Annotated in this window: 54 protein-coding genes and 1 tRNA gene; 43 read left to right on the top strand and 12 right to left on the bottom strand. The window is 40.0% G+C overall.

The genetic code is table 11. From position 1 onward, the window contains the following. The first annotated feature begins 249 nt into the window (after positions 1-249). From FC85_RS14135 to FC85_RS14045, 19 genes are all read left to right on the top strand, one after another. Complete coding sequence (locus FC85_RS14135) at positions 250-1,200, top strand: sugar-binding transcriptional regulator (RefSeq protein WP_057866158.1); 951 nt, start codon at positions 250-252, stop codon at positions 1,198-1,200. 99 nt (positions 1,201-1,299) lie between these two features. Beyond that, a complete protein-coding gene (locus FC85_RS14130; protein WP_057866157.1) occupies positions 1,300-2,619 on the top strand; it encodes a pyrimidine-nucleoside phosphorylase in 1,320 nt (439 codons plus the stop codon). A 252-nt stretch (positions 2,620-2,871) separates the two neighbouring features. Next, the gene (locus tag FC85_RS14125) at positions 2,872-3,111 is read left to right on the top strand and encodes a hypothetical protein (RefSeq protein WP_057866156.1); all 240 of its coding nucleotides are present in this window, start codon (positions 2,872-2,874) and stop codon (positions 3,109-3,111) included. Positions 3,112-3,185: 74 nt separating this feature from the next. Continuing rightward, positions 3,186-4,139 (top strand): SPFH domain-containing protein, encoded by a 954-nt coding sequence (locus FC85_RS14120; protein ID WP_186825077.1) that lies wholly within the window; start codon positions 3,186-3,188, stop codon positions 4,137-4,139. Positions 4,140-4,455: 316 nt separating this feature from the next. After that, positions 4,456-4,902, top strand: coding sequence for a 3-hydroxyacyl-ACP dehydratase FabZ (gene fabZ / locus FC85_RS14115; RefSeq protein WP_057866154.1), 447 nt, complete (start codon positions 4,456-4,458; stop codon positions 4,900-4,902). A 28-nt stretch (positions 4,903-4,930) separates the two neighbouring features. Continuing rightward, positions 4,931-5,398 (top strand): MarR family winged helix-turn-helix transcriptional regulator, encoded by a 468-nt coding sequence (locus FC85_RS14110; RefSeq protein WP_057866153.1) that lies wholly within the window; start codon positions 4,931-4,933, stop codon positions 5,396-5,398. Then, positions 5,395-6,378, top strand: coding sequence for a beta-ketoacyl-ACP synthase III (locus tag FC85_RS14105; RefSeq protein WP_057866152.1), 984 nt, complete (start codon positions 5,395-5,397; stop codon positions 6,376-6,378). The genes FC85_RS14110 and FC85_RS14105 overlap by 4 nt, the downstream gene beginning before the upstream one ends. Positions 6,379-6,445: 67 nt before the next feature. After that, the gene (locus tag FC85_RS14100; protein ID WP_057866183.1) at positions 6,446-6,685 is read left to right on the top strand and encodes an acyl carrier protein; all 240 of its coding nucleotides are present in this window, start codon (positions 6,446-6,448) and stop codon (positions 6,683-6,685) included. A 9-nt stretch (positions 6,686-6,694) separates the two neighbouring features. Then, positions 6,695-7,609 (top strand): ACP S-malonyltransferase, encoded by a 915-nt coding sequence (locus tag FC85_RS14095; RefSeq protein WP_056986344.1) that lies wholly within the window; start codon positions 6,695-6,697, stop codon positions 7,607-7,609. Beyond that, positions 7,609-8,340, top strand: coding sequence for a 3-oxoacyl-[acyl-carrier-protein] reductase (gene fabG / locus FC85_RS14090; RefSeq protein ID WP_057866151.1), 732 nt, complete (start codon positions 7,609-7,611; stop codon positions 8,338-8,340). The genes FC85_RS14095 and fabG overlap by 1 nt, the downstream gene beginning before the upstream one ends. Before the next feature lie 20 nt (positions 8,341-8,360). Further along, positions 8,361-9,590: a beta-ketoacyl-ACP synthase II gene (gene fabF, locus FC85_RS14085; RefSeq protein WP_057866150.1), complete on the top strand. Its 1,230-nt coding sequence runs from the start codon at positions 8,361-8,363 to the stop codon at positions 9,588-9,590. A gap of 4 nt (positions 9,591-9,594) precedes the next feature. After that, positions 9,595-10,071, top strand: a complete 477-nt coding sequence (accB, locus tag FC85_RS14080) for an acetyl-CoA carboxylase biotin carboxyl carrier protein (RefSeq protein ID WP_056973865.1) — start codon at positions 9,595-9,597, stop codon at positions 10,069-10,071. A gap of 6 nt (positions 10,072-10,077) precedes the next feature. Further along, positions 10,078-10,494, top strand: coding sequence for a 3-hydroxyacyl-ACP dehydratase FabZ family protein (locus tag FC85_RS14075; RefSeq protein ID WP_057866149.1), 417 nt, complete (start codon positions 10,078-10,080; stop codon positions 10,492-10,494). Positions 10,495-10,566: 72 nt separating this feature from the next. Further along, a complete protein-coding gene (locus FC85_RS14070) occupies positions 10,567-11,946 on the top strand; it encodes an acetyl-CoA carboxylase biotin carboxylase subunit (protein ID WP_057866148.1) in 1,380 nt (459 codons plus the stop codon). Continuing rightward, positions 11,927-12,769: an acetyl-CoA carboxylase carboxyltransferase subunit beta gene (locus tag FC85_RS14065; RefSeq protein ID WP_057866147.1), complete on the top strand. Its 843-nt coding sequence runs from the start codon at positions 11,927-11,929 to the stop codon at positions 12,767-12,769. Before FC85_RS14070 ends, FC85_RS14065 begins: the two co-directional genes overlap by 20 nt. Further along, positions 12,762-13,532, top strand: coding sequence for a carboxyltransferase subunit alpha (gene accA / locus FC85_RS14060; protein WP_057866146.1), 771 nt, complete (start codon positions 12,762-12,764; stop codon positions 13,530-13,532). Before FC85_RS14065 ends, accA begins: the two co-directional genes overlap by 8 nt. Before the next feature lie 28 nt (positions 13,533-13,560). After that, positions 13,561-14,319: an enoyl-ACP reductase FabI gene (gene fabI / locus FC85_RS14055; protein WP_056973839.1), complete on the top strand. Its 759-nt coding sequence runs from the start codon at positions 13,561-13,563 to the stop codon at positions 14,317-14,319. Between the two features lie 437 nt (positions 14,320-14,756). Further along, positions 14,757-15,749 (top strand): biotin--[acetyl-CoA-carboxylase] ligase, encoded by a 993-nt coding sequence (locus FC85_RS14050; RefSeq protein WP_057866145.1) that lies wholly within the window; start codon positions 14,757-14,759, stop codon positions 15,747-15,749. A gap of 81 nt (positions 15,750-15,830) precedes the next feature. Then, the gene (locus FC85_RS14045) at positions 15,831-16,370 is read left to right on the top strand and encodes a biotin transporter BioY (RefSeq protein ID WP_056973834.1); all 540 of its coding nucleotides are present in this window, start codon (positions 15,831-15,833) and stop codon (positions 16,368-16,370) included. A gap of 273 nt (positions 16,371-16,643) precedes the next feature. On the opposite strand, the gene FC85_RS14040 is transcribed toward FC85_RS14045, so the two are convergent. Both FC85_RS14040 and gntK read right to left on the bottom strand, forming a co-directional pair. Further along, complete coding sequence (locus tag FC85_RS14040; RefSeq protein WP_057866144.1) at positions 16,644-17,999, bottom strand: gluconate:H+ symporter; 1,356 nt, start codon at positions 17,997-17,999, stop codon at positions 16,644-16,646. A gap of 123 nt (positions 18,000-18,122) precedes the next feature. Continuing rightward, a complete protein-coding gene (gene gntK, locus FC85_RS14035) occupies positions 18,123-19,703 on the bottom strand; it encodes a gluconokinase (protein WP_057866143.1) in 1,581 nt (526 codons plus the stop codon). Positions 19,704-20,017: 314 nt separating this feature from the next. On the opposite strand from gntK, the gene FC85_RS14030 reads away from it, so the two are divergent. Both FC85_RS14030 and FC85_RS14025 read left to right on the top strand, forming a co-directional pair. After that, the gene (locus FC85_RS14030; RefSeq protein WP_057866182.1) at positions 20,018-20,863 is read left to right on the top strand and encodes a MurR/RpiR family transcriptional regulator; all 846 of its coding nucleotides are present in this window, start codon (positions 20,018-20,020) and stop codon (positions 20,861-20,863) included. Between the two features lie 32 nt (positions 20,864-20,895). Next, on the top strand, positions 20,896-21,669 hold the full coding sequence (locus tag FC85_RS14025) for a GH25 family lysozyme (protein WP_057866142.1): 774 nt from the start codon (positions 20,896-20,898) through the stop codon (positions 21,667-21,669). Between the two features lie 340 nt (positions 21,670-22,009). Here FC85_RS14025 and FC85_RS14020 read toward each other — a convergent pair whose 3' ends face one another. Beyond that, a complete protein-coding gene (locus FC85_RS14020; protein WP_147008532.1) occupies positions 22,010-22,390 on the bottom strand; it encodes a DUF4828 domain-containing protein in 381 nt (126 codons plus the stop codon). 127 nt (positions 22,391-22,517) lie between these two features. Here FC85_RS14020 and FC85_RS14015 point away from each other — a divergent pair, with 127 nt between their 5' ends. The 3 genes from FC85_RS14015 (at position 22,518) to FC85_RS14005 (ending at position 24,954) form a co-directional block, all read left to right on the top strand. Further along, complete coding sequence (locus FC85_RS14015; RefSeq protein ID WP_057866181.1) at positions 22,518-23,519, top strand: Gfo/Idh/MocA family protein; 1,002 nt, start codon at positions 22,518-22,520, stop codon at positions 23,517-23,519. Positions 23,520-23,535: 16 nt separating this feature from the next. Beyond that, complete coding sequence (locus tag FC85_RS14010; protein ID WP_057866180.1) at positions 23,536-24,828, top strand: DEAD/DEAH box helicase; 1,293 nt, start codon at positions 23,536-23,538, stop codon at positions 24,826-24,828. A 53-nt stretch (positions 24,829-24,881) separates the two neighbouring features. Beyond that, positions 24,882-24,954: transfer RNA gene (locus FC85_RS14005), tRNA-Arg, on the top strand. Between the two features lie 127 nt (positions 24,955-25,081). On the opposite strand, the gene FC85_RS14000 is transcribed toward FC85_RS14005, so the two are convergent. Both FC85_RS14000 and FC85_RS13995 read right to left on the bottom strand, forming a co-directional pair. Continuing rightward, positions 25,082-25,585, bottom strand: coding sequence for a cupin domain-containing protein (locus FC85_RS14000; protein ID WP_057866140.1), 504 nt, complete (start codon positions 25,583-25,585; stop codon positions 25,082-25,084). Positions 25,586-25,630: 45 nt separating this feature from the next. Further along, positions 25,631-26,590, bottom strand: a complete 960-nt coding sequence (locus FC85_RS13995; protein WP_057866139.1) for a zinc-binding dehydrogenase — start codon at positions 26,588-26,590, stop codon at positions 25,631-25,633. 240 nt (positions 26,591-26,830) lie between these two features. Here FC85_RS13995 and FC85_RS13990 point away from each other — a divergent pair, with 240 nt between their 5' ends. Both FC85_RS13990 and FC85_RS13985 read left to right on the top strand, forming a co-directional pair. Then, positions 26,831-27,673, top strand: coding sequence for a transporter substrate-binding domain-containing protein (locus FC85_RS13990; protein WP_057866138.1), 843 nt, complete (start codon positions 26,831-26,833; stop codon positions 27,671-27,673). A 9-nt stretch (positions 27,674-27,682) separates the two neighbouring features. Then, entirely contained in the window at positions 27,683-28,348 is a 666-nt protein-coding gene (locus FC85_RS13985; protein ID WP_147008530.1) for an amino acid ABC transporter permease, read from the top strand. Positions 28,349-28,686: 338 nt separating this feature from the next. On the opposite strand, the gene FC85_RS15910 is transcribed toward FC85_RS13985, so the two are convergent. Genes FC85_RS15910 through FC85_RS13970 form a run of 4 tightly spaced genes read right to left on the bottom strand, consistent with a single transcriptional unit; the run spans position 28,687 to position 31,499 of the window. Continuing rightward, the gene (locus FC85_RS15910; protein ID WP_169788447.1) at positions 28,687-28,833 is read right to left on the bottom strand and encodes a hypothetical protein; all 147 of its coding nucleotides are present in this window, start codon (positions 28,831-28,833) and stop codon (positions 28,687-28,689) included. A 42-nt stretch (positions 28,834-28,875) separates the two neighbouring features. Further along, the gene (locus tag FC85_RS13980) at positions 28,876-29,295 is read right to left on the bottom strand and encodes a GtrA family protein (protein WP_057866137.1); all 420 of its coding nucleotides are present in this window, start codon (positions 29,293-29,295) and stop codon (positions 28,876-28,878) included. 4 nt (positions 29,296-29,299) lie between these two features. Then, on the bottom strand, positions 29,300-30,247 hold the full coding sequence (locus tag FC85_RS13975; protein ID WP_057866136.1) for a glycosyltransferase family 2 protein: 948 nt from the start codon (positions 30,245-30,247) through the stop codon (positions 29,300-29,302). 19 nt (positions 30,248-30,266) lie between these two features. Beyond that, positions 30,267-31,499, bottom strand: a complete 1,233-nt coding sequence (locus FC85_RS13970) for an aminopeptidase (RefSeq protein ID WP_057866178.1) — start codon at positions 31,497-31,499, stop codon at positions 30,267-30,269. Positions 31,500-31,634: 135 nt separating this feature from the next. Here FC85_RS13970 and wecB point away from each other — a divergent pair, with 135 nt between their 5' ends. Beyond that, positions 31,635-32,753, top strand: a complete 1,119-nt coding sequence (gene wecB / locus FC85_RS13965; RefSeq protein ID WP_057866135.1) for a non-hydrolyzing UDP-N-acetylglucosamine 2-epimerase — start codon at positions 31,635-31,637, stop codon at positions 32,751-32,753. Between the two features lie 107 nt (positions 32,754-32,860). Beyond that, positions 32,861-33,760, top strand: a complete 900-nt coding sequence (locus tag FC85_RS13960; RefSeq protein ID WP_057866134.1) for a YihY/virulence factor BrkB family protein — start codon at positions 32,861-32,863, stop codon at positions 33,758-33,760. A 507-nt stretch (positions 33,761-34,267) separates the two neighbouring features. Here the strand turns inward: FC85_RS13960 and FC85_RS13955 are convergent. Then, positions 34,268-34,717 (bottom strand): flavodoxin, encoded by a 450-nt coding sequence (locus tag FC85_RS13955; RefSeq protein WP_057866133.1) that lies wholly within the window; start codon positions 34,715-34,717, stop codon positions 34,268-34,270. A gap of 81 nt (positions 34,718-34,798) precedes the next feature. Between FC85_RS13955 and recX the strand changes: the two genes are divergently transcribed. The 8 genes from recX to FC85_RS13915 all read left to right on the top strand — a co-directional run bounded on the left by recX (position 34,799) and on the right by FC85_RS13915 (position 44,610). Further along, positions 34,799-35,599: a recombination regulator RecX gene (gene recX, locus FC85_RS13950; protein WP_057866132.1), complete on the top strand. Its 801-nt coding sequence runs from the start codon at positions 34,799-34,801 to the stop codon at positions 35,597-35,599. Positions 35,600-35,693: 94 nt separating this feature from the next. Further along, positions 35,694-36,245, top strand: coding sequence for a nucleoside tri-diphosphate phosphatase (gene ntdP / locus FC85_RS13945; RefSeq protein WP_057866131.1), 552 nt, complete (start codon positions 35,694-35,696; stop codon positions 36,243-36,245). 387 nt (positions 36,246-36,632) lie between these two features. Next, the gene (locus tag FC85_RS13940; RefSeq protein ID WP_225427624.1) at positions 36,633-37,742 is read left to right on the top strand and encodes an AI-2E family transporter; all 1,110 of its coding nucleotides are present in this window, start codon (positions 36,633-36,635) and stop codon (positions 37,740-37,742) included. 160 nt (positions 37,743-37,902) lie between these two features. Then, entirely contained in the window at positions 37,903-38,313 is a 411-nt protein-coding gene (gene tagD, locus FC85_RS13935; protein WP_057866130.1) for a glycerol-3-phosphate cytidylyltransferase, read from the top strand. A 78-nt stretch (positions 38,314-38,391) separates the two neighbouring features. After that, the gene (locus FC85_RS13930) at positions 38,392-39,240 is read left to right on the top strand and encodes a hypothetical protein (protein WP_057866129.1); all 849 of its coding nucleotides are present in this window, start codon (positions 38,392-38,394) and stop codon (positions 39,238-39,240) included. A 12-nt stretch (positions 39,241-39,252) separates the two neighbouring features. Next, on the top strand, positions 39,253-41,277 hold the full coding sequence (locus FC85_RS13925; RefSeq protein ID WP_057866128.1) for a CDP-glycerol glycerophosphotransferase family protein: 2,025 nt from the start codon (positions 39,253-39,255) through the stop codon (positions 41,275-41,277). Between the two features lie 304 nt (positions 41,278-41,581). Beyond that, on the top strand, positions 41,582-43,156 hold the full coding sequence (locus FC85_RS13920) for a peptide chain release factor 3 (protein ID WP_057866127.1): 1,575 nt from the start codon (positions 41,582-41,584) through the stop codon (positions 43,154-43,156). A 26-nt stretch (positions 43,157-43,182) separates the two neighbouring features. Further along, complete coding sequence (locus tag FC85_RS13915) at positions 43,183-44,610, top strand: C69 family dipeptidase (RefSeq protein ID WP_057866126.1); 1,428 nt, start codon at positions 43,183-43,185, stop codon at positions 44,608-44,610. A gap of 206 nt (positions 44,611-44,816) precedes the next feature. Here the strand turns inward: FC85_RS13915 and FC85_RS13910 are convergent, their stop codons facing one another. Both FC85_RS13910 and FC85_RS13905 read right to left on the bottom strand, forming a co-directional pair. Next, positions 44,817-45,932: a MucBP domain-containing protein gene (locus FC85_RS13910; protein ID WP_057866125.1), complete on the bottom strand. Its 1,116-nt coding sequence runs from the start codon at positions 45,930-45,932 to the stop codon at positions 44,817-44,819. Between the two features lie 347 nt (positions 45,933-46,279). After that, the gene (locus tag FC85_RS13905; RefSeq protein ID WP_057866124.1) at positions 46,280-48,502 is read right to left on the bottom strand and encodes an ATP-dependent Clp protease ATP-binding subunit; all 2,223 of its coding nucleotides are present in this window, start codon (positions 48,500-48,502) and stop codon (positions 46,280-46,282) included. Positions 48,503-49,129: 627 nt separating this feature from the next. On the opposite strand from FC85_RS13905, the gene FC85_RS13900 reads away from it, so the two are divergent. The 7 genes from FC85_RS13900 to FC85_RS13870 all read left to right on the top strand — a co-directional run bounded on the left by FC85_RS13900 (position 49,130) and on the right by FC85_RS13870 (position 57,078). Beyond that, a complete protein-coding gene (locus FC85_RS13900; protein ID WP_057866123.1) occupies positions 49,130-49,336 on the top strand; it encodes a hypothetical protein in 207 nt (68 codons plus the stop codon). A 141-nt stretch (positions 49,337-49,477) separates the two neighbouring features. Continuing rightward, positions 49,478-49,744 (top strand): phosphocarrier protein HPr, encoded by a 267-nt coding sequence (locus tag FC85_RS13895; RefSeq protein ID WP_057866122.1) that lies wholly within the window; start codon positions 49,478-49,480, stop codon positions 49,742-49,744. Between the two features lie 4 nt (positions 49,745-49,748). Next, entirely contained in the window at positions 49,749-51,470 is a 1,722-nt protein-coding gene (ptsP, locus tag FC85_RS13890) for a phosphoenolpyruvate--protein phosphotransferase (RefSeq protein ID WP_057866121.1), read from the top strand. Positions 51,471-51,717: 247 nt separating this feature from the next. Continuing rightward, entirely contained in the window at positions 51,718-52,902 is a 1,185-nt protein-coding gene (locus FC85_RS13885; protein WP_057866120.1) for a glycosyltransferase family 4 protein, read from the top strand. Between the two features lie 23 nt (positions 52,903-52,925). Next, a complete protein-coding gene (locus FC85_RS13880) occupies positions 52,926-53,951 on the top strand; it encodes a glycosyltransferase family 4 protein (protein ID WP_057866119.1) in 1,026 nt (341 codons plus the stop codon). Then, positions 53,951-54,979 carry a lysylphosphatidylglycerol synthase transmembrane domain-containing protein gene (locus tag FC85_RS13875; protein WP_057866118.1) on the top strand — a complete coding sequence of 343 codons (1,029 nt, stop codon included), beginning with the start codon at positions 53,951-53,953 and terminating at the stop codon, positions 54,977-54,979. The genes FC85_RS13880 and FC85_RS13875 overlap by 1 nt, the downstream gene beginning before the upstream one ends. A 35-nt stretch (positions 54,980-55,014) precedes the next feature. Then, on the top strand, positions 55,015-57,078 hold the full coding sequence (locus FC85_RS13870; RefSeq protein WP_057866117.1) for an LTA synthase family protein: 2,064 nt from the start codon (positions 55,015-55,017) through the stop codon (positions 57,076-57,078). Positions 57,079-57,671: the final 593 nt, after the last annotated feature.

Genomic DNA, 57,671 nt, shown 5'->3' with positions numbered 1-57,671 from the left:
ACGTTTCGGCCAAGTAGCAAGTCCGGGTTCCGAATATTCTGGTTTTGAATATTTGATAGCGCTGCTTATATGGCCGGAGGCTGCTGGTTGGGGCACGTTTCGGCCAGGTAGCAAGTCCGGGTCCGAATATTCTGGTTTTGAATATTTGATCGCGCTGCTTATATGCCCGGGGCAGCTGGTTAGTCACATGTTTCATGATTGAGAAAGCTAAAAGAAAATATGGTTTAGAATAAAGGGAGTGTGAAATAGATGGCCGAGATTAGAGACGTTGCAAAATTAAAACAGAGTTTACAGGTGGCTGAAATGTATTATCAAAATAATTATAGCCAACTGGAAATTGCCAAACGGGTTGGTGTTTCTCGGCCAACTGTTTCGCGCTTATTGCAATATGCTAAGGATAATGGTCTGGTTCGAATCCAGATTGTCAATCCATTAGTTGATTCCCAAGTACTTGCCACTCAGTTGAGTGACAAGTATGGTGTCGATTTTCACGTTGTTCCGCATAATTATGGTGGTTTGTCTTCATTTCAAGAAAGTGTGGGCAAATATGCTGCTGACTTTCTAACAACGATTGTACAGCCAGGTGATATTATTGGACTTGGTTGGGGGAGAACCGTACATTCGGTAACCAAACAGATAGAAGAACAAAATGCATCTGGTGTCCAAGTTGTCCAATTGAAGGGTAGCGTGAGTTATGCCACTGAAAAAACTTGGGCATATGAATCTGCAAATGAGTTGGCGAAGGCCTACCGAACCCGTCCCGAATATTTACCCTTGCCAGTGATTTTTGACAATAAGGTGACTAAGGAGATGGTCGAAAGTGACCGTCACATTAAGCATATCTTAGATTTGGGCAGGAAAGCCAATGTGGCATTATTTACTGTTGGGACCGTTCGATCAGAAGCGTTGATTTTTCAACTGGGTTATTTCAATGAACAGGAAAAAGAACAGCTGCAACAGGTAGCAATCGGGGATGTCTTTTCCCGTTTCATTGATCGTAACGGCCAGATTGTTAATCAGCAGATTGATGAGCGAACCATTGGGATTCAATTAGATGATTTAAAAGTCAAGGAACATGCCATTTTGGTTGCGACCGGTAATCGCAAAGTAGCGGGGGTTCATGCAGTTCTGAAGGCGGGTTATGCGAATAGTGTTGTGATTGATCAAAGCTTGGCACAATTACTAATTGATTATGATTAGCTAAATTGAAAAGCAGAGGCCGGAAGCAACGTCCAAATTGTGACCGGGTTTTCTTTAAAAGATAAATGTAAGCGATTGCAAAAAGGAGGAAAATAACTTATGCGAATGGTAGATGTGATTCATAATAAGCGTTCTGGTAAAGAATTGACTGAACAAGAAATTCAATTTTTTGTCGATGGCGTTGTCTCAGGTGATATTCCTGATTATCAAATCAGCGCCTTACTTATGGCAATTTACTTCCAGGGAATGACTGAAAAAGAGCAGTCAACATTGACAATGACGATGATGACCTCTGGTGACCATCTCGATTTGAGTGAGATTCCTGGTGTTAAGGTAGACAAGCATTCAACGGGTGGTGTTGGTGATAAAACCAGTATTCCGTTGGCTGCAGTGGTAGCCGCTTTAGGAATTCCTGTCCCAATGATTTCCGGCCGTGGACTGGGGCATACTGGTGGTACTTTAGATAAATTGGAAGCAATTTCTGGGTATCGGGTAGAAATTAGTGAACAGGACTTTATCGAACAGGTTAAGGAAGACAAGCTTGCGATTATTGGCGCAACCGGTAATATTGCGCCAGCTGATAAAAAAATTTATGCTCTCCGGGATGTTACCGACACCGTTGATTCGATTCCATTAATCGCTAGTTCGATTATGAGCAAAAAGATTGCTTCTGGCGCTGATGCTTTAGTGATTGATGTTAAAACCGGCGCTGGTGCATTCATGAAGACACTTGCTGATTCTCGTGAATTGGCAGAGGCTTTGGTAGGAATTGGTAAAGGAGTTGGCATGCAGTGCATGGCTTTGATTACTGATATGAATCAACCCCTGGGTAAAGCCATTGGTAATGCACTGGAAATTCAAGAATCAATTGAATTACTGAAAGGAAATGGACCTGCCGATCTTGAAAAGTTAATTGTTGTTATTGGTGGTTATATGGCTGTTATGGGCAATAAGGCCACGACCGTTGAGCAGGGCCAACAATTATGCGAAGATGTTATTCACAATGGTCAGGCACTTGAACGTTTTCGAGCAATGATTAAAGACCAAGGCGGCGACCCAAGGGTAATTGATGATCCTGAGGAAATCCTGCCACAAGCCAAATACCGGATTACATTACCTGCTAAAACATCAGGGGTTGTCTCCAAGATTGTGGCCAATGAGATCGGTGTTGCCAGCATGTTATTAGGCGGTGGTCGTCAAAAAGCCAACGATAAGCTGGATTACGCCGTGGGAATCATGCTTAATAAGAAAATCGGTGATTCGGTTGAAAAGGGTGAGCCACTCTTAACTATCTATAGTAATCGAAAAAAGGTTGATGATATCAAATCACTTCTCTATGGCAACATCGAAATTGCCAAACAAGCCCAAAAGCCTAAACTGATTTATGAGACTATTGGGGTAGAAAAACAAGGTGTTTAGTGACTTGTTTTCACAACCTGCAAAATAAAGTTCTGTCAAACCAGTTGATTTTTAACTGATTCGACAGAACTTTTTTATTGGTCAGATTAACTTGATTGAGATTCTAATGAGAGATGTGAAAAAGTGGTTAGTGATCAAAATCATCTCTTAATCTTTTTAACTTAGTGGTCATTTGGTCATTCTAACGGTGAAACATAACGAAAAATCTGGTAACCTAAGGTACATAGATTAGAAAGGATGTGAAATGTTTTAATGACCAATATTAATGAATCGTTAAATCAGCAGCTGGTCGGTCGGCTGATTCCGGTTCCGGCTCAAAAGACAGGATTTGCTCAAATCGATGGGATGCCGTTTAGTTATACGATTACCGGGAAATTAAAAGATTCAAAATTTGCTCGAGTTGAAAAGGTCGTTGGGAGCCGGTTACTGGCAAGGGAAATTAGTGGCATCCCTATCGATGCGGATAATGTCCTCAATTTTCAAGACCTGTGAGGATTGTGCATCTTTGCTGATCCTTAGATTAATTTCAGCTGCATCATTTAATGATGATTTATGAAAGGAAGATGTTGGATATGCTCGCAACAGTTATCACGGTGTTGGTGTTGATTGTCTTGATTGTGGCACTATTAAGTATGGTCGTGATTGTTCACTCTGGTGAAGTGAAAGTGATGGAACGGTTTGGTAATTATGTTAAATCGCTTCAACCAGGATTACATATTGTTTTTCCAGTTGTTTATCGTGTTCGCCAAACGGTTTCTCTGCGGCAAACGCCGTTGCAGATGAAGCCGTTTGAAGTGATTACCAAAGAGAATGCTATGATTAAAGCTGAAGTGTCATTGAAATATCATGTCAGCGACGTTGAAGCCTACGTGTATAAAAATGAGAATTCTGAAGAGAGCGTCATTCTGGATTGCCAGTCAATTTTACGGGGAATTATCGGTGGCATGGATCTTAACGATGTTCTTAACGGGACGAATACGATCAACAATAACCTATTTAAAGAGGTTCGTGATATTTCAGAAAATTACGGCGTTGTGGTTGACCGAATTAATATTGGTGAAATTACACCAAGTACTGAAGTTCAAGAATCAATGAATAAATTAATTACTGCTAGTCGAAATAAAGAAGCGATGATTACTGAGGCCGAGGGACAAAAGCAGCAAACCATCGCCGTTGCCCAAGGTCGCGCTCAACAAATTGAAATTGATGCCAAAGCACAAGCGCAACAAGTTAAGATTGCAGCCGAGGCTGAGGCAAATCGAATTACGACGGTTGCTACCGCGCAAGCTAAACAAATTGGATTGGTTAATCAATCAATTAATGATAGTGAGTTAAATGACCGCTTGATTCAATACTTAGGGATTCAGGCGGTCAAAAACTTAGCTGATGGTCAGAATAATACGGTGGTGTTGCCCAGCAACTTAACCGACTTGGCGAATATTCCAGTGACAAAGACTTTATGGGATAATACCGGGCATTCTGATGTCAGCCAGGCAAATTCTAATGAACAGAAAAAGTAATTCAGAATATATGAGTTGTGTTAGAAAGAATGAATTGTAATTAAATTCTTGAGTGGTCTTCATAAAATCTTCATAAAAAAGTTTTGATCTTGAAAAACGCCGTTATTTTGGCGTTTTTCTATTCTTTGTTTTATCGGTTATTACGCCATTAACCAAAATAGTTTGAATTTCAAACTATTTTAGGTTATGATGTGGGATGTTCAAAATTTGGACATGGATGAAGTGAAATCAACCAAATTTTTTGACAATTTAGTTCGAAAGTCGAATTAATCTGGCGTGATACTTGATCAGTTTTGCAACCGAAAGGAAGAAAGCAATGAGTGTATTAGATGCAGCTGAAATTATGGATCTAATTCCCAATCGATATCCAATTTTGTTTATGGATAAAGTCGATGAATTAAATCCGGGTGAATCGATCGTTTGTACCAAAAACGTCACAATTAACGAGGAATTTTTCCAAGGCCATTTTCCTGGGAATCCAGTTATGCCGGGCGTATTAATTATCGAGTCGCTTGCTCAAGCAGCTTCGATTTTAATTCTCAAGACGGAAAAATATCGTGGCAAGACAGCTTACCTTGGTGCCATTGACAATGCCAAATTCAGAAAAGTTGTTCGTCCGGGTGATGTTTTGAAGCTACATGTTGAAATGGAAAAACAGCGTGACAACATGGGCAAAGTTAAATGCGCTGCCAAAGTTGAAGACAAAGTGGCTTGTTCCGCCGACTTAACGTTCATTGTTCCAAATCCAGATAAAAAGATTTAGACCGAGAGTGAATGAGGAGATTTAATGAATGAATTCGACGAGTGATGAAATTAAAGATGATTACAATTTCATAAGTGAGGCTTTGATAGATATTTATGATCAGATAATGCGAATTGAAGAGAGTGAAATTCGAAAGAGTCAATTTAAGGACATCACTGCAAAAGAATTGCATCTTATTCATACAATTGGCCTTCATGATCGGAAAACAACTTCAGAAGTATCACGTGTTTTGAAGTTAAGTAAAGGGACGTTAACTGCCAATCTTAATAACCTTGAGAAAAAAGGCTACATCATTCGAATGATTAACCAACAGGACCGTCGGATTATCAACCTTGGGCTGACGAGTAAGGGCAGATTGCTTTATCGCGCCCACTATGCGTTTCATCGCCAGTTGGTTGAAAGTTGCTTAAAGGGATTTGACGGATCCGATATTCGAAAGATGCGACAGGCATTGGTTAACGTTGAGAAATTTATTGACGAGGTTTCATCAAAATGAAATTTGAAGATTTCAAAATAGTAGCTACGGCGAGTCAAGTGCCTGAGCGAGTTGTTGATAATCATGAACTTTCAACGATGATGGACACCTCTGATGAGTGGATCGTTAAGCGAACGGGCATTAAGCGGCGGCATATTGCCGTTACTGAAACCACGAGCTCACTTTGTACCAGCGTTGCTCAGCAACTACTTGCTCAAAGTGAACTGCAGCCTGACGATATTGATTTGATCGTTGTTGCAACCATGTCACCTGATTATTTAACACCTTCTACCAGTGCAACTGTGCAAGGAAACATTGGTGCTACTAAGGCGATGGCGTTTGATATTGATGCAGCCTGCTCAGGGTTTGTTTATGGATTGAAGCTAATTCGGCAAATGCTGATGGCAGATCATAAAAAGAATGCCATTTTAATTGGTGGTGAAACGTTAAGTAAGCTTTTGGATTGGTCTGATCGATCCACTGCCGTTTTGTTTGGTGATGGTGCCGGTGGGGTTTTGGTTACGAACGAGACAACTGCTGATGGGTCATATCTTGCAGATAGTATGACAACCCTTGGCAGTCTTGGTGGCTATTTAACGGCTGGTAAGACTGGTCAGCCATCACCATTTTCATCAGATCACCAACCATTCAAGCCGTTCTTTAAGATGAATGGTCGGCGTGTTTATCAATTCGCGGTTAAGAATGTTCCCGATTCGATTAACCATGCATTATCGGTGGTTAAATTAGCACCGACAGATGTTGACCACTATGTCCTTCATCAAGCGAACGTTCGAATTGTCGAGCGGATTGCGGATGAACTCGAGCTGCCAATGACCAAATTTCCGGTTAACATCGGTGAATTTGGGAATACCGCTGCTGCCAGCGAACCGATTTTGTTGGATCAGCTAGTAAAACACAACATTATCAAACGTGGCGATACAATTGCGTTAAGTGGCTTCGGTGGTGGCTTAACAGTTGGAACCATGTTACTGACTTATTAACGATATTGCTCATAGAAAATTAATTAATCAAATTAAAAACAAACAACTATATTGGAGGAAATTAATGATGACTAAAGAAGAAGTATTTAACAAGGTAAAGGATATTATCGTGGACCAATTGGATGTTGATGCAGACAAAATTAAAGAAGACACTAATTTTAAGAATGATCTTGATCTTGACAGTTTGGATATCTTCGAAGTTGTTGACAAAATTGAAGATACTTATGATATCGAAATTGAAACTGACGAAGGTATGGAAACTGTTGGTGATTTGGTAGATTACGTTCTTAAACAACAAACTAAGTAGGTTGATACTTTGAGATTAAGTTATTTATTTAGCGGTCAGGGAAAACAATTTCCCGAGATGGGGCAGGACCTTTACCAACAAGAGGTAATTTATCGTCAAACCATTGAGGAAGCTTCTGCCGCACTTAATATGGATTTGAGTAAATCAGAGGTTATGGATGATCCCAATAATGTCCAGGTCGCCATTGTCGCAATGAGTACCGGTATTTTTCGGATTCTTGAAAAAGAATTCGGATCACCAGTGGGCGCTGCTGGATTAAGCCTTGGCGAATATAGCGCAATTATAGCTGCTCGTGGTGTTCAGTTTGCTGATGCGCTAAAGCTGGTTCGTGATCGTTCTCGCTATATGGATAAAGCAGGAAAAGATCATCCGGGTAAAATGGCAGCTGTTCTTAAGGCAAACGCTGATTTAGTCCGTGAAGCCTGCCGGGTTGGTGCTCAAGCAGGTGATATTTACCCAGCTAATTTTAATACCGATTCGCAGATTGTTATCGGGGGTACACAGGCCGGTTTGGACGCAGCAACCACTTATCTTCATGAACATGGGATTAAGCGGGTTGTTCCGTTAAAAATGACGGTTGCTTCTCATACTCCGTTTATGCAAGAAGCAAGTGATTTATTAGCTGATCGAATTCAAACCGTTGACTTTCATGAGTTTAAGTTTCCTGTTATTAGTAATACAACAATGACCCAATTTGATGTTGCCAATATGAAACAGACGCTGGTTGACCAGTTGGTTAATCCGACCCATTTTATTGATTGCCTCAAAGCCTTAGTCAATTTGGGCAGTGATACGATGATTGAAATCGGTCCGGGTGATACGTTGATGAAGTTTGCAAAGTCATTATCAACTGTTGACACACTACATATTGATAGTGTTAAGACATTGAATGATGTCAGATCAAATGTAAAGTTGGTGAAATAATGAGTGAAGCAAAACAAATTGCTTTAGTAACCGGTGCCGCAAAGGGGATCGGGTTAGCGATTGCCAAAAGGCTTTCAAAAGATGGTATGACAGTTGTTTTAAATACGCACCATGCTTTAGATGATGATGTGAAGCAGCAATTAAGTGATCAGGGAGTTACTTTTGATAATTTGGTTGGCGACGTGGCCAACGAAGATGATGCCCAAGCAATGATTGACAGTTTGCTGGAAAAGTATGGTCAAATTGATGTTTTAGTAAACAATGCGGGCATTAACCGCGACAAATTATTGAGCCGCACTAAGCTGTCGGATTTTAAGGCAGTTATTGACACAAATTTAATTGGCGCGTTTAACATGACCAAGTTTGCAATGAAGTCAATGCAAAAGAGTCGTTCTGGTGTCATTGTCAACATTTCCAGTATTTCAGGCTTGCATGGTAATATTGGGCAGGCTAATTATTCCGCTAGTAAAGCTGGACTAGTCGGTTTGACAAAAACAGCCGCTCGTGAAGGAGCTTTACGTAATATTCGTTGTAATGCTGTTGCTCCGGGAATGATTGAAACCGATATGACTGGAAAAATGAGCGAACGTCGTCAAAAAGAATTCACTGATCAAATTCCGTTGAAACGATTTGGCCGACCGGATGAAATTGCCGACGCAGTTTCGTTCTTGGTGCATAATGGTTATTTAACAGGTCAAGTCATCACAGTTGATGGTGGATTAACAATTTAATTGCTAAAGGAGACAAATTCATGAACAGAGTCGTTGTTACTGGAATGGGTGCCGTTACCCCACTCGGAAATGATGTTGATAGTTTTCTGACCAACTTATTAAATTCGAAGGTTGGCATTAATAAGATTACCAAATTTGATGCAGAAGCAACTGGAATTTCTGTTGCCGGTGAAGTCAAGGACTTTGACGCAATGAAGCGCTTGGACCGAAAAACCGCAAAGCGAAATGATCTGTTTGTCAATTACGCGCTATATAGTGCTCACGAAGCGATGGAAATGGCTGGCTTGAATGAAGACAATATCAAACCAGAGGAACTAGGCGTTATTTATGGTTCAGGAATTGGTGGTTTGACGACCATTCAAGAGCAAGTCATCAAAATGCACGACAAAGGACCTAAGCGGGTATCACCTCTCTTTGTGCCTAATTCCATTGTTAATATGGCTGCCGGTGATATTTCAATTGCCTTCAAAGCCCGTAACACCAGTCAAGCTATTGTGACTGCCTGTTCGTCAGGGACTAATGCAATTGGCAATGCCTTTGAATATATTAAAGAAGGAAAAGCTGAGGCAATGATTGCAGGCGGAACTGAAGCTTCAGTAAATGAAATTGGTATTTCAGGATTTGCTGCAATTACGGCATTATCGAAGACCGAAGATCCAATGAAAGCGTCAATTCCGTTTGATAAAGACCGAAATGGTTTTGTAATGGGTGAAGGTTCTGGAACCCTGGTCTTGGAAAGTTATGACCATGCCAAAGCACGTGGCGCTAAGATTCTTGCTGAGATTGTTGGTTATGGAACGACTAGTGATGCTTACCATATGACAGCGCCTGATCCAGAGGGAACCGGAGCTAAACGGGCAATGCAAATGGCCATTGACGAGGCTGAAATTGATGCCACTGATGTTGACTATATTAACGCGCACGGAACAAGTACTCATGCCAATGACAGCGCTGAATCCAAGGCAATCAATGCGGTCTTCTCAAAGAATGATCATGTTAAGGTAAGCAGTACCAAAGGGATGACTGGCCACGCATTGGGCGCAGCCGGTGCGATTGAGGCTGTTGCAACAATTGGCGCAATCCAAAGAAACCAAATGCCGGTAAATGTGGGTGTTGTTAACCAAGATGAAGAATGTGATGTTGATTTAGTTGATGACACCAATAAGAAAACAACTGTTAACTATGCAATCAGTAACTCATTTGGATTTGGAGGACACAACGCTGTAATTGCATTTAAGGGATGTGATTAAAGTTATGGACGAGAAGGAAATTGAACGGTTATTAGATAAGTTTGATAAATCATCACTCAAAAACTTTGAGTTAACACAGGATGATTTTAAATTGGCATTGAGTAAACGTGAGGCTGGTGACCAAGTTGTTGTAGGTGAGCCAACATTAACAACACCTAATGACACTGTTAGCGCACCTAAACCGACGTCAAAACAATCACAGAATGAATCAACAACGCCAGCTGTTAATTCGGCAGCTGATGTCGCCGAAATTAAAGCACCGCTGGTAGGTGTTATCTATTTCGCGCCAAGTCCCGATAAGCCTGCCTTTAAAAAGCAGGGCGATAAAGTTGAAAAAGGGGACGTTGTCTGCGTTATTGAAGCAATGAAGATGATCAATGAAGTTAAGAGTGATGTTTCAGGAACAATTTCAAATATCTTGGTTGAGGATGGCAGTATGGTTGAGTATGATCAACCACTGTTTCAAGTTAAGAAGGGATAGATAATAATGACACCCAACGTAAATGATGTGATTCCCCAACGCTATCCTTTTGAAATGATTGACCGCTTTTTGGATGTTCAAGCAGGTGTTAAGGCAAGATCGGTGAAACTGATTTCCATTAATGAATGGTTCTTTGCCAACCAGCCGGTTAACCGGTTAGTTGTCCCACGGCCAATTATGATTGAGGCAATGGCTCAGACTGGGGTTGCTGCCATTCTGTCATTACCAAAATATCAAGGGAAAAATGTGCTTTTTGGCGGCATAAAAAACGCCACTTTTCAAGATGATTTTCGACCAGGCGACCGGTTAATCTTTGAAGTGGAAATGAAAAAGCTCAAAATGAACATTGGATTAGGTCACGGATCGATTATTCGAGACGGTCAAGTGATTTGTGAGGCCGACCTGATATTTGCGGTGGAATGAGAAACCTGGCTCATTTCGGGAATGAATCCAAATGGCGTTCCAAAACGTTTTTAAGTACAAGAAGGTGAGCATATGTTTAAAAAAGTATTAGTGGCAAATCGTGGCGAAATTGCTGTGCAAATTATCAGAGCACTTCATGACATGAATATTGAAGCAGTTGCTGTTTATTCCAGTGCTGATAAGGAGAGCTTGTTTGTTCATTTAGCTGATGAGGCGATCTGTATTGGCGGTGCCCAGCCGAGTGATTCTTATTTAAATATGGCCCAAATTATTAGTGCCGCAACTTTAACTGGTTGTGAAGCCATTCATCCCGGGTATGGGTTTCTCTCTGAGAATGCTGAGTTTGCGGAAATGTGTGAGTCTTGTCATATCCAATTCATTGGTCCTAGCCATCAATTGATTTCACTGATGGGTGACAAGGCTAACGCCAGAGAGGCAATGAAGTCCGCGGGCGTTCCAGTGATCCCTGGTAGCGAGGGTGATGTCACTTCAGTTGATCAAGCTGAACGGATTGCTGAAAAAATTGGTTTCCCAGTTTTATTGAAATCCGCTGCCGGTGGTGGTGGTAAAGGTATCCGTGAGGTTGATCGACCAGAAGAACTTCGTGATTCATTCGAGCAGTGCCAACGTGAGGCCAAGGCATCATTTGGTGATGATAGTATGTATGTCGAAAAACTAATCCGAGATGCCAAACATGTTGAAATGCAGGTGATTGCGGATAATTTTGGCCACGTCGTCTATTTACCGGAACGTGATTGTTCTCTGCAACGAAATCATCAAAAGGTAATTGAAGAAAGTCCATGTATTTTGATTTCTCCTGAAGAACGTCAGGAATTAGGTGAAATTGTTGCCAAGGCAACGCTTAAACTTGGTTATACAAATACTGGGACCTACGAATTCCTGATGGATCACGATCACCATTTTTACTTTATGGAAATGAATACTCGTCTTCAGGTTGAACATACGATTACCGAAGAAGTTACCGGCATTGAGCTGGTAAAGGGGCAGTTAGCCGTTGCTGCTAATGAAGTATTACCCTTTGTTCAAGCAGATGCGACTGTTAAGGGACATGCTTTGGAGTGTCGATTAAATGCCGAAGACCCCGAAAACAACTTTGCTCCTCAACCCGGGAAAATTACCCATTTATTTTTCCCTGATGGGTCATTGGGTGTCCGAATTGATGCTGGTGTGACCAACGGCAGTTTTATTTCACCTTTTTATGATTCAATGATCGCTAAATTAATCGTTCATTTAAATGACCGGAATGCGGTCATTGCGAAGATGAAACGGGTGTTAAGCGAGCTTGAAATTACTGGTGTCATAACCAATCAAGCCTTTTTATATGAGTTGGTTACATCTGATCGATTTAAACAGGGAACCTACTCAACTAGTTTTATTGAAAATGATGTTCTTGCTGGTAGGAGGGGATTAAATGCTGCAAAGTCGGTTTAAAATGCCCAGTCGTGATGAATTAAAAAAGCGAATGGATAAAATCCCCGATAACTTAATGAAAGAATGCCCAATTTGCCATACAACGTTTTTTTCGATGAGAATGGGCAAGCAGCGAACCTGCCCTAATTGTGGATTTGGTTTTCGAATTACGGCTCGCAGGCGGGCTAAGATTACGTTTGATACCTTTGACGAAATGGATGCAGACGTAACGGTTCCCGACCAATATGACGATAAGAAGTATCGGGGTAAAATTGCAAAAGCAAAAAAGGTAACCGGAATTAAGGAAAGTGTCTTGACTGGAATCGGGTCACTGGATCATCAAAAAGTGGTGGCCGGAATTATGGACCCATTCTTTATCATGGGTAGTCTTGGAAGTGCCACTGGTGAAAAAATTGTTCGATTGTTCGAAAAAGCAACCACTGAAAAGTTGCCGGTTGTCATGTTTACGGCTTCTGGTGGTGCGCGGATGCAGGAAGGGATCAAGTCACTGATGCAAATGGCAAAGGTGTCCCAGGCTGTTGAGGCTCACAGCAAAGCCGGACTGTTTTATCTGGTGGTTCTTTGTGATCCAACGACTGGTGGCGTTACTGCCAGTTTTGCAATGCAGGGCGACATTATTTTAGCCGAATCTCATGCTTTGGTTGGATTTGCTGGTCGCCGAGTCATTGAACAAACAATTATGAAGCAGCCACCCAAGAATTTTCAAAGGGCTGAAACTGTTTTGGATCACGGCTTTATCGATGCGATTGTTCCGCGGACCAATTTAAAGCAGACAATCTCTCAATTATTGCGACTGCATCAGAGGGAGGCTAGTCATGGCTAAAAAAACAGCTTATCAACGTGTTCAGGCAGCCCGTGACAGTCATAAAATTTCAACGGATGAACTCATTCGTGGTTTGACAACTGATTTTTTTGAACTCCATGGAGATCGGTCTGATGGCGATGATCAAGCAGTAATCGGTGGCATTGGATTGTTAAAGGATGTACCGATTACAGTGGTTGGGATTCGTAAGGGTGCTGATACGGAAGAAAATATCAAGCGTCATTTCGGTAGCCCTGAACCGGAAGGCTATCGTAAAGCGCTTCGATTAATGCAACAGGCGGAAAAATTCCATCGACCGATTTTGGCGCTGGTGAATACGCCTGGCGCTTGGCCGGATGTGGATGCTGAATATCACGGTATTGGCTCTGCAATTGCCAAGTGCTTACAAGTGGGCATGCAACTAAAGGTACCCTACATTAGTATCATTGTTGGCGAAGGTGGTAGTGGTGGCGCGATTGCGCTTGCCTGTGGCGACAAAGTATTTATGTTTGAAGATAGTATTTATTCCGTTTTGTCACCTGAAGGCTATGCCAGCATCATGTGGAAGGATTCATCAAAGGTTCAGCAAGCAGCTGAAGCCTTAAATTTAACACCAGAATGGTTACAAGAAAATGGTATTATTGATCAGATTATTCATGAATACCACTCTGGTGAGAATTTAGGCCCACTACGTGACTTTCTGGCAAATCAGTTTAATGAACTGGCCAATTTACCGATTGGCGAGTTATTACGCCAACGTGAGCAACGTTACCGGAATTTTTAAAAGAAAAATTATTTGGAGGCCGAATTAAATGAGTGGCTTTTTAGATGGAAAAACAATTGTGATCATGGGGGTCGCAAATAAACGCAGTATTGCTTGGGGATGTACCCAGGCAATTATTGATCAAGGCGCTAAGGTTATTTTAACTTATCAAAATGATCGAATTAAGAAGAGCTTACAACGATTTGTTCCTGAAGATTCAGAATTAGTAGAATGTGACGTTGCTGATGATGACAACATTAAAAATGCATTCGAAGAGATTGGTAATAAGTATGGCAAAATTGATGGTGTGATTCATGCAATCGCTTATGCTGACCGTGAGACATTGACGTCTGGGCTGGTACATACTACTCGTGAAGGATACGATTTGGCTCAAAACATTAGTGCCTACTCATTGATTGCAGTGAGTCGTTATGCACAACCAATCCTAAATGACCCTTCAAGTATTGTAACTTTGACTTATTTTGGTTCAACTCGGGCCATTCCAAATTACAATATGATGGGTGTTGCCAAAGCGGCCTTGGAAGCCAACGTTCGCTATTTAGCTTCAGATTTAGGGGTGAATGGGATTCGAGTAAACGCAATTTCTGCGGGTGCGGTTAAGACATTAGCAGTTACCGGCATTAAGCATCATGGTGAATTGTTAAAGGAATCGGAGTCGAGAACCGTTGATCAAAAGAGCGTTACAACAACCGAAATCGGAAATGTGGCTGCCTTTTTGATGAGTGATCTGGCAACTGGAATGACCGGCGACGTGGTTTACGTTGATAAGGGTGTGCATCTTATTTAAAGAGAGTGATCAAATCAGCGGTTAGATCCCAGAATATAAGCCAGCCCATCTAATATTCTGGTTTTGAATATTAGATGGGCTGGCTTATATGGCCGGGAGCTGCTGATTTGATCACGTTTCCGCTAAGGAACATTGGCAGGCTGTCTAATATTCTGGTTTTGAATATTAGATGGGCTGGCTTATATGGCCGGGAGCTGCTGATTTGATCACGTTTCGGCTAAGAAACATCGGCAGGCTGTCTAATATTCTGGTTTTGAATATTGGATGGGCCGGCTTATATGGCCGGGAGCTGCTGATTTGATCACGTTTCGGCTAAGAAACATCGGCGAGTTCTCGGCATTCTGGTTTTGAATTCCGACCTTGGTTTATCTTATGTGTAAAACTAATAGATTATCGACGAAGAATGGGATCTTGATTTAAGAGTGAGGTAAGGACAAATGATGGATCATCAGGCTCAAATTTTACATGCATTGTTAGCGGCCGACCATCGCTACGTTTCAGGAAATGAACTTGCCCGGCAGTTTAAGATTAGTCGTCCGGCAGTGTATAACAATATTTTGAAACTGGAACGTTGTGGTCATCAAATTGATACGAAAAAAGGTTTGGGATATTGCTATGAGCAGTCTGGATGTTTAAATTCTCAAGTCATTAATCATTATCGCACGACAACGTATCCGGTTGATGTCCAGACATTTGACACCTTAACTTCAACTAATGATTTTGCTAAGCAATTTTGCAGTTCCCGAGTTGTGACTCGTGCCCAGGCTTTTGTGACTGACACGCAAACTAGTGGCCATGGCCGCTTGGGGCGTCATTTTTATTCACCTCGTCATAGTGGTATTTACATGAGTATACTTGTGCCAATTCAAAATCGGGATACCATTCATTCTGGTTTAATTACAACCAGCACCGCCGTTTGTGTTGTTCGGGCATTAAAACAATTTTTTCCCCAAGTCGATTTTCGGGTTAAGTGGGTTAATGACATTCTAGCCCATGATAAAAAATGTGGGGGCATTTTAACCGAAACGATTTCCAGCTTAGAGGATGGATCCCATGAAAATGTGATTGTTGGTATTGGTTTAAACATTGATTCTAATCATTATCCAGATGATATTAAACATAAAGCCGGCTCAATTGTGATCCAAAGCCAAATTGATCGCAATCGAATCGTTGCCAGTATCATTGATAATTTCTTTTATATGTATCAGACTTATCGAACGGGCAGCTTTTTAAAAGCCTATTCTGAACTATCGGAAACGCTTGGTCAAAAGATTGAGGTTGTTATGGGGACAAGAACCATTACCGGTGTTGCACGTCATTTTAATGATGAAGGCGCATTGGTGATTCAAGAAGAAAATGGTAAGTTAATCACAGTGGCTAGTGGTGAAGTAACTAAGGTTTATTTACCGGGAAATGGCTATCATGGTTAGCCATTCTTTTTTGATAGCATGGTTAATCCAAACTCATAATTTGGTTAACCATTAAAATAATAAATGATGGGATAATTATCAATGAAAATAAAAGAAATCGTTCAAACATCGTTAATTGCTGCAACAATTATTATTTTAGGGATGATTCCACCGTTGCCACTAGGAATCATTCCGGTACCAGTGGTAATGCAAAATCTGGGAATTATGCTGGCTGGAGCGTTGTTGGGATCAAAACGAGGAACCATTGCAGTTGCACTTGTCCTGTTACTTGCATTAATTGGTTTTCCGGTATTAAGTGGTGGTTCAGCGGGGCCGGCTGTTTTTGTTGGACCAACTGGTGGTTATCTGTTTGGGTGGCTAATGGCACCTTCAATCATGGGATATGGTCTTTCACAGCCCTTTGTCAATCGCGCATGGTCAAAGATGGCTGTTATTTGGCTGGTTGGCGTCTTATTTGTTGATTTGGTTGGCTCAATTTGGTTATGGCTAGTCAGCCCGATTTCATTGGTTAATTCACTGATCTCAAATTTGGCCTTTATTCCTGGTGATACGTTAAAGTCGATCGCTGTTTATCTGGTTGCGGTTCGGGTTCAGGCATTGACGCATGTTTCTACCCGCTAGCCTAAGAAGATTATGTTTTTAGCACTTTTTTATTAATAATAAAAGGAGGATGGGATAATAGTCATTTATCCCATCCTCTGTTCGTGTAAACACGATTGTTATCGAGCGAAAACGCGGGACAAAAGGCAACTCCCGGCCGTGTAACTGAATTATCCAAATATTCAAGTTCAGAATATTCGGATAATCCAATTACACTCTGGAAGTTAAACGCCTTTTGCCCCGCTCTGCTTCTTTATTATTGAATTAAATTAATTTTAAATAAATGGCGAATGATTAATGGAAGAAGACGTTGAGAATCATAACCATGCCAATCCCGACAACGGAAATGATCGATTCCAAAACAGTCCATGTTTGTAATGTTTGTTTGATTGTTAAATCAAAATATTCTCTAAACATCCAGAAGCCGGCATCATTAACATGTGATGCGGCAAGTGAACCAGCACCGATGGCTAGAACCATTAAAGCAGGATCAACACCTGACTGTGCCATTAATGGAGCCACAATTCCGGCAGCGGTTAATGATGCAACGGTTGCTGATCCAAGGGCAATTCGAAGCACAACCGCAATTAACCAGCCAAGAATTAATGGTGACATTGACGAGCCTAAGAAAATTTTAGCAACTTCTTTACCAACACCACCATCAATGAGGACTTGCTTAAACGCACCACCACCACCAATAACTAATAGCAGCATTGCGATTGATTTAACGGCGTTTTCAAGTGATTCCATAATTTGGGCAGTTGTTCGTTTTCGAGCCCAACCCATTGTCCACATTGCGAAGAATAATGAAATTAACATTGCGATACTTGGTGATCCAATGAATTCAATAATTGAATCAAGCATGGATGGATTCTTAGGTTCGGCACCGCCATTAACTGTCATTTTGTAAATTGTCGCAATGGCAAGTAAGATAACAGGGAACAAAGCAGTTAAAACTGATAAGCCAAACGACGGTGACTTTTCAGGACTGTATTCCTTGACTTCACCAATTGAAGAAAGGTTTCCCTTTCGATCAAAAGCAGCCGGAGCGAACTTGCGGGCGAGCTTTGAGAACAACGGACCGGCAATGTAGGCAGCGATTAGAGCAATTACAAAGCCGAAAATTAAGACACGACCATCATTTGCTCCCAAGACTTGCGCGATGGCAACTGGTGCTGGATGAGGCGGCAAGAATCCGTGGGTAACTGACAATGCGGCAGCCATTGGAATCCCCAAATAAAGAATTGGAACGCCAGCCTCAACAGTAATTGCGAAGACGATTGGAACCAGTAAAACCATCCCAACTTCAAAGAATAACGCAATCCCTAAAATAAATGAAGCGAGCATAACGGCGATTTGCAGCCGCTTGCGACCAAATTTATTAATCAGGGTGTGAGCAATCATATAAGCACCACCGGAATCGGAAACCAGTCGGCCAAGCATGGCACCAAACCCAAAGACCATTGACAGTTCACCTAATTGGCTTCCAATCCCATTAGTGATTGAATCCGCAATTTTACCAAGTGGCATGCCCAGCATAACCGCGGTGATTGCAGCAGTTAATACCAACGAAACGAAGGTATTAATTTTAAATTGAATAATTAGAACCAGTAAGATAATGATTCCAATTAAAAGTGCAATTAATTGCATATTATCGATCCCCTTTCAATTTCTATAAATTATTTTAAACGATAAACTAACGACCCATTTAGCTTAGAATTCCCAATATTATTGGTCATAGAAAATTTAACCATAGTCTGCTAGCCAAAAAGATTACTGTTCTTTACTGGAGGAAGCGTCCTTTTGAGCGGCCTCATCTTCATGCTCATGACGACGCTGGTAATCCGCGATGTTCTTATATTCGGGTTCAAGTGACCGGCTTAACCGGATATAAATCGGAATGAGCTCGCGATAAGCAGTAAAGTTCTTTGGATTTGGATGGTGAACGACGGTTGTCCCGACAAATTTGGAAACATCGGTCAAACTGTCAATCAATCCTAGGCTATACATACCTAAAGTGGCAGCTCCTAAAGCAGTACTTTCAAAGCTTTCTGGAATGGCAACGTCCTGCTCAAAAATATCTGTTAACATTTGTCGCCAAAGTGCAGAACGGGCGAAGCCGCCATTGGCCTGAATACTGGTTGGCCGGCCGACAACTTCTTCAAGTGCCAGCATAACGGTGTATAAGTTATAAACGATTCCTTCAAGAACAGCTCGGATCATGTGTGCTCGAGTGTGAGTCCGGTTTAAACCAAAGAATGATCCCCGAGCATTAGCATCCCAAATTGGGGCACGTTCACCACCCAGGAACGGGAAGAACAGTAACCCATCAGAACCAGCAGGGACTTTGGCTGCAATTTGAGTTAACAAGTCATAAGGATCAATGTGCATTTGTTCTGCAGTTACCTTTTCAGGGGCACAGAGCTGATCACGAACCCAACGGAAGACAACACCACCATTGTTAACCGGACCACCAATTACCCACATGTTTTTGGCCAAGTAGTAACAGAATACTCGGGCCTTTGGATCAGTGTGGGGCTTATCAGTAACAACCCTGACAGCACCGGAAGTACCGATTGTAACGGCAACAACACCTGGTTGAATGGCGTTAACGCCAAGGTTTGCTAATGGACCGTCGGAGGCTCCGATGATGAATGGCGTATTGATATCAATACCAAGAACCTTAGCGTATTCTTCATGCATCCCTTTTAGTTGATATGTGGTGTCAACCAATTCCGGAAGTTGATCGCGTGAAATTCCGGCAAGCTTTAGGGCTTGATCGTCCCAATCCAAGTTATAGATATTAAACATTCCAGTTGCATTGGCAATTGAATAGTCCTCCTTCAAAACGCCGAATAGTTTATGGAGGATATATTCTTTAATCCCAACGAACCAACGAGCCTGGTTAAATAAGTCGGCGTGATCGTTTCGCAGCCAAATTAGCTTAGTCAACGGTGTCATTGGATGAATTGGGGTTCCGGTATGTTGGTAGATTTCCATTCCTTCCGGGCTGGCTTTTAATGCATCAGCATATTTAACGGCCCGGTTATCGCCCCAAGTAATGGCGCGGGTGAGGGGCTTGTAGTCATCATCCAACAAAATGAGACTGTGCATGGCACAGGAAAGTGCGACCCCCTTTAACTCACCTGGCTTGAGATTGGCTTTTCTTAAGAGCTCGGTAATCCCATCAGACATTGCTGAAAAGATTTCTTCGGGATCTTCTTCGGCCATATCCGGCGTATCTTGGTACAATGGGTAACCATTATTGGCGTAACCATGAACTTTTCCCTTAACGTCGTAGAGAACCGTTTTCACACTAGTGGTTCCGATATCAACACCTAGTGTATAATCCATTTATATGACTTCCCTTCCATGATTGGTTTAGTAATAAAAGCAGCTGGTCAACACATTAATTAGTTAAAAAATAATAGCTGATCCATCGTTTAAAATAAGCAAAACTCAGAGCTGACACGGTACCGCTTCCAATTTAATCTAGCATGTTAACTGATATACTTCAAACAAATGCAACAATTATTTTATAATCAAATGTAACCGCCCACAACGTTTAACTATTATATGAAAAACAGTTTCACAATGCAACTATTTTGTTGTAAAATATTTACATGAAAAGAATTCGGCTTCTATAGGAAAGATGAAAGGTGATCAAAATGAGCTCGCCAGTTCAATTATTAAAACAATCATTCGATGAATTAAGTAGGACCAATAAAAAGATTGCAAAATATGTCATTGAGAATTCGCAAGCTGCTTCAGAGGCAAATATTGAGGATTTGGCAGAAGTAACGGAAACATCAACGGCTTCTGTTTCAAGATTAGTTAAAACATTAGGCTACAATAATTTCCGAGAATTTACTTTAGCCCTTGCATATACACAGCTTCGACCACAGAACCTGCCAATTTTCAAAGATATAGACGCTAACGACACTTTGTCGACAATTGCTGATAAGATCTTTACCAGCTCACAAAGAGCGCTCAGGGACACGAGAGAGGGCATTGAAGAGTCGGAGTTTGCCCGTTCCGTATTAAGAATTATTCATTGTCGTCGATTGGGACTGTTTGGCTTGGGAGGATCGTCGGTAGTTGCTCTGGACGGTTATCACAAGTTCTTACGAACTTCAATTGACTGTTTTTATTATCCAGACTTTGACGTACAGCTCATGGAAGCTGTAAAATTGGGAGAGAACGACTGTGCAATTGTCATTTCCCATTCTGGCAAGAATCGGCAAACGTTGAAGATTGCCGAAACGTTGAAGAAACGACGGGTACCAATTATTGGGATTACGAGTTATCGAGATTCACCGCTCGCCAACCATAGTGATATTACATTTATTTCTTCAAGTGATGAATCGAATTATCGCTCTGAAGGGATGTATTCATTGCTTGCTCAAATGACGATCGTCGATACATTATTTATGATGGCGGCAGTTCGAATGGGACCAGCAACTGAAGACACAATTCGCAACGTTCAAAATATTATTGAAAGTACCCGTGGCTAGTATAAGCTGCGCTAACTGAGATGACCATTTAGATGAAGCGTAAAGATATCCAACCAATATATGCTGAAACATACCGAAGACGTAAACGCACGCGTAAGGTTGTGTTCGGCATTTTTTTGTTGATTCTGGTGCTGGGATCGATAGGTTACGCCTGGCGATGGCATCAAAAACAGATTTTAGAAAAATACCCAATCCGTGGTGTTAGTATTAATCAAAATAATGGTTATATTGACTTTGAAAGTTTGAAAAATCGTGGGGTCCGCTTTGTATACATCAAGGCGACTCAGGGCGCTGCCTTTACTGATGATAGTTTTTTAAGCAATTTTCAACGCAGCCAGGGCTCTCAGTTGCCGGTTGGCGTTTATCACTACTTTAGTTTTAGCAGTTCACCAACTGCTCAATTCAAAAATTTTGTGCGGCAGGTAAAGTTTAATACCGGTAGTTTGCCAATTTGTATTACGATCCAGTATTATGGCACTTATAACGAAGACTCAGTCCATTGGCAGTCGGCTCGTAAGAATATGAGGTCCTTAGTACACAAAATGCGACGTTATTATCAGCGTCCAGTTGTCATTTCAGCAACGCGCAGTATTCTTTCACGTCTTGAAATTCAGGCGAGTGCCAAACGTCAATTTTGGGTAACTGATGGTCAGCTAGGACGACCAAATGGAGATGCAACGTTTCTGCAGGCAACTAATAAGCAGGATTTTCGCTTGGATCATCAGGTTGTTTTCTTGCCAATGGCTGTCTTTAACGGAAATACGAAACAGTGGCATCAGTATTTGGATGAGCAGGTGGGAAGTTAGTAAAAGACAGAGGGCGACACAAGGCGGTTAGCCTCCAGAATTTAAAGGACTTCCCGCAATATTCTGGGCTTGAGAATATTGCGGGAAGTCCTTTAAATGGCCGGGGGCTGCCTTGTGTCATGTGTTTTTAGTTGAGCAGCTCTCCCAAAATTCGATTTGGAAATCATGGGGTAAGGGACTTAACCTGGCTAGAATTTTAAAAAACCAGTTTGATTGAATACTCATAAAGGCACCTACATTTTAGAAAAGCGATAAATTTTGGGCGTAAAAAAAGATTGAAGCAACCTTGTTATTTGTTTCAATCTTTGTAATCTCAAATTAGTTATTCGAATAATTGGTTTTATTTGGCCGGGCCGGTCATCTTGGCCTGATTCTTACCGTTGTAAAGATCATAGGTGTCATTTTCTGATTCATCGTAAAATTTAATTGGCCTTGCTTCATTTCCCCGAATTTCAAGCTTGTAGCCAAATTTATCAATGTATGATAATTCATATCTGGTAAGTGACGATACTTTAGCTGAGAGGTTCTCGCCATCAATAGTTAACTTTAAATCTGGGCCAATTTGAATTTTGTGAACTCGATTTCGTCGATCCGAAAAGAACCATGTTCCGGCGAAGAACAGCGGGTCAACGGTTGACGGGTCCCGTTTGGTTGACTTAGGCGCATGAAACAGCCCAATCAAAAAAGAAATTAAAAAAATGATGATACTTCGCTTTCGCATGATAAACATCCCCTAGAATATATTCGATACTCATTATAGCGGATTTAGTTAACCATATGGGGTAATTCAAGTGTTCATTTGGTTAAAAGCTTGTTACAATTCAGTTAAAGGAAAGGTGGTCGTTAAAATGATTGAGTTAGGGATTATTGGGACGAATTGGATTACGCAGCAGTTTGTTGACGCAATCAAGCTGGCTAAGACTTATGAACTAGTGAGTGTGTATTCCCGAAAACTGGGGACTGCAAAGTCCTTTGCTAAAGGTAATGGTGCCAAAGAGACTTTTGATGATTTAAAGAAGTTCTTCAAGGATGGAAAATTTGACACTGTTTATATTGCATCTCCGAATAGCCTTCATTTTGAGCAGGCAAAATTAGCCATTGAAAGCGGTAAAAATGTCATTGTTGAAAAACCGGCATTTAGTAATCAAAAGCAAATGACTGAAATTCAGGAATTACTATTCGATCACCCCTCTGTTTTGTTTTTTGAGGGAGCTAGAAACGTTCACACGCCTAATTTTCAAGCAATGGAAGATCAACTTGGAAAAATGAAAATTGTCCAAGGTGCTGAATTTACTTATTCAAAATATTCATCCCGTTATGACAAAGTACTGGGTGGCGAAGAACCAAATGTCTTTTCGTTAAAATATGCGGGCGGTGCCCTTCAAGACCTGGGCGTATATACGGCCTATGATGCTGTTGCTTTGTTTGGAATGCCGGAAGAGGTTGCTTACTTTCCGCAATTGATTCGAACAGGGGTTGATGGCAAGGGAACGGCTATTTTGAAATATCCAGAATATACAGTAACATTGAATTTTTCAAAGATTTCGAATTCAACGATGCCATCTGAAATTTATGGATTAAAAGATTTTATTCAGCTTGACGATGCCGGTGAAATTGAAAAGGTAACTTATACTGATGCTAGTGGGGAACAGCATTTGCTTAGTGGTGAAAAATTAGCCAACCCAATGTTACCTGAAGCCCAGGATTTTGCCCGCGTGATTAATGATCCAAACAATGAACAAAATAAAAAAGATTATGCATATTGGTGTCAACTGAGTGTTTATGTGAATAAACTCCTTTTCAATCTTCGGCAGGATGCACATATCTCGTTTGTTGGTGACCAAGATTAAGAACGGAGAAAGAATTTTGATAACTGAATTTGAAGAACATGCCAAGGCACTTGGATATAAAGATTTTACCGCAATTCAAAGGGCAGTTTATCAACCTTTAGCTGAGGGTAAAAGTGTGTTGGGATTAGCACCAACCGGTTCAGGCAAAACGGTTGCCTTTGCGTTGCCGCTTCTTGAAAAAATCAAATCGGAAGATGGTTTGTCACTATTGGTGTTGGAACCATCTGCAGAGCTGGCAATGCAAACACAACGGGTATTGCTGGAATGGGGGCAGCTGATTGGCCTTTCGGTGGAAGGGATGATTGGCGGTGTGAATATTAAACGCCAGATTGACCGTTTAAAAAGCCATCCTAATGTGATTGTGGGTACGACTGGCCGGATTACGAATTTGATTGATTTAGGAAAGCTAAAATTGGATTCAGTGCAGTCGATTGTGATCGACGAGGCGGATAATCTCCTCAGTGAAGAAACGTTACCGGAAATTCGGGCTTTGGTTGATTCAGCACCGGAGTCAGCCTCGTTGGGATTCTTTTCTGCGACTAAAAGTGATTTGCTTTCACATATTAACCGTTGGTTTGTTCAAGATATTTTGACTTTTGATGTTACCAAAATTGATGATACGCAGGGAAATGTTAAGCATGGGTTATTAGAAGTTTCAAACCATAAGAAGGAATTAATGTTGTTGAGATTCCTGCATATGAAAGACTTTAAGGCACTAGTTTTCTTTGATCAGATGAATACGCTACAGAAAGTGTCTGGCTTTTTGATTCATCATCACATTCGTGAAGCTGCCAAGTTGACGAGTGAGCAGCGGCAAACATCGCGACAAACTGCATTGAAGGATTTTCGGAAGGGAAAAGTTCGACTGCTGTTAACAACCGACGTTGCGGCCCGTGGCATTGACATCCCTAAACTACCGGCTGTGATTAATTTTGATTTACCTAAGGACCCAAGGACTTATGTCCATCGAGTCGGAAGAACCGGTCGGATGCATCAAGATGGGTTAGTCATTAATATGGGTGATGATCATGATCTGCGAAATTTAAAACAATTAGTTCGTGGCGATGGTTATGAGTTAACAAAGATTTATTTTGATGAGAATCAGCTTTCAGATACACGCCCAAGTCACCCAGTGGAAACGGGAGATTCAGAAGCGAAACAAAAGAAAAATGTCAAAAAATCATCTGATGATCGTACAAACGGTCGAAAACCTGTTTCTCATAAATCGCCGGTCGGCCATCATGAAGGTAAACGCAAGCACAAACATTCCAAGCGTAAGGGGATGCATTACAAACGGACCCAGAAATAATTTCTCTTTACAGGTTAACTAATAAATGAGAAAATTAAATTGTGTTTGTTTTTGGCCCCATAGCACAACTGGATAGGGCACCCGCCTCCTAAGCGGTTGATCCCGGTTCGAGTCCGGGTGGGGTCAGTAAAGGAATCATGCGGGTTTAAGAATCATTAATGATGACGGACTGCACTAAAAAGGAGTCCTCTAGAGCAATATAATTTTGTTCTGGAGGGCTCCTTTTTGTCTATAAATGAATAAGTAATCGAGGCTACTGGTTAGTGTCGTCAACTGCAAGGCGATCAATCACCGATCGATGTTGTGGGTACCTGGCTAATAATTTTTCTTTAGAAAGTAGTTCGAAATCACGATAGTCAAAACCGGGTGCAACCATGCAACTCACAAAACCGAAGCTATTTGAATCGCTGACTTCTGACGCAAAAATTGTCTCTTTGGGAACTTTGAACTGCAGTCGCTCACCTGATTGAATGTTTTGCCCCAATTTAACGGCTTGGTAGTGACCATTAGGCGAAATACAATGAATTGTGATGCCTTGGCCGGCGTGAAAATACCACAGTTCATCATGGTTGAGACGATGAAAATGGGAAGGGCTGGTACTATCGAGTAAAAAATAAATGGATGTATAACGATATCGTTGACCACCACTTTCAAGGTCAAAATATTTGTCCTCACTGTGGTAAATTTGTTGATACCAACCACCCTCTGGATGAGGTGTTAGTTGAAATTGTCTAATGTAGTCTTCTTTAGTAGTCATGGTTGAATGGCCTCCGAAGTTATTTTTATTAGAATAGCATATTTATTAAGTTAGCACGACAACTTTGCCAAAACTATCAGGATGATCCAAAGCTGCCTGAGCATTAGGCGTATGTGCGAAATCAAATACTTTGGTGGGTTTAACGTTGATGTGATGACGATCAATTAGACCAATGAGATCATTAAATGTTTTTTCGTTCACAGTGTCTGAACTGAAGATGGTTAGGTAGGCACCAGAAGGGATCTTAAATGGATCAAAATTGTTCATCGTCCATTTCGGATCATCCATCCCACCCAATTCACCTGTATTACAAAGAATGCCGCCAGAATTAAGCAGCTGAAGTGAATTAACTAATGTTGCCGGGCCAACAAGTTCCAAAATTGAATCAAAGTGGGATTTAGTTTGGAGATACCGGTTGCTATCCAGAATTGATTGATCAAACCCGACTGCTTTTAATTGAGCCAATTTATTTTTGCTACGAGTGCTGCCGGTTGTGTTGATAGTTGGGTTCATCGCCTTAGCTAATTTCATAGCAGCAATGCCAACACCACTTGTGGCAGCTCTGATCAATAATGAATTGGCCTGTTGAATTTTCATTGCCAGCAATGAGCCATAGGCGGTGAAATAGGTTTCGGGAATAGCTGCCAATTCCGGCCATGACAAATGCGTGGTAACTGGGTAAATATTGTTATTCGGTAAAAGGGCATATTGGGCATAACTGCCATCAAATTCCCGGCCCATCCCGTGCATAAGTGATACTACTTTTTGACCTTGCGGAAGCCGAGTGGGGTCAGTTGATTCAGCAATCACCCCAACACCTTCAATTCCTAAAATTCGTGGAAAAATCACTGGTGAGTAACCCAGTCGGGTGAAAATTTCAGAACGGTTAATTCCAAATCCTTTAATTTTAACAAGACTCCAACCAGCCCTTACTTTTGGAGTGGTAACATCTTTTAGCTGCAGCTGTTCCGGGCCACCAGCATGACTAATTACAAATGCTTTCAAAGCAGCATCTTCTTCCAATTCATATTAAATTAAGCTTAGTCCTAAGGTTGATCATTTGCCAATGAAATTTTGATGAAAATGGTCAAGAGACAGGAACGTTGTGGGTTGCCGATAACTTTTTGAGTAGCCCATTGATTGTGAAACTTGGTTCAGAAGATTGGTTTTTCCAACCTCACTTGTGAAATCGGTTACACCAACATATAATAGTCTTGGTTTCTAAATTTAAGGAGGATATCATTAATGAAAAAGTTTAAATTTCGTTGGTTGGGAATACTTGCCGTTGTTGGGGCAGCTGCTGTGATATTAACAGGGTGTGGTCAAAAATCATCTTCCAGTTCAAAGGGGCCACTGATTTGTGCGACTTCGGGAACATTGTACCCAACTTCGTTTCATGATGAAAAGAGTAATAAATTAACTGGATTTGACGTTGAGATTGTTCGTGATGTAGCTAAAAAAATGGGCCGGAAAGTTGAATTTAAGGAAATGAGCGTTGATGGTCAATTAACGGCTGTTAAGTCTGGTAAAGCTGACATGGCCGCCAATGATTTTGCGGTTTCACCTGCTCGCAGGAAGCAATTTACCTTATCAACTCCATATAAACATTCATTTGATAGTCTGATTGTTCGTAAAAAGGATAATTCAGGGATTCATTCTTGGGCTGACATTAAAGGAAAGAAAGCAGCTGGAGAAGCTGGTACCAACTATCAACGTTTAGCTAAACAATTGGGTGCCAAGCCGGTTAACTATGATAATGTTTCCAATGATATTTATATGAAAGATGTCAAAAGTGGTAAAACTGATTTAATTATGAATGATTATTATCTGCAAAAATTGGCGTTGGCTGCTGTTCCAAACAATGGGTTAAAAATTTTACCAAATATGTACTTTAGAACCAATGAAGATGGTAAAGGCAGTGGAATTGTTATGAAGAAGGGTAACACTAAGCTTCAGAAGCAAGTTAACAAAGCTTTGGCATCTTTGAAGAAGGACGGGACTCTTAAGAAACTATCAGAAAAATATTATCATGCTGATGTTTCCAAGCAGCCTAAAGTTCATATTTCAAGGACTTTCACGATAAAGTAGGCGATGTGGTTGGACGTTCTTAAATATTTTTCAATTCCAAATTTTTTCAATGCGCCATTAGCTGTTCACTCAATCCCTAAAATTATGGCCGGATTTCCAATGTCGTTATGGTTAACGGTGGTTAGTTTTGGTTGTGCGCTAGTCTTGGGCTTGTTTTTAACCCTGGCTCAGTTAAGTCATTATAAATTACTTCACTGGCCTGCCCGGGCGTTTATTTCATTTATGCGGGGCGTTCCAATGTTGGTACTACTGTTTATTATTTACTTTGGTTTTGGTGCAGATGCATTACCAGCAGCCATTATTGCCTTTACAATTAATTGTAGTGCGTTCGTTTCAGAAGTTTTTCGGTCGTCATTTAGTGCTGTCGATCTTGGCCAGTGGGAGGCTGCTTATTCGTTGGGATTGCCATATCGAAAAGTAATTGCTAAAGTGATTTTCCCACAGGCATTCCAAATAGCTATTCCTGCTTTGGGCAATATTTTACTCGACTTATTCAAAAGTACGTCGCTGGCAGCGATGATCACGGTTAGTGAAATGTTTATGGATGCAAAAATTGTAGCCGGCGCTTACCAAGATTACATGAGTATTTACATTATGATGGCAGTAATCTATTGGTTCTTTTGCTGGTTGATGACAGTTGGCCAAACTCAGTTAGAACACTTTTTAGCTCGTTAGATTATAGCAGGTGCAGGGGTGGGGTGGCTGCTGCGCTGTTCGGATAAATAGAGTGGGCCAGCAAGTGTTTAGACTCCAGAATATAAGCCCCCTGACTTGATATTCCCGATTTTGGAATATTAAGTCAGGGGGCTTGTATGGCCGGGGTCTGCTTGCTGGCCCACGTTTCTGCTAGGTAACAAGTTCAACGAGATATTCTGAATCTGAATATCTCGTTGATTCGGGTACACGCCTGAAAGTTACCTCTTGTCCAGCATGCTCGGTAATAATCGTGATTGAACTGAACTGAACTGAGGCTGGAACAAATGACGATTGTCCCAGCCTCAGTATTTCTTTATTTACATCAGAGCTTTTGCACAAACTACCAGAAGTGCAATTAATATTGCTGACATTGCCAACAGCTTGAAACCGTCATTGCGGGTATAGTAGCCTTCAGGAAATTCTTCGCGGCGTTTCCTGAGCGTTTGTCGATTTAACCGTTGCATATTAAGACCATCCTTTAACTTGTTGATTGGAAAGTTATCCCATTAAGATTCATGATTCTGAAATACCGCCCATTTTGACCAGAAATAATTAACGATAACCACAATCACGTTATCGATAATTTTAACGATCAATTCGTTTCCGCTTAAGAGTGTAATTCCGACGTATAGGATAACCATTTCAAGACCTAAAACTAGTAAACGACCACCAAAAAATGACGCCATTTCTTTTAGGTAATCCAGGACTGACACAGTCTTGGAGTGGAAAACATACGTTTTATTAGATAGATAGGCAACCAAAACGCTGATAAACCACGCAATGGCATTGTTAATCATGTAATTCCAATTGGTGAACCAGTGTAACCCGGCGAAAACACCAAGGTTAACAAGAGTTGTAATGACACCCCAAAAAAGATATGAAATGACTTCGAGGTATTGGTTATAGAGCGTAACTATTTTTTTCATTGGCTTAACGTCTTTCAGCAATGACAAATTTTGGCCGATGCTTGGTTTCTAAGTAGATTTTACCAATATATTTGCCGACAATCCCAAGGCAGAATAACTGAACCCCACTCAGAAATAAAATAATTGAAACTAATGAGGCCCAGCCAGCGACTGACCCTCCAAAGAACAAGGCCCGGATGACAACGAAAAATAGGCCGAAGATCGAAAGAAAGCAAATCCCGCCACCAACTAATGTTGCTAGTTTCAATGGAACATCGGAGAAGTCAACAATGGCTTCCAAAGAATACTCGAACAGTTGGAACAGTGACCATGAGCTGGTTCCGGCAGCCCTGGGGACGCCTTCATATTTGAGATATTTAGTATTAAAACCAACCCAAGAGAAAATGCCCTTACTAAATCGATTGTATTCGGGAAGTTCGAGAATAGCGTCAACGTACTTTCGGCTCATTAACCGATAATCACGAACGTTTTGTTTCATTTGAACACGGGACATTTTATTAATAACTTTATAGAAGCTGGCTGATAAGAAAGCCCGAAGATGCCGCTGCTTTCGGCTTGTTTGGACACAACCAACACAGTCAAAGTCTTGTTTTGGGTCTTCCAAAATGTCAACCATTTGAAGCAATAGCTCAGGTGGATCTTGTAAGTCAACGTCCATGACCGCGACATAGTCGCCATGGGCATTACTGAGGCCGGCTGCAAATGCTGATTCTTTGCCGAAGTTGCGTGAGAATGAGATATAGTGGACTTCATCGGGATGTTGTGCGTTTAATTTTCTCATAATATCCAGTGTTTTGTCCGCAGAGCCATCGTTAATAAATAAATAATCCGGTTTAAATTGTTCAGTGTGCGTTTGGTTTAGTTTATCAAAAACCTTTTCCGTTGTGTTAAAGAAAAGTTCAACCGTTGGCTCTTCGTTGTAACAAGGAACAATTAGACTGATCGTTTTCAAAATAAGTCCTCCAGTAAAATTATGCCCAATTACCATTCTTCATAATCGGGACTTGTTTGCCATCTTTTGTGATACCATCAATCATCATATCGTCTGACCCCATCATAAAATCAACATGAATATCAGACTGATTTAACCCGAGTTGGGTAAGCTCAGCATCGCTTTTAGAAGTGCCGTTTTTTACGCTGAATGGGTAAGCGGCGCCCAGTGCCATGTGATCCGATGCATTTTCATCAAACAAGGTATTAAAGAAAATTGTTTGGGCTTTTGCAATTGGTGAATTCTGAGGTACCAGTGCCACTTCACCTAAGGATCGTGAGCCGGCATCGGTATCGATTAGTTGTCTCAAGAGGGACTGACCAGTTGAGGCGTTTGCATTAATTACCTTACCATCTTTAAAAGTTAATCTGATATTTTTAATGAGTTGACCATTGCTGCTGAGTGGTAATGTTGAGAAAACCGTGCCGTTAATTCGCTGATTATCGGGGGCAGTAAACACTTCTTCTGTCGGTATATTTGGGATGAAAAAATTTCCCGCCAAATCTGTGGCACCAGCCGCCTCCCAAATATGGCCCTGGGGTAATCCCACCGTGATATCGGTTTTATCGGAATAATAATGGAGCTGATCAAACCTTTGTTGATTTAGCCAGTCGGCCCGATCACTGAGAAAGGTGATGTGAGACTGCCAGGCAGATAGTGGATCATCACTGATCACTCTGGCCATCTTAAAAATGGCGTGCCATAATTGATCAGTCGCTTCATGAACAGGTGAATTTGGATACACTAAATGAGCCCACTCAGGACCGGCGGCACCGGCAACGACCCAGCTAATCTGATTATTCATGGTGGCTTTTGTGACGGGCACCTTTACTTTTGTCATCATTTGTTGGTAAGCTTGAATTCGTTTAGAATCAATGCCATCGAATTCGGCTGGGGATTCTGATAATAAGGATAAGCGACTGGCTTTTTTGGCCATTAGTTCTTTAGCTGCCAGTTTTTCAAATTCGTATGGGGTCGATAGACGATCATTAGTGGTGTGTAAAAGAAAATCTTTTTGTAGAATTGAGTCGCGCCATTTAACAATAACCTCATTGGCACCAAGTATGTACGCTGAGTGTGTGATTAACCGGACTAACCGAAATTGCCTCACATTGGCATATAGGATGATTGTCTGATTAGGTTGCACATTTAAGCCAACCTTAGTCAGTAAGTCAGCATATTTTTGAAGTAGTTCATCAAAATTGCCGTTCAGTTTACCCACCTTCCATTCTAATAGATTATGTACATCAACAGATTATACCATATGTTGTTTTTGCAAAAATAAAATCAATGTTAAGGTTTATGTCGTTTTTGCTATAATGATGACATGTAAAGGAGAAAAAATTAAATGAAGCCAATCAAAGTCATGACTATTTTTGGAACCCGTCCCGAGGCCATCAAAATGGCACCAATTATTTTATTAATGCAACAAAAGTCATCTGAATTTCAACCGATCACTGTTGTGACGGCTCAACATCGTGAAATGTTGGACCAAGTCATGACTGTTTTTCATATTAAACCAGATTATGATTTGAATATTATGAAGAAGAATCAGACTTTGAGTGATATTACGACTCGCGTGATTACGGCACTGGATTCAATTATTGAAAAAGAAAGGCCGGATATCATTTTAGTTCATGGTGATACCACAACGACGTTTGCCGCAAGTGTGAGCGCTTTTTATCATCAAGTTGAAATTGGCCATGTTGAAGCAGGCCTTAGAACCTGGAATAAGTTATCACCGTATCCTGAAGAAATGAATCGGCAGTTAACTGACGTATTAGCGGACTTATATTTTGCACCAACTAATTTAAGTAAGCATAATTTACTTAAGGAAAATCATCCGGAGACCCATATTTTTGTTACTGGAAATACGGCGATTGACGCGTTAAAACAAACAGTTACTGCTGACTATCAGCATACAGTTTTTGATGAACTAAGGGCTGACTCCAAAATGATTTTACTGACGATGCATCGGCGAGAAAATCATGGTGAACCGATGCGTCGAACATTTCAGGCAATTAATGAGGTTCTTAAAACACACCCGGATGTTGAAGTGGTTTATCCGGTTCATTTAAGCCCAGCTGTTCAAAAAGTGGCTCATGAGGTTTTTGATCGCGTTTCACAAGTTCATTTAATTGAGCCGCTTGACGTTTTGGATTTTCATAATATGGCTGCCAGAAGTTACTTTATTATGACAGATTCTGGTGGTGTTCAAGAAGAAGCGCCTTCTTTGAAAAAGCCAGTCTTAGTTCTTCGGGATACAACAGAGCGGCCGGAGGGAATTAAGGCCGGTACCTTGCGATTAGTGGGGACAGATCCTAAAATTGTGAAACAGGCAATGATTTCTTTGCTGGACGATCCTAAAGCCTATCAACGGATGGCAGAAGCTAAGAATCCATATGGTGACGGCCATGCTTCCGAGCGGATATTAAAAGCTATTCAGGACCGTATAAAAAATAGGTAGCTTCAGATTTGGCTTAGATCTCATTGATTTTGAGTAGGCTGGTTGGCTGGTTTGAATTGAGACAACGCCATGTTTTTAAATCTTGAAAATTAAGTGAGCAGATAATTATGAAACCATTATTCCAAAAGACCAAGCGTTTTATTAAACTGCTAATCAGTCATTATTCTTCTGGAAACGTGTCTGATTCTGCGGTTGTTTTGGCATTTTATTCATTAATGTGCATTTTTCCAATTCTATTTGTTGTTGGAAGTGTTTTTAACCTTGTGCAAATTAATACGCAGGATGTTGAAGTTTATTTACGGCCAATTTTCCCCGAACGCATTTATACCATGTTGGAACCGATTATTGATTCGACGCTGCATAGTGGTGGTACCAGTCAGCTATCAGTTGGGCTAATTGTGACGGTGTGGTCGGCAAGTCGAGCAATTGCTGCTTTTCAACGAAGTATTAATAAAACATATGGGGTAGCAGCTGATCAAACAGCCATCTCAAACAGATTAATTTCGTTCATTTGGATGCTGGTATTACTGGTGGCGGTTGTGGCGATTATGCTATTATTTGCGTTTAGTCAATTTATTTTTAATTGGCTGCAGCCGCTATTGCATGTTCCCAATTCAATTGTTAGTTTGATTGGAACGGTCAAGTGGCCAACGACCATTTTAATTGTTTGGTTGTTGCTTAATCTGTTGTTTTATTTTGTGCCAACTGCGAAAGTGAAATTTCGATATGTTTGGGTGGGCGCATTATTTGCCACGATTGGTTTGATGTTATTGGCACAAGGCTTTTCAGTATATTTGAAATTTTTTGCCAACCGAATTGATGCTTACAAAACAATTGGAACGTTTATTGTGTTGATGTTTTGGTTAGACTTTTCTGGAATCATTATGTTATTGGGCGGTGTCATCAATGCAACCATCCAAGAAATGAGGCTCGGCAAGGTTCAAGAACAGACTGATGCGGTTGAAAATGTCATCAAAAGAGCGAAGCGATTGAGGAAAAGAAAATAGAGTGATCAAAAAAGCGGTTAGATCCCAGAATATAAAGCACTTAACCCTAATATTCCGGTCTTGAATATTAGGGTTAAGTGCTTTATATGGCAGGGATCTGCTTTTTTGATCACGTTTCAGCCAAGTAGGCAGAAGGAATCCGGTCTTGAATATTAGGGTTAAGTGCCTTATATGGCCGGAATCTGCTTTTTTGATCACGTTTCAGCCAAGTAGGCAGAAGGAATCCGGTCTTGAATATTAGAGTTAAGTGCCTTATATGGCAGGGATCTGCTTTTTTGATCACGTTTCAGCCAAGTAGGCAGAAGGAATCCGGTCTTGAATATTAGGGTTAAGTGCCTTACACGGCAGGAATCTGCTTTTTGATTACGTTTCAGATTGGTAGACACGTGAATTTGGGTAAGCAGCCTTGACCTTGTGCGGTGACGTATTTTGGACGCATAATAGATTCATATGATACAGAAAATTCCAAGCAAAATAATCAATGCTTGGAATCTTTAACAATGAGCTTTATTTTTGGACTTTACTGATCAGTTCTTCTGCAAATTTGTCTAAAGTTTCAATGGCGTCTTCATCTGGTTCCAAATTGATTTTGACATCTTCGGCACCTTTTGTAGCACCAGCTTTTTTGAAGGCGGCATCAAATTTATCAACGGCAACGTTAAAAAATTCTTCGTAGAAAGTGTCACCGGATCCGGCAACTCCGTAAATTTTACCCTTTAAGTCCAGTTCTTGAAGGTCGTCGTAAAAATCAAGCCCCTCTTCCGGTAAAGCACCTTCATCGTAAGTATATGGACAAACAACGCAGATATCGACATCTTCGAATACGGATGGGTCGGTTTGTGAAATTTCACTTTCTGCTACCTTGACGCCAGCATCTTCAAAATGTTCGGTAATAATATCAGCAACGTCTTCGTTGTTCCCAGTAATTGTTGCAAAAACTACGTGAGCAGTTATCATTATTCGTCATCCTCGATTCTTATATTGTGTTTAGTATATCAAATTGCCATGCTAAAGTGAATTTACATCCAGGAGGTTTTTATGACTCAAACGATCACTAAGATTGAATCTCAAAAAAGACAGGGCCGGTTTAACGTTTATGTTGATGGTGCGTATGCTTTTCCGGTAAGTGAAGAAGTATTGATTAAGTATCGGCTTTTTAAAGGGATGGAAGTTGACGAGTTACTCATTAATCAACTAAAAAAAGCCGATGATGTTTCTAAACTACATAGTCGGGCACTGGATTTCCTGGCGCATCATTTAAGAACGGACCACGAAGTTCGTGAAAAATTGGTTGAAATAACTGAGGATTCTAACGCAATCGATTCAGTAATTGCCCAGCTGCGAAGGCAACGATTAATCGATGACCGCAAGTATGCTGATAGTTATGTTCGAACGGTTGTTAGAGAGGCTAAAAACGGTCCTGATTGGATTCGTCGACATTTAAAGGACAAACGGGTTAAAGCCGACCTGATCGAGGCATCTCTGGTTCAATATTATCCAGAAGCGACTGCTATTGAAATTGGTGCTGAAGTTGCCCAAAAACAGTTAAGCCATCATAAGCACGATTCGGCCAAAATGGCGATAAATAAGACTAAAAATTTGTTGATGCGGCGCGGCTTTAATTTTAGTTTAATTGATGAAATTATGAATGAAGTGGACACATCTGAATTGGTCGTCCATGATCAGGAGATCATCAATCAATTGGCCGAAAAATATTGGCGAAAGTATGCCAAATATGATAGTTATGAACAGAAGCAAAAAACCAAACAGGCACTTTATCGAAAGGGGTTCTTGATTGATGATATTGAGGCTGTCTTGGCACAATTGTCCGAAAGCTAAAATCATTCGGCAAATAGGCCCCCGTCTGATATAATGAGCAGTGGGTTGGCAACAATCGATGCGAATAGCTTAATCAGAAAGTGGGTAGCTACAAATGCCACGACTGGAAAGATTACCAAAAGAAGGGGACTTCATTGCGATTCAAAGCTATAAGCATGATGGCAGCTTACACCGTATTTGGCGAGATACAATGGTACTGAAGACTGGCGAAAATTCATTGATTGGATGTAATAACCATACATTGGTTACCGAAGATGATGGTCGCCACTGGGTTACAAGAGAACCCGCCTTAGTTTATTTTCACAAACATTATTGGTTTAACGTGGTTGCAATGATCCGCGATGACGGTATTGCTTATTATTGTAATTTAGCATCTCCATATGTTTTGGATAAAGAAGCACTGAAATACATCGACTATGATTTGGACGTCAAGGTATTTCCTGACGGTCGGCGAAAATTGCTTGATGTTGATGAATATCTGGAATTTAGTAAACGCTGGCATTATGGTCCAGAAATCGATCACATTTTGAAGAAAAACGTTAGAATAATTGTTGACTGGATTAATAACGAGAAGGGACCCTTTTCAAAAGAGTTTGTTGCGATCTGGTATGAACGCTACTTGGAATTATCTCGTCAAAAAAAATGAAGATCACCGTAGGAATGGGGCTGAGACAAAATTAATTTTGTCCAGTCCCGTTTTATGTCATCACGATTATTAGTGAGCAGCAACAGAGAGCGGGCATCTGCATTCTGGAGATTAACTGCCTTTGGTCTCGCTTTTTTTAGATAATATTATTTGGTGTTTGATTGACACGTTAATTGCTTAGAAACGGTGACCTGATATGTCACCAAGAAGAGATTAAAGTCTTTGGCAACCTTGCTTAGTAAGGATAGCGCGTGACGGCTTTGGGGCGATTTCAACATGGCTAAGGTTGAGATGTAAATGTTGTTCTACGTGTCATGAGTAGATTGCTGATAACATACTCTATGTTACAATAACGCTAACAGATTAAATCAGAAGGGAACTAACCATATGTTTGAAAGATTAAAAAATTCATCATTGATGTTTTGGTCCTTAGAAATTCTGATCGTTGTTGCAATTATTTGGGGTTGTACCAAGATTGGTTTTTTCTTTTCTCCCATTGCAATCTTTTTTTCAACGATCTTTATTCCAATCTTGTTGGCCGGAATTTTGTTCTATATGCTGAATCCAATTGTCGGATTATTAACAAAACTTAAGTTGGGGAAAAAGCATGTTTCGAGGGGATGGGCAGTGACGCTTGTTTTCTTGCTGTTTGTCGGGATTATCATTTTGCTGGCAACGGTTTTTGTTCCCAAGTTGACGAACCAGATTGTTACCTTGGCTAACCAGGTTCCCGGTGCCGTTAATGACGGTCAAAAGCTAATGGAGAAATTGTTTAAGGAAATGAATTCTCAGCAATATCTTAAGCAAATTGATTTTACGTCGTTGAGTGAAAAATTTTCAAAGAATATCAGTGGCTATGCCAACGCGTTGTTTAATGGTGTTACTAATGGACTTGGTGGAATTATCTCCGTAGCTGCAAATGCCGTTATTATTGCTGTTACGGTGCCGGTTGTGTTGTTTTATATGTTAAAAGATGGCTATAAGCTGGCACCAAACATTAAACGGCTGTTGCCGGAAAAGCATCGCGAGCAGACAATGGAATTGCTTTCTGAAATGAGTCGGACAATTTCTAAGTATATTTCTGGACAGATGATCGAATGCTTGTTTGTGGGTACCTTCACGGCAATTGGATATCTGATAATTGGGATACCATATGCGTTACTGCTGGGCGTTATTGCCGGGATTTGCAATATTATTCCATATATTGGCCCTTACATTGGAATTGCCCCGGCATTAATTGTGTCGTTTTCACACGGTGGCTGGCTAAGCGTTGTTTATAATATTGTTGTTGTGATTGTTGTTCAACAGATTGATGGCAACTTGGTTTATCCAAATGTGATTGGGAAGTCGTTACAAATTCATCCGCTTACGATTATTATCATTTTATTGGCAGCCGGTAATATTGCCGGATTAATGGGAATGATCTTAGCAGTCCCGTTATATGCGGTTGTTAAAGTTGTCGTCGTCCATATGTGGAATATCTATCAATTGGATTGAAGGCAATTTAATGAAAAAAGTGTTGATAATTAGAGAGACTGGGTCGTTGTTTCCTTAATTCTCTTTAAAAAATATTGACGTGACCGTTGTTTATGCTACTATTTAAGTTGTGTTTATTTCTAATTTTAAGATAATAGTGAATGAGTAAGTAGGAGAGTTTATGAAAAAAGTAATTACGTATGGGACGTTTGACCTGCTCCACAAGGGTCACGTTCGTTTGTTGAAACGTGCTAAAGCGCTTGGTGATCATTTGACGGTTTGCTTATCATCAGATGAATTTAACGCCGAAAAGGGCAAAAAGGCATATACATCATACGAAGATCGTAAATATATTCTTGAAGCAATTAAATATGTGGATGAAGTTATTCCTGAAACTAATTGGGATCAAAAAATTCATGATGTCCAAGAACGCAATATTGATGTGTTTGTCATGGGTGATGATTGGAAAGGTAAATTTGACTTTTTGAAGGATTATTGTGAAGTCGTTTATTTACCAAGAACTGAAGGCATTTCCACCACAAAGATTAAAGAAGATTTGGGGCTTACTGACGCCAAAAATTGGGAAGCATAATAATAGTGAGAATAAAAAGAGGCTGTTAGCAAAACCATTCGTTTTGTACCAGTCCTCTTTTATTATGGGAGGAAAAAGATGAAACAAGCAATCTTTTTGGTAACGACAATTCAAGGAATCCGGAAGCCGACGTTCCTAAAGCAATTATTGTCACTAATTAGTGATGATTATCAGATTGTTGTGTTGTTGGCAATGACCGATTTTGACGAAATCTGGCAGGCTGAACGCGAAATCAAACTTCTTAGATTAAGAGCTGATTTAGACGGTGTTCGAACCATATCATTAGCAGATGTATATGCGGATCACGACGGTGTTGCCTTGAAGAATAGTGATTATTTAACGACTGATGTGTCAAATTTGGCCACCCACGACTCACATTCCGGTAAGCTGAAGGTTTCTCGTTATGTTGATCATGACGGCAACATTGTTGCTGAAACCTTATTTGCCGAGGACGAAACGAGATTGCATACTATTTTCTTTGATAAAAATAGCCGGATTATTCAGATTAACAATTATGATCATCAAAATCATTTATTTGGCATTGAGAAGTTTACTGACAATTTTCTTGAAGAAAGTCTGCTATTAAACGCAAAATCCGATTTGATCTTTAGATTTACCAACTACGTATCACCATTGAAATCCAGCTTTGCGATTGCGTCAACTTCGGTTATTCCTCTACCTCAAGAGCTTACTGTAATTGCCGGTCAGAAGAACGATGCTGCTCAGAAATTATATGAAGGTCAAGGCCAGACAATTGTCACGAAAGCAATTTCGTACAGTGACTACCATCGATATGATGATATTAACGCATTTTATCATCAAGTATTGATGAATATGGATATTGAGGGCGTCAGAACCTATCTTGACATTAACGACATTGTTGACGCATCGAAATACTTACCAGGAAAACGAATCTTTAATTACTAAGGGGAAATCGAATTGCGAGCGATACTATCAGGAGTTCATCAAAAAAAGGGGCTTCAAGTTTTAGAATTTGAGTTGTTGGATGTAGCTGGCTCATTAGAACATGCTTATATGCTGTTTGTTGAGAAAAATAGTTTAGCTTCATTGATGAAACCAATTTCAAAAATTTTAAGCCATAATATTATTCGAGTTAACATTAATGCTCAGGACTTTCACTTTGAGTCCGAAGATCAGACGGAATTTGAATGGCAGATCTTTCTGATTAATAACAGTCGAACTCAACGAGATGTTATTCAGGTTGAAAGTGAGTATCTGAGTGATCGTCATCAATTAGAATTGACCAGTTATTATCAATTTAATAGTGATGCTCAAGGAATGGCTTTATTCAATCTGAGAACCCATCAGTCTGATGATGATTTTATGATTAATTCGGTCAACTTGACTGATACAGACCTTGAAATCACCGGCTACAATAAAATTAATGGGACACCGATCAAGAATCAACGAATTATTTTACGAAATAAGACTAACGATGGTAAATTGGATTTTCCAGTCTCTCAAACGATGTTTGCCGGAATGTTCAAGGTTGCCATTCCGTTGACCGATATTCCTCAAGACTCGGTTGGTGAGCTATTCATTAAATACCAGTTAAATGGTAAAGAAATCACGCAGCGCTTGATTATCCCCAATTCACTGGCTGGACAATCTGTTCAGGCTCAATTACCTGGTAATCGGATGATTACGCTTGAGAAACGATTTGATAATGGCATTTTGGTTAAGGAGTTTTTAGGAGCCTCACTTCTTCAAAAAGTTGTCGCAGCGGGTGGTAAAGCTCATGGCATGATTGAGGTTTGCCGATTAGTCCAAGACAAGCTGAATTTGGCGCGAATGCGTTTCTTATTTAAAGCAGGTCATTCGCCTTATGAAGGGACAACAATTGTCTTTGAAAGCTTTGGTGGCCGCCAAGTGAGTGATAGTCCATATGCCATTTATCGGCTATTTCAAACGCTGTATCCTGGGATTAACATGATTTGGTCAATTGACCGCTCACAAAAAGCTTTTTGTAAGGAAAATCAGATTGCATACGTCATTCGGCGAACTCAAAAATGGGTCCGGGTATTGGAAAAATCTCAATTTTGGATTAGTAATGCGCGGTTCCCATCTTGGGTTAAAAAACCGAATTATGTAACTTATATTCAAACCTGGCATGGAACGCCATTGAAAAAATTGGGATTAGACATTGAAAATGTTTCAATGCCCGGTACAACAACGGCTAAATATCATAAGAACTTTGTTCGAGAAGCTAATCGTTGGGATGCACTAGTCTCGCCAAATGACTATTCCACTCAGATTTTCCGATCAGCCTTTGGATTCAATAACCAAATCTTAAAAATTGGCTACCCGCGAAATGATGAATTGATTAATACAAAAACCGATGAAATAGCACAGATTAAAGAAAAATTGGGGATTCCTTTGGATAAAAAGGTTGTCATGTATGCGCCCACATATCGGGACAATCAATTTGCTGAAAAGGGAAAATATACGTTTGAATTACCCTTTGACTTGGATGATTTTAGAAAATCATTTGGGAATGATACGGTTTTGATTTTACGGATGCACTATTTAATATCTAACGCATTGGACATCTCAAATTATTCGGATTTTGTTTACGATTTTTCAGATTACCCAAATATTAGTGATCTTTATTTAGTATCCGATTTGTTAATTACTGATTATTCTTCTGTATTTTTCGACTATGCTTATTTAAAGCGGCCAATTTTATTTTATCCATATGATTACCATTTGTATAAAGAAGAACTTCGAGGATTTTATCTCAATTATGAGCGAGATCTGCCCGGAAAGATTGCCCATAACTCAACTGAGTTGCTGGCAGAAATTAATCATGCGTTAGCTCATCCGGATATGAGTGCCAATGAACGCTTTATGAATTTTTATAATCGATTCTGCGCGATTAATGATGGGTTAAGTTCATTGAAAGTTGTTAATTATGTCATGCATCAGATTGAGAGTGGCGTTTAGTCAGTCTTGATTAAGTATACTGGGTACTAATTGAGGAATTATAAAAGGGCTGAGACGAAAGCAATTTTGTCCCGGCTTTTTTATGTCATCATCATTATTGGTGAGTGAGAAACAGCGAACATGAGAGTTAATCAATCTTTATGCCATTTGGTTTATCGTGAATCAAGGAAAAGTGTTGTTTGCATTTTTTTGCTGCATTGTTGTTACTTGGGTGTTGTCGAATTGATATCGCGTCAAAACGTGCGCCCTATTCACATGTATGGTAGAATAAATGAGTTATTTACTCGCTCGAAAGGAAGTTAATATGAATAACCAACAGTTAGAAACGCAAGACAGCACTCGCAGAACCTTTGCGATTATTTCTCACCCGGATGCAGGTAAAACAACGATTACTGAACATCTGTTACTTTTTGGTGGGGTGGTTCGCCAGGCTGGAACCGTTAAAGCCCGGAAGACCGGAAATTTTGCCAAATCGGATTGGATGGAAATTGAACAAAAACGTGGTATTTCAGTGACTAGTTCGGTGATGCAGTTTGATTACGCTGGTAAGCGAATTAATATCTTGGATACCCCAGGACATGCAGATTTTTCTGAGGATACGTATCGAACTTTGATGGCGGTTGATTCTGCCGTCATGGTGATTGATTCGGCTAAAGGGATTGAACCCCAAACTAAAAAGTTATTTCAAATTTGTAAAATGCGTGGCATCCCAATTTTTACATTTATGAATAAGTTGGACCGTGATGGTCGGGATCCTATGGATTTGGTTGATGAATTGGAAAGTGTCTTGGGAATTCAAGCATACCCAATGAATTGGCCAATTGGCATGGGAAAAACACTTACCGGTATTTTTGATCGATATAATCATCGTGTGGAATTGTATAAACATGGCGATGAAAGCCAAATGGTTAAGTTGGATGATAATAACAATCCCATAAACGACGATCAACTAGCGGAAGATGACCAATTTCAAGATACAAAGGATAGTGTTGAATTACTCGATATGGCCGGTAATAAGTTTGATGAAGATAAAATTGCTACTGGTGATTTAACCCCTGTTTTCTTCGGATCAGCTCTGGTTAATTTTGGGGTTAAGACCTTCTTCGATGCTTATTTAAAGTATGCTCCAGCTCCGAGTCCACATAAGACTGAAGAAGGAAATTTAATTAATCCAGATGCCAGTGAATTTTCTGGATTTGTTTTTAAAATTCAAGCCAATATGAATCCTAACCATCGTGATCGAATTGCGTTTGTCCGAATTTGTTCTGGTGAGTTTGAAAAGGGGATGGACGTTAATCTTTATCGAACTCAGAAGAAACTACGGCTGTCAAATGTGACCGAGTTTATGGCCAACACCCGGGAAAACGTTAAAACAGCTGTGGCTGGTGATATTATTGGCCTTTATGATACGGGGAACTTTCAAATAGGGGATACGATCTACACTGGCAAGCAGCCGGTTGAGTTTGAAAAGCTGCCACAATTTACTCCCGAGCTGTTCGTTCGTGTTTCCGCCAAAAACGTCATGAAGCAAAAGTCGTTTCACAAGGGGATTGACCAATTGGTTCAAGAAGGGGCGGTTCAGTTGTACACCTCTTATACAACTAATGACTATATTTTGGGAGCGGTTGGGCAACTTCAATTTGAAGTTTTCCAGTTCCGAATGAAAAATGAATATAATTCAGAGGTCAATATGGAACCGATGGGTCATAAAATTGCCCGCTGGATTGATCCTGATCAACTTGATGAAAAAATGTCCTCATCTCGAAATATATTGGTTAAAGATCGGCATAATCAGCCGCTATTTCTATTTGAAAATCAATTTGCTATGCGTTGGTTTAAAGATAAATATCCTGATGTGACATTAACTGCTAAATTATAATTTTGTTGAAAGAAGAGATTTATAAAATGGTTTCAAAACATTTATCAGCATGTACAAGTGTTTTAGTCGGTAAAAAGGCTTCAATTGATGGGTCAACGATGATTGCCAGAAACGACGATACTTTTTTGCCATTAACGCCCCAACGTTTTTTCGTTCAACCCGCTGTCTCTAATCAAAAGGGAACATGGCAATCCAATCAAAATGGGTTTACAGCACCACTTCCCAAGAAAGGATACCGATATCAAGTTACCCCTAACGCTGATGTTGATAAAGAAGGGGTTTACGCTGAAAGTGGTTTTAATGAAAAAAATGTGGCCATGAGTGCAACCGAAAGTGTCTACGGTAATGAACGGACGTTAGCCTTTGACCCGTTAGTTGAAAATGGTTTGGCGGAAGACTCCCTTCAGTCAATGGTATTGCCCTATATTGATTCTGCCAAAGATGGGGTTATTTATCTGGGAAAGCTAATCAAGCAATATGGTTCTCCAGAAGGAAACGCGGTTCTCTTCAGTGATAAAGATGAAGTTTGGTACATGGAAATTGTGACTGGCCATCACTGGGTTGCCCAGCGAATTCCTGATGATGCTTATGCCATAACTGCTAATCAAGTTGCGATTCAACAGGTTGATTTTAATGATCCTGATAATTTTATGTATTCTGACGGCATTCAAGAATTTGTTGAGAATTATCATTTAAACACGGATCAAACCGGTTTTAATTTCCGACATATTTTTGGAACAGATAACGAAAAAGATCGTCATTATAATACGCCGCGGGTTTGGTTTGGTCAACGAGTTTTAAATCCCGAAATTAAACAGTCGCCGATTTCTTCAGAGTTACCGTTCATTTGTCGAACAAGCAAAAAGATTAGTGTTGAAGATATCGAGTACATTTTGAGTTCCCACTATAATGAAACAGTTTATGATCCGTTTAGCCGTGGCAATGAAGACACAAAAACATTATTTAGGCCAATTTCGATGAATCGAACACAGAATTCACATGTTTTGCAAATTCGAAATGACGTGACCAACGATAGTTCAGCCATTATGTGGCTTTGCTTTGGAGTACCGGCATTTTCGCCATACGTCCCATTCTTTGGGAATGCCAATGACACTGATGAGAGCTACGCCAAGACACCACTCCATTGTGATGACCAGAGTGCTTATTGGATGTATCGTAAGCTTTCAATGCTGGTGGAGTCACATTATTCTGAGTTCATTCAAGATGATATTGATTTCCTAACTGATTCAAAAGAAAAATTACGACGACACGTTCAAGATGCAATTGACGAAGCTAAAGGGTTAAAGGGCGAAGAGTTAACAAATTATTTGACGCAACAGAACCACGAAGTTGTCAAAATGATGCGAATTGCAACGGAGCATTTTAACCATCAATTGATTGAAAAAGGGCTAACATTATCGAAATTAACTTTTAATATTGATAAAAATTTGTAAAACCAGTAATCATGTCAGTAAGCATGATGGTACTTAATTATTAGAAAAAAGAGTGATATGAAAAGCGTTTAGCCTCTCGGGCTATAAGAAAACTGCTTTTCATGTCACTCTTTTTTTGATATAAAATTATGAGGTAAAGCCATAAGTTGACCAGGTACCAGCGTTAGATATGATTTTGGAGACCAAATGATGATATTTTTGAAGTTTTAGCCATGGTCAATTTTGATATAGCCCTTGGGAATAACCTGGTGATTTTCTAATTCGTACCAAATTAAATTTTGGTCGTCCACAATGGTCGCAATAATGCTGATTTTAGTCCCATCTAACAGTTTTCCAGCTTGTTTACCATAGGGTTTATCAAATGTGCTGATTGATTGTCCAGGTACAAAGTCAACTGCTCCAGTCAACATCACCCGATTCCTAGAAGTTTTAGTCATTGAAGCAATTAAATTATGAATTGGTGGATCACTAGGTTCGAGATGTTGATTTTCTATCCACTCAAAACCACCGATATTGAGCCAGCTTTTGTTGTTTGATGTGTCTATTCGAGCGAATACTTTAATAATAATGTTGGCAGGTAGTCCGGTTTTTAATTGATACCCATTGGGCTCGTTAAAGACTAAATGATGCTTGTTTAAACGGACAAAGTAAGCAACGGGTTGAACAGTTTCCCAGTCCTCTTTCCGATAATAAAAAATAATGCCATGGGTTCGATTATCGAAAAGGCCATATTTCTTTCCAGTACTGTTGATAACTCGAAAATGATCAATTTTTGGTGCAGTAATCTCGTATTTTTGACACATTTTATCAGAAATAATTTTGACTGGTTGTAGTATTTGGCCGGTATCGAAATCAACCGTATAAACCATGACCGGAAGTCCCTCTTTAAGTGCGAAGTGGAGAGTAACGTCCTGATCATAAGCTAAAAAATGATTGGTAAAATGATCAATTGCCACTAAATAATGATTCTTAAATCTTGGTAGTTTGAAATGAAAGGACTCGCCCTGATTACCAACTAAAATATCAGGAGACTTAATGATTTGATGATTTTCGTCCAAATAAAAAAAGGTGACTTGAGATTGAGCCATGGTAACTGGAGAAACTTGGTCAACTGACTGTTTGATTTCTGGAAGTGTCGTTGCTGGATTATCGGCCTGAATTGCATATGGTGATTTTTGATCATTATTTGTCTTTTGAGACTGATCCACCAATCGTTTTCGTTGGTGATAATCATGGTGGTGATCACGATGATTTCTTTTTGGCCGACTTTTATCAACGGTCAGTGTATGAAATTGTTGTTTAATCCAGTCAAAAAGTGTCATCCGTTTTCCCCCATCATCAACACGTTCTACTAAAAATTATAGCATAAATGAGTCAAGCTGTTAGCCAAAGAGAATATCTTCCTAGCAAGTGAAATCGGGTGATTGATAGCAGGGGATGCTTTTTAGGAATCGATATTAGTGAGGCGCGATAGTTTTTAGTTTATAAACATCATGATTGTAGCAAAAGAGAGTGGGACGAAAGGCGGTTATTCGGCAGGAAGTTGCCTTTTGGCGCACGTTTTCACTCGGTAATAATCGTGATGACACAAAACGGGACTGGGACAAAATTACTTTTGTCCCAGCCCCGTTTGTAATAAGAATCGACTATCTAAAAAGACAATTCCGATTTACTTTTTAGTTTTAGTTGCTTTAGCCGGCTGACCGGTTTTGATAATGATGTTACCATCCTTATCAACATCAGCAGTCAAACTAGCAGCACTTTCATGATCAAGGTAGAAGTCAGCGACTTTATCCTCGATTTGTTCTTGAATAACTCTTCGAAGCGGTCGGGCACCCATTGCAGGATTATAACCCAAGTCGACTAATTTTTCCTTGGCTTTTTCTGTAACATTGATAAACAAGCCCTGCTGTTTAAGCATGTTATTAACATCATCGATCATTAACGATACAATCTTCTGAAGATTTTTCTTGGTCAGTGAGTGGAATTCAACCACATCATCGAATCGATTCAAAAGTTCAGGTTTAAAGTAATTGGTTAATTTGTTAATGATTGAATGAGTCGTGCCGGATGCGGCAGCACCAAATCCAACGTTAGCTTCCGAATCGCCTTGACCAGCGTTACTAGTCATGATGATGATCGTATCCTTAAATGAAACTGTCCGTCCTTGACTATCGGTTAAACGACCGTCGTCAAGAATTTGTAGAAACATGTGAAGGACGTCTGGGTGAGCCTTTTCAACTTCATCCAAGAGAATCAGACTGTATGGATGACGCCGAACTTGTTCGGTCAATTGACCAGCTTCTTCATAGCCAACATAGCCAGGAGGTGAACCGATCAACTTAGCCACTGAATGCGGTTCCATGTACTCAGACATATCAAATCGAATCATTGCATCTTTAGAGCCAAACAGCTCACGAGCTAATTGCTTAGCCAACTCGGTTTTACCAACACCAGTCGGGCCAACAAATAAGAATGAACCAATTGGTCGACCTGTTCCGTTAAAACCAACTCGGTTTCTTCGAATTGCCCGAGCAACTTTTTCAACAGCTTCATTTTGACCAATAACGTGTTTCTCAAGGTTAGGGCCAAGATTTCGCAATTGTTGTTGCTCTTTTGCTTGAAGTTCACCAACTGGAATTTCAGTTTTTTCTTCAACAATCTTTTCCATATCTTCAGCAGTTACTTTTGGCGTATCTTCTGAATCAGGAGTATTAGTTTGTTTATTCTTTTCCAACTTGGTTACTTGGTCGCGATAATAGGCTGCTTTTTCGTAATCTTCACTCTTTAGGGCAGCTTGCTTTTGCTTTTCAGCATTTTGAATTTTCTCATCAACTGTGTGAGGATCCACAACGTTAATAGTCAAATTCTTACGTGATCCGGCTTCATCAAGTAAATCAATGGCCTTATCTGGTAAGAATCGGTCTTGAATATAACGATCTGATAACTTAACTGCTGCCTGAATGGCGTCATCGGTATACTTGACATGATGATAGTCTTCGTATCGTTTCTGAATTCCCTTTAAGATTTTAACAGCTTCTTCAGGGGATGGTTCATCAACGGTAACAGGTTGAAGTCGACGAGCCAATGCAGCATCCTTTTCGATGTCACGGTATTCTTTCAAAGTTGTGGCGCCAATTAATTGAAATTCGCCTCGAGCCAATGCAGGTTTTAAAACATTGCCTGCGTCCATGCCACCCTCGGCATTACCGGCACCAACGATTTCATGAATTTCATCAATGAATAAAATAATGTTAGGATTGTCCTGCACTTCTTTAATCAGTTGCTGCATTCGTTGTTCAAATTGACCTCGAATGCCGGTTCCTTGAACGAGTGAGACAACATCAAGTCGGATGATTTGCTTGTTTTGAAGTTTTGACGGAACATTACCTGAGACAATTTCCTGAGCAAGACCTTCAACAACAGCTGTTTTACCAACACCAGCTTCACCAATCAAAACTGGATTGTTTTTTGTTCTTCTGTTAAGAATTTCTACAACTCGACGGATTTCATTATCCCGTCCGATAACAGGATCAACTTTACCTTCTCTTGCGAGTTGGGTTAGATTAATTCCGTATTGACCAAGTAATGAGTTTCCACCCTGACCAGGCTGCCGATTATTAGGGTTACGTGGTCCTTGTGGTTGTGTCGGTGGGATCTGTTGGGCGTTTTGAGGATCGACATTTCCGCCTTGCATTGCACGGAAGATATCGTCCAAACCGCCAAAGCCGAATGGATCTTGAGCCATGTTTTGAGCACCTCCTGTGTTACGTTGCTTGTTTGAGAGGAGTTGATAGCAATTTTGGCAAAGGTTAATAGTTTGCTTTTGACCATTCACATTAGTATATAAGTGGATGGTTGCTGGATTTTTATGGCAATTTTGACATAGCATTAATTGCTTTCCTCCTTTAAATTTAGAGATAAAAGGTTACAGTTTAATAGTGGACTTTCTTTTAAAAGTACTGACCAACTTTGACCTTTGAATTTTATTATACAACTTCAAAACGGGTAATCAAGTAATTGCATTCAGCACGAAATGAAATTAATGGTCTCATTGAAAGCCAAACATCATGGCGCCCCGGTTAACATAGGAAAGCAGGATTCATAGGGATGTCTGATTGATTCAATGACTAATTTCTTCTTAACTGATACAACGATCTTATTTTAAATCCTTCTACTAAGTAATCACAATAAATTGCTTAATCTCTTAATAATATCATGATAAGACGATTGCTTCTTCTACCAAGTTTGCCTGGCAAATCATGTCGAGAAGAGATATAGACATATTGACCATTCGCTTTTCTACCAATGGCTGGAAAATAAGTTAGGTCAAGTGACATCGCTGATGCTCTCTCTATTTTATAAGAGAAAAAGTTAATCAAGATTGGTATTGGCTTGAATTTAAATATTGGCTGTCTCATCATCAGGTGTTAAAGTAGTTACATTCAGTTTGTTACAATAATTGTCAATCTTTGGTTGATCAAGAGATTGCAGTCTTGTTTCAGACGAAGGAGGAAAAATGACAGACAAAATTGACTATTCCGAACAATTAAAAAGGCTCGAAGCCGGTGATATTGATAAAATTGTGGTCAAACCAGAACAGTTTATGGATTTTCAATCATCGTTTATGAACTATGATAAACGAAAAAGAATTATTGGAACTGCGGATCAAGGCGGCGTGGTGACCTACATTTTTGAGCGTGATGATCAGCGCAATGATTCTTAAGAAAAACTGTAAGCGGTTCATGTAACGCTTGTATTTTCGTTGATATATTGCTATTCTTAAATGGGTAAGGAATAATTTTAAGCTTTGAATGAGATCTTTGATTTCAAAGTCTATAAAACGATCAGAGGAGAATGATTTAACATGGAAAAACGTCAGTATAACATTATCGCAGAAACTGGAATTCATGCACGTCCAGCAACTTTGCTAGTCCAAACTGCAAGTAAATTTAACGCAGATATTACTCTCGAATATCAAGAAAAGTCTGTTAATCTTAAATCAATTATGGGTGTCATGTCTCTTGGTGTTGGTCAAAGTGCTTCAGTTACAATCACTGCAGACGGTGATGATGAGAAGCAGGCAATTGATGCCATCACTGAAACGATGAAGGCAGAAGGACTAACCGACTAAGTTCATGACAACTTACAAGGGGATCGCAGCTAGTGACGGAATTGCCATTGCATCTGCATTTCGGTTGACTGAACCTGATCTTTCTTTTAAGAAGCACTCAATTGATGATCCTGATCGTGAGATTCGTCGGTTTCACGATGCGATTGATATCTCGAAAGAGGAGCTTCTAACAATTCAACAGAGAACTCTGGAAGACCTCGGTAGACATGAAGCTGAGGTCTTTAAAGCACATATTGCTATTTTATCTGACCCAGAGTTACTAACCCGGATTGAGACAGTCATTCGTCGAGAACATGTTAACGCTGAAGCAGCACTTGGTGAAGTGACTGATAGTTATATCAAAATCTTTAATTCAATGACTGACAACGATTATATCAGACAACGATCTAGCGATATTAATGATGTCACCAAACGTGTTTTGAGTCACTTGTTGGGAGTTAAGTTAACTGATCCAGCGCTTATTAATCGTCGCGTAATCATTATTGCTCACGATTTGACACCCAGCAATACTGCTCAATTTGTTCCAAACTATGTCAAAGGAATTGTGTCTGATATGGGTGGGCGAACATCGCATTCAGCTATTATGTCTCGAACATTGGAAATTCCAGCTGTTGTCGGGTTTAAAGGTTCTCTAGCCGAAATAAAAAATGGTGATACCGTTATTGTTGATGGATTAACAGGGAATGTCATTGTTAATCCTCGTCAAGATGAGATCAAACAATATCAAGATAAAATTAAAAAGTACCGAAATCGAAAAAACCAACTTTCTTCTTTTAAGAATCAAACCACCACTTCTTCTGATGGCAAGCATCCAATCTTGGCTGCAAACATTGGAACACCGGATGATTTGACCGCAGCAATTGAAAATGGTGCGGAGGGGATTGGTCTTTTTCGAACAGAGTTTTTATACATGGATTCTGATCAGCTGCCAACTGAAGATGAGCAATTTAGCGCTTATAAAGACGTGTTACAAAAGATGAAGGGTAAGCCTGTAATTATGCGGACCGCCGATATTGGTGGAGATAAAGATCTGCCGTATTTGGATACCCCAAAAGAAGCCAACCCGTTTCTTGGCTATCGGGCAATTCGAATGAGTTTGGATCGAACAGATATTTTTAAGGTTCAGCTACGCGCGCTTTTACGAGCGTCGGCATTTGGTGACCTTTCAGTGATGTTTCCAATGATTACAACTATTAACGAGTTGAAGCGCGCCAAAAATATTCTTGAGCAGCAACGTCAACAGCTCATCTCAGCGGATGTTGCAGTTGGGCACATCAAAATTGGAATTATGGTTGAAGTGCCGGCAGCAGCAATTTTAGCGGATCAATTCGCTAATGAGGTTGATTTCATGAGCATCGGGACTAATGATTTGATTCAATATGTTATGGCAGCTGACCGTGGTAATAAGCGGGTTTCATACCTATATCAACCGTACAATCCTGCTGTTTTGCGATTGATTAAATCAATTATTGATGCATGTCACGAAAATGGGATTCCGGCTTATATGTGTGGTGAAATGGCTGGCGATCAAACTGCCATCCCAATTTTATTTGGAATGGGATTAAACGAGTTTTCAATGAGTGCAACATCAATCTTGAAGTCACGGGCGCTGATCAAGGGTCTGGATTCTCGTGAAATGGTCACATTAGCTAATCGAACGGTTAGTTTAGCCAGCACCAGTGAACAAGTTGTTCATTATGTTCACCAGGCATTGGAAGCTGAGTAGTAGACTTATAAATAACTTAAAAAACGAGTTGTCAGCGGCTTTGGATGGTCTGTTGACGGCTTGTTTTTTTGTTGTAAGCCGTTTGCAATGGCTCGGTTAAACAAATATAATAATTTTGATAATGTAAGTGTTTCGGCTCGGGTGTCATTCTCGGCTGTCAGCACACATGTGGGATGGTTTTTCTGCAAGAGTCAATCATGTAGTCGTCATCCATAAAGGAAACAACTAATAGAAAGGGGTATTAGTCGTGAATATTGGAATTTTCACCGACACCTATTTTCCACAGGTGAGTGGCGTTGCAACATCAATCAAGACACTTAAAAATGAGCTTGAACGACAAGGACATCAGGTCTATATTTTCACGACCACTGATCCCCATGTTGATAAAGATACATATGAACAAAATATTTTCAGATTTTCTAGTATTCCGTTTATCTCATTTACTGATCGACGGATTGCAGTCCGTGGCCTTTTTCAAGCATACGAAATTGCTAAAGAATTGAATTTGGATATTGTTCACACGCAAACAGAGTTTTCGATGGGGATGATTGGCAAGTTTGTCGCCAAAAATTTAAATATTCCTTGTGTTCACACGTATCACACAATGTATGAGGATTATTTGCATTATGTGGCAAATGGCAAATTATTAAAGCCGGTTCACGTTAAAGAAGGAACTTTAGCATTTTGTTATCATCTCTCAGGTGTGATTGCTCCCAGCGATCGTGTTTTAGATAAATTAACTGATTATGGTGTGCATAGCCAAATGAGAATTATTCCAACTGGGATCGATATTGGGATGTATTCAAAAAAAATGACCACCAATATCAGGGGAAAATACCATATTGCCAAGGACACACCAATGATGCTGTCAATTAGTCGATTGGCATATGAAAAAAATCTTTCTAAATTGGTTGATTTATTGCCGAAAATAATTGAGCGTGTGCCGACAGCAAAGCTCATGATTGTCGGCGATGGCCCTGCCAAAGAAGATTTGATCAGCCAAGTTCATCGGCTCAAAATGGATCAACATGTGATTTTTACTGGCGAAGTCAGCAATGATCACGTTAATGCATTTTATCGTGCCTGCAATGTCTTTGTTTCGGCATCGGAGTCCGAATCTCAAGGGCTGACCTATATTGAGGCGATGGCGGCCGGATTGCCGGTAGTAGTCACCGCCAGTGATTATACAAATAATCTGCTTAGTAGTCCGACACTGGGCCAAACTTATACTCATGAAGCTGAATTTGTGACGATTGTGACCAACTATTTAGTTAAGCAGGTAGATGTCAACACAGTGCAAGCCCAGCAATTACTAAAACGTAAGCTTAAAGCAATTTCGTCGGAAACATTTGCCAACCGGGTCGTTGATTTTTATCGCAATGTTCAAGTAGAACAGGAACTGCAAAAGGATCCCACAACCAACACTGAATAAATACGTTTGTTAAAGGAGTTTATATGCTTAAGATTAATATGTTCTCAACCGCCGACAAGGTGAAAGGACAAGGGGTGGGCAGTGCTTATCTTGAATTAGTCAAAATGTTAAAAAAACACTTTCCCAACGACTTGGATATTAAGATTAACAGTTATGCTTCGGCGGATATTAGTCACTATCATACGATTAACCCGACTTTTTATTTATCAACATTTTCAAAAAAGCGGGGTCGAAAAATTGGCTATGTTCACTTTATTCCCGAAACGCTTGAGGGTAGTTTGAAGATTCCTCAGCCATTTAAGGGAATTTTGTATAAGTATGTGATTGCATTTTATAAGCGAATGGATCATATCGTGGTTGTTAATCCTTCATTCATTCCAAAATTGGAGAAGTATGGTATTAGTGCCGAAAAAATCACATATATTCCCAATTTTGTTAGTAAAAAGGAATTTTATCCGGTTGATTTGGCAACTAAACAACAAATTCGTCAAAATCACGGGTATGAGCAAAATCGGTTTACTGTTTTGGGAAGCGGCCAGATTCAAACGCGTAAGGGTGTTTTAGACTTTATTAAACTTGCTAAGCAGAATCCGCAAATTCAGTTTATTTGGACTGGCGGTTTTTCATTTGGCAGAATTACTGAAGGATATGGGGAACTGGAAAAAGTTGTTAAAGATCCCCCGAGCAATTTGTCTTTTCCCGGGATTATCGATCGATCAAAGATGGTTGATTATTACAATATGGCAGATTTGTTTTTACTACCGTCATTTAATGAGTTGTTCCCAATGTCGGTTTTGGAAGCATTTGCCACAGAGACACCGGTAATGTTGCGAGACCTCGATTTATATCATTCAATTATTGATGGTTATTATTTGCCGGCTCAAGATGTGAGTGAGATGAATCGTAACCTTTTGGAATTAACAAATGATCAAGCCGAATTAGCTAAACTCCAGCAGCAAACAGTAATTGCTAGTGAACGGTATTCAGAGGACCATTTAGCAAAAGTTTGGTTCAACTTTTACAATCAACAGGCTAAGGAAGGTTATTAATGTCACGGAAAAACAAAATTACCTTGATGGTGATGGTTTTAATTGGAATTGCCATCATTGGGTATTCAATGAAAGATATTAAGCTTAGCGTCTTGATTCATGACTTCTTCACAATTGATCCCTGGTGGTTGCTGATTGCCTTTTTGTGTATCTGTGTTTATTTACTGATTGAAGGAGTTGTCACCAAGGTATTAGTGTCCAATCGAGTCGCAAATTTTACCTTTAAAGACGCATTGCGAGTCCCTTTAGTGGAGCAGCTGTTTAATGGAATTACACCATTTTCGTCTGGCGGCCAACCTGGTCAACTGATTGTGATGTTGCAGACTGGGATTGATGGTGGCCGCGCCAGCTCGGTTTTATTAATGAAATTCGTTGTTTATCAAGCAATGATCGTCGTGAATTTTTTCATTAGTTTACTTATTGGATTTCACTATGTGGCAACTAAGTTACATTTCTTGGCACTGTTTGTTCTCTTTGGATTTTTGATCCATTTTTTTGTTATTGTGGGTTTGCTGATGATTATGTATTGGCCGACTTTCACAAAAAAAGTAACCAAGGTTTTGTTTCATCCGGCCAAATGGTTTATGAAAGATGAAAAATTTTATACAACTCGTGAAATGCTCTATGACAAAATTGATAATTTGTTTGAAGAAAGCGTTCGAATCGGCCGACAGCCCATGTTACTGTTAAAAGTGGTTGTCCTCACCTTTTTCCAACTTTTGTTTTATTACCTCATTCCTTATTTCATTATGCTTGCTTTAGGATATAGCAATGTGAATCTGGTGATGGTTGTCAGTTTGCACGTTATGATTGTTATGATTATTTCGTTATTTCCAATTCCTGGTGGTTCAGGAGGTGCCGAATTTAGCTTTGAATCGTTATTCCACAGCTATATTTCTAGTAACAGCAAACTAGTCTTAGCAATGATTTTATGGCGGTTGATAACATATTATTTCGGAATGGCTGCTGGTGCCTTTGCATTATTATTAAAACCAGATAAAGTTGATGATTCCGATGAGCAGGCTTAATTTGCCGGTTGTTGGACATTTTTGGAGGAACAAGAATGATATCTGATAAGAAATATCGTATTTCAAATCTCTTAAATACCAGGTTGGGCTTTTATCTTTTAGCGGTATTGCTGTTTTGTATCAAAACGTACATTGTTTATCAAACTAAATTTACACTTGGTGTTAAAGGAGGCCTTCAAGAGTTCATTTTGGCCATTAATCCAATTCCCGCAGCCTTATTAACATTTGGGGTTGCATTGTATTTTAGTGGCCGCTTGTCATACTGGCTGATGATGATAATTGATTTTCTCGAGACAGTGTGGATTTTTGCTAACATCGTGTATTATCGAGAATTTTCAGATTTTCTATCTCTTGGAATTATCAAAGGGAGCGGAAATGTACAGAATAATCTTGGTAAAAGTTTGGCCGAAATTGTTCATTTTAGCGATTTCTTCATCTTTATTGACATTCTTATCTTAATCGGATTGTTGGTCTTCAAAGTGATTCGAGTTGATGCGCAACCGTTTAAAAAAAGATATGCGCTTCTATTAAGCGGACTTTCAATTATTCTGATGGTGGGTGAATATGGACTGGCTAATAGCGATCGCACAGGGCTGTTAACTCGGACATTTGATAATAATTATATTGTTAAGTATCTTGGGCTAAATGAGTATGCTGCTTTCAATGCCTACCAAACACAAAAGGAATCTGCCACTCGGTCACATGCAAAAGCCAGTGATATGGATAGTATTTTGAAGTACCTTGATCATTCACGGGCTAAGCCTAATCCTGTTTACTTTGGTAAAGAAAAAGGTAAAAATGTTTTTATTATTCATTTGGAGAGTTTTCAACAATTTCTAATTAACTATAAAGTGGATGGTAAAGAAGTTACGCCCCATTTAAATAAGTTTTTCCGTAATCGAAATACGATTAGTTTTGATAATTTTTACCATCAAGTTGCCCAAGGAAAAACATCTGATGCTGAAATGATGCTTGAAAACTCTTTGTATGGATTACCGCAGGGATCAGCCATGGTGACGTATGGTAGCCAAAATACGTATCAAGCAGCGCCGGCAATCTTAGACCAGGATGGTTACACCACTGCCGCATTTCATGGGGATGTCCCAAGCTTTTGGAATCGTGACAGCACTTATAAATCATGGGGTTATCAGTATTTCTTCAGCTCTCAGTACTATAAGACAAAACCATCATACAGTGTTGGTTATGGGCTAAAGGATAAGATCTTTTTTAGAGATGCGGCAAATTACATTCAACAGTTGCCTCAGCCATTCTACGTGAAGTTAATTACTTTAACAAATCATTATCCTTATCTCTTGGATAAACAAAATACTGATTTTCCTGCTACTAAAACGGGAGACAAAACAGTTGATCCATACGTCCAGACTGCCCATTATTTAGATCAAGCATTTGCGGAGTTTATGAATTACCTACGTAAGACTGGTTTAATGAAAAACAGTGTAATTGTTCTATATGGTGACCATTACGGGATATCTAACAATCATCGTCCAGCGATTGCCCAATTGCTTCATAAAAAGACTATCACTGATTATGATCTTGCCCAGTTTCAGAAGGTCCCATTTATGATTCATGCCACTGGGCTAAAGGGTGGTATTAATCATACGTATGGCGGCGAGATTGATGTATTGCCGACATTGTTGCATTTGCTAGGTGACAAGGACAATAATACAATTCAGTTTGGAACTGATTTATTGTCTAGACAACATGATCAGCGAGTTGCATTTCGGAACGGTGATTTTGTGACGCCGCGCTATACTAAAGTGGGGAGTAACGTTTATCTGACTAAAACAGGAAAGCTGCTCAAGCCAAATAGTAAGCAAAAAGCACAGATTGCAAGCATTCAAAACCACGTCACAACTGAATTGTCGTTGTCTGATCGTGTCATCTATGGCGATCTCTTACGGTTTTACACCCCTAAAGGGTTTAAGAAGGTAAATCGTAAAGACTTTACTTATCAATACACCAAGGGTATGGAACAGCTTAAGCAGGCTGATCAAAGACGACCAACAAGTATCGAAGCTAAAAATGGTAATAAATCCACGATGAATTTATATAAAACAGATGCTCCTGAGCTTAAGTAATTGTTCAGTTTAATTGTGTTTAATGCTAAAAGCAGTCTTATCTTGAAGATGGGCTGCTTTTTTTGTCCCTTAATTTTTCTTGGTAATCAGTTCCTTCAAAGCTGATTAGTCGTCTATCCTTGAATGTGAGTTGGTAATTTGTCGATTTGAAGACGTTAAATTTGTAAAATTGGTTTCAAAGCAATTCTGAACTTTAATGCTGATACCATAAATTTTGTTCGCATAATAGTACAAAAACTGCAGATATAAACATACAATATGGCGAAAATCTTGTTTTATAAGAACAATCCGACTTGTTATTCGGACTTTTATCAATAATTACGCCTATACCAATTGGCATTTTTACGAATTCATTCAAATTAATTCTGATTTTCTCTTGACGAACGACGAGATTTTCGGTATATTTATTTATGCTGTTTCAGTGAGTGAGCGCAACAAGCAAATTTAGTTCTTTGAAATTTTTTGTTGACACCGCTTGATCAGCATGGTATATTTAAATAGTTGTCGCAAGCGATGAACAAGCGCTTCAGCAACCAAGGTAGACCTTTGAAAACTGAACAAAATTTTCGACAAACGAATGTGTAGGGCGCTTC

It is taken from the genome of Lentilactobacillus diolivorans DSM 14421 (assembly GCF_001434255.1).
In the GTDB taxonomy this organism is placed as follows: domain Bacteria; phylum Bacillota; class Bacilli; order Lactobacillales; family Lactobacillaceae; genus Lentilactobacillus; species Lentilactobacillus diolivorans.
The sequence above is the reverse complement of the archived record's forward strand: the minus strand, read 5'-3'. Positions and strand labels throughout refer to the sequence as shown.

Bases quoted from the DNA above. Each gene is read 5' to 3' on its own strand.
- FC85_RS14135 (WP_057866158.1), top strand. From the start codon at position 250: ATGGCCGAGATTAGAGACGTTGCAAAATTAAAACAGAGTTTACAGGTG.
- FC85_RS14130 (WP_057866157.1), top strand. From the start codon at position 1,300: ATGCGAATGGTAGATGTGATTCATAATAAGCGTTCTGGTAAAGAATTG.
- FC85_RS14125 (WP_057866156.1), top strand. From the start codon at position 2,872: ATGACCAATATTAATGAATCGTTAAATCAGCAGCTGGTCGGTCGGCTG.
- fabZ (WP_057866154.1), top strand. From the start codon at position 4,456: ATGAGTGTATTAGATGCAGCTGAAATTATGGATCTAATTCCCAATCGA.
- FC85_RS14110 (WP_057866153.1), top strand. From the start codon at position 4,931: ATGAATTCGACGAGTGATGAAATTAAAGATGATTACAATTTCATAAGT.
- FC85_RS14105 (WP_057866152.1), top strand. From the start codon at position 5,395: ATGAAATTTGAAGATTTCAAAATAGTAGCTACGGCGAGTCAAGTGCCT.
- FC85_RS14100 (WP_057866183.1), top strand. From the start codon at position 6,446: ATGACTAAAGAAGAAGTATTTAACAAGGTAAAGGATATTATCGTGGAC.
- fabG (WP_057866151.1), top strand. From the start codon at position 7,609: ATGAGTGAAGCAAAACAAATTGCTTTAGTAACCGGTGCCGCAAAGGGG.
- fabF (WP_057866150.1), top strand. From the start codon at position 8,361: ATGAACAGAGTCGTTGTTACTGGAATGGGTGCCGTTACCCCACTCGGA.
- accB (WP_056973865.1), top strand. From the start codon at position 9,595: ATGGACGAGAAGGAAATTGAACGGTTATTAGATAAGTTTGATAAATCA.
- FC85_RS14075 (WP_057866149.1), top strand. From the start codon at position 10,078: ATGACACCCAACGTAAATGATGTGATTCCCCAACGCTATCCTTTTGAA.
- FC85_RS14070 (WP_057866148.1), top strand. From the start codon at position 10,567: ATGTTTAAAAAAGTATTAGTGGCAAATCGTGGCGAAATTGCTGTGCAA.
- FC85_RS14065 (WP_057866147.1), top strand. From the start codon at position 11,927: ATGCTGCAAAGTCGGTTTAAAATGCCCAGTCGTGATGAATTAAAAAAG.
- accA (WP_057866146.1), top strand. From the start codon at position 12,762: ATGGCTAAAAAAACAGCTTATCAACGTGTTCAGGCAGCCCGTGACAGT.
- fabI (WP_056973839.1), top strand. From the start codon at position 13,561: ATGAGTGGCTTTTTAGATGGAAAAACAATTGTGATCATGGGGGTCGCA.
- FC85_RS14050 (WP_057866145.1), top strand. From the start codon at position 14,757: ATGATGGATCATCAGGCTCAAATTTTACATGCATTGTTAGCGGCCGAC.
- FC85_RS14045 (WP_056973834.1), top strand. From the start codon at position 15,831: ATGAAAATAAAAGAAATCGTTCAAACATCGTTAATTGCTGCAACAATT.
- FC85_RS14040 (WP_057866144.1), bottom strand. From the start codon at position 17,999: ATGCAATTAATTGCACTTTTAATTGGAATCATTATCTTACTGGTTCTA.
- gntK (WP_057866143.1), bottom strand. From the start codon at position 19,703: ATGGATTATACACTAGGTGTTGATATCGGAACCACTAGTGTGAAAACG.
- FC85_RS14030 (WP_057866182.1), top strand. From the start codon at position 20,018: ATGAGCTCGCCAGTTCAATTATTAAAACAATCATTCGATGAATTAAGT.
- FC85_RS14025 (WP_057866142.1), top strand. From the start codon at position 20,896: ATGAAGCGTAAAGATATCCAACCAATATATGCTGAAACATACCGAAGA.
- FC85_RS14020 (WP_147008532.1), bottom strand. From the start codon at position 22,390: ATGCGAAAGCGAAGTATCATCATTTTTTTAATTTCTTTTTTGATTGGG.
- FC85_RS14015 (WP_057866181.1), top strand. From the start codon at position 22,518: ATGATTGAGTTAGGGATTATTGGGACGAATTGGATTACGCAGCAGTTT.
- FC85_RS14000 (WP_057866140.1), bottom strand. From the start codon at position 25,585: ATGACTACTAAAGAAGACTACATTAGACAATTTCAACTAACACCTCAT.
- FC85_RS13990 (WP_057866138.1), top strand. From the start codon at position 26,831: ATGAAAAAGTTTAAATTTCGTTGGTTGGGAATACTTGCCGTTGTTGGG.
- FC85_RS15910 (WP_169788447.1), bottom strand. From the start codon at position 28,833: ATGCAACGGTTAAATCGACAAACGCTCAGGAAACGCCGCGAAGAATTT.
- FC85_RS13980 (WP_057866137.1), bottom strand. From the start codon at position 29,295: ATGAAAAAAATAGTTACGCTCTATAACCAATACCTCGAAGTCATTTCA.
- wecB (WP_057866135.1), top strand. From the start codon at position 31,635: ATGAAGCCAATCAAAGTCATGACTATTTTTGGAACCCGTCCCGAGGCC.
- FC85_RS13960 (WP_057866134.1), top strand. From the start codon at position 32,861: ATGAAACCATTATTCCAAAAGACCAAGCGTTTTATTAAACTGCTAATC.
- FC85_RS13955 (WP_057866133.1), bottom strand. From the start codon at position 34,717: ATGATAACTGCTCACGTAGTTTTTGCAACAATTACTGGGAACAACGAA.
- recX (WP_057866132.1), top strand. From the start codon at position 34,799: ATGACTCAAACGATCACTAAGATTGAATCTCAAAAAAGACAGGGCCGG.
- ntdP (WP_057866131.1), top strand. From the start codon at position 35,694: ATGCCACGACTGGAAAGATTACCAAAAGAAGGGGACTTCATTGCGATT.
- FC85_RS13940 (WP_225427624.1), top strand. From the start codon at position 36,633: ATGTTTGAAAGATTAAAAAATTCATCATTGATGTTTTGGTCCTTAGAA.
- tagD (WP_057866130.1), top strand. From the start codon at position 37,903: ATGAAAAAAGTAATTACGTATGGGACGTTTGACCTGCTCCACAAGGGT.
- FC85_RS13930 (WP_057866129.1), top strand. From the start codon at position 38,392: ATGAAACAAGCAATCTTTTTGGTAACGACAATTCAAGGAATCCGGAAG.
- FC85_RS13920 (WP_057866127.1), top strand. From the start codon at position 41,582: ATGAATAACCAACAGTTAGAAACGCAAGACAGCACTCGCAGAACCTTT.
- FC85_RS13915 (WP_057866126.1), top strand. From the start codon at position 43,183: ATGGTTTCAAAACATTTATCAGCATGTACAAGTGTTTTAGTCGGTAAA.
- FC85_RS13910 (WP_057866125.1), bottom strand. From the start codon at position 45,932: ATGACACTTTTTGACTGGATTAAACAACAATTTCATACACTGACCGTT.
- FC85_RS13905 (WP_057866124.1), bottom strand. From the start codon at position 48,502: ATGCTATGTCAAAATTGCCATAAAAATCCAGCAACCATCCACTTATAT.
- FC85_RS13900 (WP_057866123.1), top strand. From the start codon at position 49,130: ATGACAGACAAAATTGACTATTCCGAACAATTAAAAAGGCTCGAAGCC.
- FC85_RS13895 (WP_057866122.1), top strand. From the start codon at position 49,478: ATGGAAAAACGTCAGTATAACATTATCGCAGAAACTGGAATTCATGCA.
- ptsP (WP_057866121.1), top strand. From the start codon at position 49,749: ATGACAACTTACAAGGGGATCGCAGCTAGTGACGGAATTGCCATTGCA.
- FC85_RS13880 (WP_057866119.1), top strand. From the start codon at position 52,926: ATGCTTAAGATTAATATGTTCTCAACCGCCGACAAGGTGAAAGGACAA.
- FC85_RS13875 (WP_057866118.1), top strand. From the start codon at position 53,951: ATGTCACGGAAAAACAAAATTACCTTGATGGTGATGGTTTTAATTGGA.
- FC85_RS13870 (WP_057866117.1), top strand. From the start codon at position 55,015: ATGATATCTGATAAGAAATATCGTATTTCAAATCTCTTAAATACCAGG.